The 57671-nt window shown below is 58.9% G+C and carries 56 protein-coding genes and 2 tRNA genes (2 of these 58 cut by a window edge); 20 read left to right on the forward strand and 38 right to left on the reverse strand.

Features of this window, described 5'->3' with window-relative positions:
* The 21 genes from ACNAZS_RS03195 to metE all read right to left on the reverse strand — a co-directional run.
* A protein-coding gene (locus tag ACNAZS_RS03195; RefSeq protein ID WP_415786071.1) for a type II secretion system F family protein crosses the window boundary here: on the reverse strand, positions 1–495 show its 5' portion. Its footprint begins 351 nt before the window's first position; only the first 495 of its 846 coding nucleotides appear in the window; the start codon lies at positions 493–495; its stop codon lies beyond the left edge, outside the window.
* A complete protein-coding gene (locus tag ACNAZS_RS03200) occupies positions 492–2213 on the reverse strand; it encodes an ATPase, T2SS/T4P/T4SS family (RefSeq protein WP_415786073.1) in 1722 nt (573 codons plus the stop codon). The genes ACNAZS_RS03195 and ACNAZS_RS03200 overlap by 4 nt, the downstream gene beginning before the upstream one ends.
* A 17-nt stretch (positions 2214–2230) precedes the next feature.
* Complete coding sequence (locus tag ACNAZS_RS03205) at positions 2231–3622, reverse strand: type II and III secretion system protein family protein (RefSeq protein ID WP_415787046.1); 1392 nt, start codon at positions 3620–3622, stop codon at positions 2231–2233.
* Positions 3623–3648: 26 nt separating this feature from the next.
* Entirely contained in the window at positions 3649–4503 is an 855-nt protein-coding gene (cpaB, locus tag ACNAZS_RS03210; RefSeq protein WP_415786075.1) for a Flp pilus assembly protein CpaB, read from the reverse strand.
* The gene (locus ACNAZS_RS03215) at positions 4500–5189 is read right to left on the reverse strand and encodes a hypothetical protein (RefSeq protein ID WP_415786077.1); all 690 of its coding nucleotides are present in this window, start codon (positions 5187–5189) and stop codon (positions 4500–4502) included. The genes cpaB and ACNAZS_RS03215 overlap by 4 nt, the downstream gene beginning before the upstream one ends.
* Before the next feature lie 137 nt (positions 5190–5326).
* Positions 5327–5977 carry a hypothetical protein gene (locus ACNAZS_RS03220; protein WP_415786079.1) on the reverse strand — a complete coding sequence of 217 codons (651 nt, stop codon included), beginning with the start codon at positions 5975–5977 and terminating at the stop codon, positions 5327–5329.
* Positions 5974–7410, reverse strand: a complete 1437-nt coding sequence (locus tag ACNAZS_RS03225) for a hypothetical protein (protein WP_415786081.1) — start codon at positions 7408–7410, stop codon at positions 5974–5976. Before ACNAZS_RS03225 ends, ACNAZS_RS03220 begins: the two co-directional genes overlap by 4 nt.
* On the reverse strand, positions 7407–7664 hold the full coding sequence (locus ACNAZS_RS03230) for a hypothetical protein (RefSeq protein WP_415786083.1): 258 nt from the start codon (positions 7662–7664) through the stop codon (positions 7407–7409). Before ACNAZS_RS03230 ends, ACNAZS_RS03225 begins: the two co-directional genes overlap by 4 nt.
* A 210-nt stretch (positions 7665–7874) precedes the next feature.
* Positions 7875–8006: an entericidin A/B family lipoprotein gene (locus ACNAZS_RS03235; RefSeq protein ID WP_415786085.1), complete on the reverse strand. Its 132-nt coding sequence runs from the start codon at positions 8004–8006 to the stop codon at positions 7875–7877.
* A gap of 222 nt (positions 8007–8228) precedes the next feature.
* Positions 8229–8924: a fumarylacetoacetate hydrolase family protein gene (locus ACNAZS_RS03240; RefSeq protein ID WP_415786087.1), complete on the reverse strand. Its 696-nt coding sequence runs from the start codon at positions 8922–8924 to the stop codon at positions 8229–8231.
* Between the two features lie 158 nt (positions 8925–9082).
* Positions 9083–9613: an inorganic diphosphatase gene (ppa, locus tag ACNAZS_RS03245; RefSeq protein WP_415786089.1), complete on the reverse strand. Its 531-nt coding sequence runs from the start codon at positions 9611–9613 to the stop codon at positions 9083–9085.
* 3 nt (positions 9614–9616) lie between these two features.
* Positions 9617–11227: a heme biosynthesis HemY N-terminal domain-containing protein gene (locus ACNAZS_RS03250; RefSeq protein ID WP_415786091.1), complete on the reverse strand. Its 1611-nt coding sequence runs from the start codon at positions 11225–11227 to the stop codon at positions 9617–9619.
* A gap of 3 nt (positions 11228–11230) precedes the next feature.
* Positions 11231–12424, reverse strand: a complete 1194-nt coding sequence (locus ACNAZS_RS03255; RefSeq protein WP_415786093.1) for a uroporphyrinogen-III C-methyltransferase — start codon at positions 12422–12424, stop codon at positions 11231–11233.
* A gap of 37 nt (positions 12425–12461) precedes the next feature.
* Positions 12462–13253, reverse strand: a complete 792-nt coding sequence (locus ACNAZS_RS03260) for a uroporphyrinogen-III synthase (protein ID WP_415786095.1) — start codon at positions 13251–13253, stop codon at positions 12462–12464.
* Between the two features lie 53 nt (positions 13254–13306).
* Positions 13307–14248, reverse strand: coding sequence for a hydroxymethylbilane synthase (hemC, locus tag ACNAZS_RS03265; RefSeq protein ID WP_415786097.1), 942 nt, complete (start codon positions 14246–14248; stop codon positions 13307–13309).
* A gap of 111 nt (positions 14249–14359) precedes the next feature.
* Positions 14360–15079 (reverse strand): TerC family protein, encoded by a 720-nt coding sequence (locus ACNAZS_RS03270; protein WP_415786099.1) that lies wholly within the window; start codon positions 15077–15079, stop codon positions 14360–14362.
* A gap of 114 nt (positions 15080–15193) precedes the next feature.
* On the reverse strand, positions 15194–15901 hold the full coding sequence (locus ACNAZS_RS03275) for a TerC family protein (RefSeq protein WP_415786101.1): 708 nt from the start codon (positions 15899–15901) through the stop codon (positions 15194–15196).
* Between the two features lie 242 nt (positions 15902–16143).
* Positions 16144–17025 carry a succinate--CoA ligase subunit alpha gene (sucD, locus tag ACNAZS_RS03280; RefSeq protein WP_415786103.1) on the reverse strand — a complete coding sequence of 294 codons (882 nt, stop codon included), beginning with the start codon at positions 17023–17025 and terminating at the stop codon, positions 16144–16146.
* Positions 17026–17043: 18 nt separating this feature from the next.
* Positions 17044–18204, reverse strand: coding sequence for an ADP-forming succinate--CoA ligase subunit beta (gene sucC, locus ACNAZS_RS03285; RefSeq protein WP_415786105.1), 1161 nt, complete (start codon positions 18202–18204; stop codon positions 17044–17046).
* Between the two features lie 10 nt (positions 18205–18214).
* Positions 18215–18817, reverse strand: coding sequence for a DUF2889 domain-containing protein (locus ACNAZS_RS03290; RefSeq protein WP_415786107.1), 603 nt, complete (start codon positions 18815–18817; stop codon positions 18215–18217).
* A gap of 149 nt (positions 18818–18966) precedes the next feature.
* Complete coding sequence (metE, locus tag ACNAZS_RS03295; protein ID WP_415786109.1) at positions 18967–21261, reverse strand: 5-methyltetrahydropteroyltriglutamate--homocysteine S-methyltransferase; 2295 nt, start codon at positions 21259–21261, stop codon at positions 18967–18969.
* Between the two features lie 129 nt (positions 21262–21390).
* On the opposite strand from metE, the gene ACNAZS_RS03300 reads away from it, so the two are divergent.
* Positions 21391–22311, forward strand: a complete 921-nt coding sequence (locus ACNAZS_RS03300; RefSeq protein WP_415786111.1) for a LysR family transcriptional regulator — start codon at positions 21391–21393, stop codon at positions 22309–22311.
* Positions 22312–22323: 12 nt separating this feature from the next.
* On the opposite strand, the gene recX is transcribed toward ACNAZS_RS03300, so the two are convergent.
* Both recX and recA read right to left on the reverse strand, forming a co-directional pair.
* Positions 22324–22860 (reverse strand): recombination regulator RecX, encoded by a 537-nt coding sequence (recX, locus tag ACNAZS_RS03305; RefSeq protein ID WP_415786113.1) that lies wholly within the window; start codon positions 22858–22860, stop codon positions 22324–22326.
* Positions 22857–23930: a recombinase RecA gene (gene recA / locus ACNAZS_RS03310; protein ID WP_415786115.1), complete on the reverse strand. Its 1074-nt coding sequence runs from the start codon at positions 23928–23930 to the stop codon at positions 22857–22859. Before recA ends, recX begins: the two co-directional genes overlap by 4 nt.
* A 345-nt stretch (positions 23931–24275) precedes the next feature.
* On the opposite strand from recA, the gene ACNAZS_RS03315 reads away from it, so the two are divergent.
* The 5 genes from ACNAZS_RS03315 to ACNAZS_RS03335 all read left to right on the forward strand — a co-directional run bounded on the left by ACNAZS_RS03315 (position 24276) and on the right by ACNAZS_RS03335 (position 30885).
* Entirely contained in the window at positions 24276–24965 is a 690-nt protein-coding gene (locus ACNAZS_RS03315; protein WP_415786117.1) for a response regulator, read from the forward strand.
* A complete protein-coding gene (locus ACNAZS_RS03320; protein WP_415786119.1) occupies positions 24943–26457 on the forward strand; it encodes a sensor histidine kinase in 1515 nt (504 codons plus the stop codon). Before ACNAZS_RS03315 ends, ACNAZS_RS03320 begins: the two co-directional genes overlap by 23 nt.
* Positions 26458–26669: 212 nt before the next feature.
* The gene (locus tag ACNAZS_RS03325; protein WP_415786121.1) at positions 26670–28346 is read left to right on the forward strand and encodes an MFS transporter; all 1677 of its coding nucleotides are present in this window, start codon (positions 26670–26672) and stop codon (positions 28344–28346) included.
* 428 nt (positions 28347–28774) lie between these two features.
* Positions 28775–29437, forward strand: coding sequence for a response regulator transcription factor (locus ACNAZS_RS03330; RefSeq protein ID WP_415786123.1), 663 nt, complete (start codon positions 28775–28777; stop codon positions 29435–29437).
* Complete coding sequence (locus ACNAZS_RS03335) at positions 29434–30885, forward strand: sensor histidine kinase (protein ID WP_415786125.1); 1452 nt, start codon at positions 29434–29436, stop codon at positions 30883–30885. The genes ACNAZS_RS03330 and ACNAZS_RS03335 overlap by 4 nt, the downstream gene beginning before the upstream one ends.
* 4 nt (positions 30886–30889) lie before the next feature.
* Here ACNAZS_RS03335 and ACNAZS_RS03340 read toward each other — a convergent pair whose 3' ends face one another.
* Entirely contained in the window at positions 30890–31108 is a 219-nt protein-coding gene (locus ACNAZS_RS03340) for a hypothetical protein (protein WP_415786127.1), read from the reverse strand.
* Between the two features lie 275 nt (positions 31109–31383).
* On the opposite strand from ACNAZS_RS03340, the gene ACNAZS_RS03345 reads away from it, so the two are divergent.
* Complete coding sequence (locus ACNAZS_RS03345) at positions 31384–32283, forward strand: recombination-associated protein RdgC (protein ID WP_415786129.1); 900 nt, start codon at positions 31384–31386, stop codon at positions 32281–32283.
* Positions 32284–32430: 147 nt separating this feature from the next.
* Here ACNAZS_RS03345 and ACNAZS_RS03350 read toward each other — a convergent pair whose 3' ends face one another.
* From ACNAZS_RS03350 to ACNAZS_RS03360, 3 genes are all read right to left on the reverse strand, one after another.
* A complete protein-coding gene (locus tag ACNAZS_RS03350) occupies positions 32431–33723 on the reverse strand; it encodes an aspartate carbamoyltransferase (RefSeq protein WP_415786131.1) in 1293 nt (430 codons plus the stop codon).
* 96 nt (positions 33724–33819) lie between these two features.
* The gene (locus tag ACNAZS_RS03355) at positions 33820–34251 is read right to left on the reverse strand and encodes a BPTD_2524 family lipoprotein (RefSeq protein ID WP_415787048.1); all 432 of its coding nucleotides are present in this window, start codon (positions 34249–34251) and stop codon (positions 33820–33822) included.
* A gap of 107 nt (positions 34252–34358) precedes the next feature.
* Positions 34359–34487, reverse strand: a complete 129-nt coding sequence (locus tag ACNAZS_RS03360; protein ID WP_415786133.1) for an entericidin A/B family lipoprotein — start codon at positions 34485–34487, stop codon at positions 34359–34361.
* Positions 34488–34667: 180 nt separating this feature from the next.
* On the opposite strand from ACNAZS_RS03360, the gene ACNAZS_RS03365 reads away from it, so the two are divergent.
* Positions 34668–35027, forward strand: a complete 360-nt coding sequence (locus ACNAZS_RS03365) for a hypothetical protein (protein ID WP_415786135.1) — start codon at positions 34668–34670, stop codon at positions 35025–35027.
* Positions 35028–35057: 30 nt separating this feature from the next.
* Here the strand turns inward: ACNAZS_RS03365 and ACNAZS_RS03370 are convergent, their stop codons facing one another.
* The 4 genes from ACNAZS_RS03370 to ACNAZS_RS03385 form a co-directional block, all read right to left on the reverse strand.
* The gene (locus tag ACNAZS_RS03370) at positions 35058–35399 is read right to left on the reverse strand and encodes a hypothetical protein (RefSeq protein WP_415786137.1); all 342 of its coding nucleotides are present in this window, start codon (positions 35397–35399) and stop codon (positions 35058–35060) included.
* 94 nt (positions 35400–35493) lie between these two features.
* Positions 35494–37494, reverse strand: a complete 2001-nt coding sequence (locus ACNAZS_RS03375) for a DUF4139 domain-containing protein (RefSeq protein ID WP_415786139.1) — start codon at positions 37492–37494, stop codon at positions 35494–35496.
* 113 nt (positions 37495–37607) lie between these two features.
* On the reverse strand, positions 37608–38393 hold the full coding sequence (locus ACNAZS_RS03380; protein WP_415786141.1) for an anti-sigma factor family protein: 786 nt from the start codon (positions 38391–38393) through the stop codon (positions 37608–37610).
* Positions 38390–38920 carry an RNA polymerase sigma factor gene (locus ACNAZS_RS03385; RefSeq protein WP_415787050.1) on the reverse strand — a complete coding sequence of 177 codons (531 nt, stop codon included), beginning with the start codon at positions 38918–38920 and terminating at the stop codon, positions 38390–38392. Before ACNAZS_RS03385 ends, ACNAZS_RS03380 begins: the two co-directional genes overlap by 4 nt.
* Positions 38921–39349: 429 nt before the next feature.
* Here ACNAZS_RS03385 and ACNAZS_RS03390 point away from each other — a divergent pair, with 429 nt between their 5' ends.
* A complete protein-coding gene (locus ACNAZS_RS03390; protein WP_415786143.1) occupies positions 39350–40096 on the forward strand; it encodes a substrate-binding domain-containing protein in 747 nt (248 codons plus the stop codon).
* 92 nt (positions 40097–40188) lie between these two features.
* Here ACNAZS_RS03390 and ACNAZS_RS03395 read toward each other — a convergent pair.
* A tRNA-Met gene (locus tag ACNAZS_RS03395) sits at positions 40189–40265 on the reverse strand.
* Between the two features lie 611 nt (positions 40266–40876).
* Here ACNAZS_RS03395 and ACNAZS_RS03400 point away from each other — a divergent pair.
* On the forward strand, positions 40877–42337 hold the full coding sequence (locus ACNAZS_RS03400; protein ID WP_415786145.1) for an aminotransferase-like domain-containing protein: 1461 nt from the start codon (positions 40877–40879) through the stop codon (positions 42335–42337).
* Positions 42338–42478: 141 nt separating this feature from the next.
* On the opposite strand, the gene ACNAZS_RS03405 is transcribed toward ACNAZS_RS03400, so the two are convergent.
* On the reverse strand, positions 42479–42724 hold the full coding sequence (locus ACNAZS_RS03405; protein WP_415786147.1) for a hypothetical protein: 246 nt from the start codon (positions 42722–42724) through the stop codon (positions 42479–42481).
* Between the two features lie 122 nt (positions 42725–42846).
* On the opposite strand from ACNAZS_RS03405, the gene ACNAZS_RS03410 reads away from it, so the two are divergent.
* Entirely contained in the window at positions 42847–43167 is a 321-nt protein-coding gene (locus tag ACNAZS_RS03410; RefSeq protein WP_415786149.1) for a hypothetical protein, read from the forward strand.
* A gap of 45 nt (positions 43168–43212) precedes the next feature.
* Here ACNAZS_RS03410 and ACNAZS_RS03415 read toward each other — a convergent pair whose 3' ends face one another.
* Positions 43213–44352 (reverse strand): glycosyltransferase family 2 protein, encoded by a 1140-nt coding sequence (locus tag ACNAZS_RS03415; protein WP_415786151.1) that lies wholly within the window; start codon positions 44350–44352, stop codon positions 43213–43215.
* Between the two features lie 439 nt (positions 44353–44791).
* On the reverse strand, positions 44792–45385 hold the full coding sequence (locus ACNAZS_RS03420) for a BPSL1445 family SYLF domain-containing lipoprotein (protein WP_415786153.1): 594 nt from the start codon (positions 45383–45385) through the stop codon (positions 44792–44794).
* Positions 45386–45868: 483 nt separating this feature from the next.
* On the opposite strand from ACNAZS_RS03420, the gene ACNAZS_RS03425 reads away from it, so the two are divergent.
* From ACNAZS_RS03425 to ACNAZS_RS03465, 9 genes are all read left to right on the forward strand, one after another.
* Positions 45869–47188, forward strand: a complete 1320-nt coding sequence (locus ACNAZS_RS03425; protein WP_415786155.1) for an integrase — start codon at positions 45869–45871, stop codon at positions 47186–47188.
* Positions 47188–48000: a hypothetical protein gene (locus ACNAZS_RS03430; protein WP_415786157.1), complete on the forward strand. Its 813-nt coding sequence runs from the start codon at positions 47188–47190 to the stop codon at positions 47998–48000. The genes ACNAZS_RS03425 and ACNAZS_RS03430 overlap by 1 nt, the downstream gene beginning before the upstream one ends.
* Positions 48001–48078: 78 nt before the next feature.
* Entirely contained in the window at positions 48079–48294 is a 216-nt protein-coding gene (locus ACNAZS_RS03435) for a helix-turn-helix transcriptional regulator (protein ID WP_415786159.1), read from the forward strand.
* A 119-nt stretch (positions 48295–48413) separates the two neighbouring features.
* Positions 48414–48695: a hypothetical protein gene (locus ACNAZS_RS03440; protein ID WP_415786161.1), complete on the forward strand. Its 282-nt coding sequence runs from the start codon at positions 48414–48416 to the stop codon at positions 48693–48695.
* 2 nt (positions 48696–48697) lie between these two features.
* On the forward strand, positions 48698–50908 hold the full coding sequence (locus tag ACNAZS_RS03445; RefSeq protein ID WP_415786163.1) for a phage NrS-1 polymerase family protein: 2211 nt from the start codon (positions 48698–48700) through the stop codon (positions 50906–50908).
* Positions 50909–51392: 484 nt separating this feature from the next.
* Positions 51393–51776 carry a hypothetical protein gene (locus ACNAZS_RS03450; protein ID WP_415786165.1) on the forward strand — a complete coding sequence of 128 codons (384 nt, stop codon included), beginning with the start codon at positions 51393–51395 and terminating at the stop codon, positions 51774–51776.
* Positions 51777–52274: 498 nt separating this feature from the next.
* On the forward strand, positions 52275–53285 hold the full coding sequence (locus ACNAZS_RS03455) for a phage major capsid protein (RefSeq protein ID WP_415786167.1): 1011 nt from the start codon (positions 52275–52277) through the stop codon (positions 53283–53285).
* Between the two features lie 210 nt (positions 53286–53495).
* Complete coding sequence (locus ACNAZS_RS03460) at positions 53496–53693, forward strand: hypothetical protein (protein ID WP_415786169.1); 198 nt, start codon at positions 53496–53498, stop codon at positions 53691–53693.
* Between the two features lie 576 nt (positions 53694–54269).
* Positions 54270–54851 carry a hypothetical protein gene (locus ACNAZS_RS03465; protein ID WP_415786171.1) on the forward strand — a complete coding sequence of 194 codons (582 nt, stop codon included), beginning with the start codon at positions 54270–54272 and terminating at the stop codon, positions 54849–54851.
* A gap of 25 nt (positions 54852–54876) precedes the next feature.
* On the opposite strand, the gene ACNAZS_RS03470 is transcribed toward ACNAZS_RS03465, so the two are convergent.
* From ACNAZS_RS03470 to rpoD, 3 genes are all read right to left on the reverse strand, one after another.
* A complete protein-coding gene (locus ACNAZS_RS03470) occupies positions 54877–55191 on the reverse strand; it encodes a hypothetical protein (RefSeq protein ID WP_415786173.1) in 315 nt (104 codons plus the stop codon).
* Positions 55192–55333: 142 nt separating this feature from the next.
* A tRNA-Ile gene (locus ACNAZS_RS03475) sits at positions 55334–55412 on the reverse strand.
* Between the two features lie 16 nt (positions 55413–55428).
* Positions 55429–57671: the 3' portion of an RNA polymerase sigma factor RpoD gene (rpoD, locus tag ACNAZS_RS03480; protein WP_415786175.1), read on the reverse strand. Its footprint extends 55 nt past the window's final position; only the last 2243 of its 2298 coding nucleotides appear in the window; its start codon lies beyond the right edge, outside the window; its stop codon occupies positions 55429–55431.

Below are 57671 nucleotides of genomic sequence, written 5' to 3' on the forward strand. Positions count from 1 at the left end.
ATTGTGCAGCGCGATATCAAAACTAACCCCCAGACGTTGCTCTCGCAACACGAGACCAAATTCTTGAGTCAATGGGGCTTCGCCATGATCCACGATATGACGCAAGGCCGTCGATATCCCTACCCCCGCTCTCAACGCAGAAGCCAACGCCAACAACGCCGCAGGCAATTGCCGCTCGAATCTCGCTAACCGTCGACCGTGCAAACGCCTGATCATGGCGTTAGGGAGTCGGCAGGCAAGTCCCCCGGCAATCCCCGCCACCACGACGCTGTCACTCACGCCAAACGCCACTGCACCTGCCAATAACGCCAGCATGGCAGCCCAGATCAACAACTGAGCGGGATTGATGAACAGGAATATCTCGCTGAGATGGATCCCGGCCTCGTGCGTATACACCTCGCGATAACGCGACAACGCCGGCCCAAACCACGTCTGCAGTTGCCAGGCCAGCAGCACCGCGCAAACGCCGGACATGGCAATCGCAAGCCAGATCATTCGCCGGCGCTCGGTTCATCTACCACTAAGTCTGATCGGGAAAAAGCACCAATATCAAACTCAATCCCTGCCTCGCGCCACTCATCGATAAAGCGTGGCAACAATCCGCATCCTTGAAAACCTATCCCTCGCTGATAGCGGAACAGCTCCTGGGACTGAATACGACCGCTTTCCAAACCGGTAATTTCCACAATAGAGGTCGCCACGCGTCGTCCATCGGACAAACGCGCTTGCTGAACCACCATATCGATGCTGGCGCCAATATGCTCACGGACCACTGTTAGCGGTAGATCCATCCCCGCCATCAATATCATGGTCTCTAGCCTGCTGAAGGCGTCTCGGGCACTATTGGCATGCAGCGACGTCAACGATCCCTCATGGCCTGTATTCATCGCGGTCAGCATGTCGAGCGCCTCGGCACCCCGACACTCGCCCACGACAATGCGATCCGGTCGCATGCGCAAGGCATTGCGTACCAGATCCCGTATGTCAATACGGCCACGGTTTTCCAGATTGGCGGGGCGCGCCTCCAACGCAACCAGGTGCGCATGACTCAGTCTGAGTTCTGCCGCATCCTCGATCGTCACCACGCGTTCACCGTCAGGAATAGCGTTGGACAGAATATTCAGCAGCGTGGTCTTGCCCGAGCCGGTGCCACCCGATACCACGATGTTCTTGCGGGTACGTACGCATAGTAAGAGAAACGCCGCCATGGCCGCACCCATGGATCCGCCTTGTACAAGATCTCCCATCTCTGGTCGGCGAGCGGGGAATTTTCGTATGGTCAGGCTCGCGCCTTTTAAGGCCACGGGCGGAATCACGGCGTTAACACGAGAACCATCGGGTAGCCGTGCATCCACCATCGGCGCACTCTCGTCAATACGGCGACCGATGGGGGCAACAATCCGCTCGATCACCCAACGCACCGACTGCTCGCTACTGAACACGGCGCTGTGTCGTGACAATCGGCCATAACGCTCGATGTAGATCTCATCGTACCGATTAACCATAATTTCGCTGATGCTCGTGTCCGAGAGCAAGCGATCCAGTGGTCCCAATCCGACCGCCTCGTCCAGCACATCGCGACAGAGCGCTACCCGGTCGATATGCCCAGGAATATCGGTGTCGTCGGCGGCAATCTGATCCAGCAATCGTTGCCCTTCGCTACGCAACACGGCATCGCTCATTCCTGCGACGTCGCGACGTCGCAGATCCAATGCCTGCAGCAAGCCCGCGTGCAGCCGGCGCCGGTATGGCAGAGAATCTCTGGTGGCAGACGGGTCGTCATCCATCGAGGGCGCCACGACTTCTGTGGCAAAAAGGGATTTGTCAGGCACGGTCGGCGCCACATACTCCGTCGGCTTCGCACAGACGATGACAGCCGTTTTCTCTGCCGTGGTGGTGACCGCTGAAATGGCCAGGCCCGGTGGTTGCGTTGCCGGTTGGTTCAGCGGACGCACACGCAAACGGCACGGACCAATCAGAATGTCGTCCTCGGGCAGCACAGGTCGATGAACCGAGACGCGTCGGCCGTTGACCACGGTGCCTATCAAGGAGCCCATGTCCTCGAGTTCCAGCGCCTGCCCTTGACTAACCAACCGTGCATGTTGTTTGGCCACACGCCAGTTCGCAATGCGTAGGCCGCATTGCGCTGACCGTCCAATGACCAATGGCATTTGAACGCACACGCGACGCTGCTCCCCACTTTCGAATGCCATCGTTATCTCGAACATGCTCATTTCACTGTCTGATGGAAATGGGAATCAGCGCCGTTCTGGACGTGGGAAATCGGCATCAGCGCAGGAGCCGAACCCGGCACAGGTTGCCATTGAGAGCCCGGCCCCCGATACACACTCCAATCAGGATCTCCAGGGCCGGGCGCTGCCGTTCCCATAGCAGGCATATCGGGAAACGCGTCGCGCAGCACATGGCGTCCGCGCTCAACGCGTTGGGCCATCTCGGGGTGATCTTGCGACACAATGCGCGGCGTCACGAAGATGGCCAGCTCTGTTTCTGTGTGTTGCTTGCGCTGCGAGGAAAACAGTGTGCCGAGCAAGGGAATATCTTGCAGCACTGGCACACCAGTACGTTCGTGCGAACGCTCACGAGACAGGAACCCGCCCAGAACCAGTGTCTGGCCCGATCTCACGTTGAACTCTGTTGAGGCCCGACGTGTACGCAATGCCGGGCCGCCCGAAACACTCAAAGAGGTATCAACGGAACTCGCCTCGACCTCGATACGCGAGCGAATCGCGCCATTACGATCAATACGTGGCGTGATATTCAGCGATACGCCGTAGGGTTTGAATGCGGTGTTGGTGTTGCCTTTTGCGTCGGTTGTGCTGTAGGGCACCTCTCCGCCCGCCAGGAAAGAGGCGGTCGCTCCACTACGCGCCAGGAGCTGGGGCTGGGCAAGCATCACGGCTTCCCCGCGCTGTGCCAACGCGGTAATGCGTGACGACAGCAAGGCATTCAAACCAAAATAGCCGCCCGCGCCCATGCCTTGCATCGTTAGCGGCAATGCGTCTTCGAATCCGTTCAGGTGCACGCCGGAACCCGGCTGCCACGCCAGCCCGGCCTGCATGCCGCCCTGGGACACGGCGTCCCATCGCACGCCGAATTCGCGCAAGCGGGATCGAGGTAATTCCACCACCTGTACGTCCAGTAGCACCATACGATCCCATCCCACCTGGCCAGTGAAGTCCAGAATGCGCGGATAACGTTGCACCAAAGCAGCTATCCGTGTCCGATCATCATCGGCGAGGTCCTCGCCCTCGATAACGATGTTGTCACCGACCAGCGTGCTGCGTACGTTCGGGATGTGCTCGAGCAAGGTCCGCACCTCATGCTGCATGTTCGACCAGCCAGCGGGGTGTACTTGTACCTCGTACGCCATGCCCACGCCGGCAGGTGTCCAGACGTGTACCGACGAGGTGCCTTCTTGCCGGCCAAAAAGCACCACGTCTTTGCCCTCGACAGAGACAGCGCTGATGACCTGCCCATTCCCCACGGCCACACGAGTAACGGACTTGTGCTGTACAACCTTGGTTTGACCGACTTCCAGTACCAGGACAGTAGGTTCGGCCGCCATCACCGGCCATGTGAACAACAACAAGATTGACTTCATGATGGGGCGTGCAAACTGGGATACTTTCATGGCGCATCCTGCAACGTGGAAGCGCGTGGTATGGAAGGCGGCAAGTCACCCGACAACCCATCAGGGATCAACGCTGTATCGACACGATCGCCGTACAGGATAGGAATGGGCGCGTGAGTCACGACCTCTCGTTGATCAATACCCATCAACGCTGCCAGATCGCCTGGCTCGGATTCCTTCGAGATCACCACGTCGCCACGATGACGCACCATCGCCGTCAACGTACCGCTCTGGCGTGCCGCTACCAACTTGATCGCATTCTGCTCCGAGGTGTCGAACGTAATCGACATCGGTGCTTCAGCACTCCCCCCCAATGCCAATACCCTGACCCCTTGCAACAAGGGTGCCGTCAGATGCTGTCCCTGATGCGTAAAGGACACATACAAATCAATCAGATCGTCTACTTGCAATAGACCGGAGACTGCATTGATCTCCGCCGCGGGCAAGGTCACAGCCCGCCGGCCCGACGACACTAATGCTGAGATTGGTGATCCGGTCTCCGCGGTAACATGAGCGTCCAGCAGAATGTCCCCCCGCCTGAGGTCCGACGTCAGTATTCCGCCTATTGCGTGTTCTACGGTCCCGGGGTCGAACGAGCCCCCCGGTACCCACGGCAAGGGAATATCCCGTACTGCCAGATGATCAGTATCCAGCCGAGTACCGGCCTCGATATCGACCGCCGCGACGACGCGAGTGAGCACGTCGACTTCGGATTGACGCTCAATCTCTCGCTCGCGAGTTTGAATATGGTCGTGTACGGCCCAGGCCGCGAGCAGTCCGGCGCATAACGCGAATGTATAAACGGCGAGCGTACGCGCGCGCTGCTGCAATGCCATGATCGTAAATTTCATCGTGCGGACCCATCATGTTGATGCACCAGGATTCCACTGCCGCCGTCGACGGCGGTGATGGTGATCTGAAGCGTGCTGCGTTGCCGCACCCATCGGCCAGCATCCGGCGTCAAGGTTTCTAATTGCCACTGCTCTTGCTGTAAGCCCCGGACGATAGCTCGCCATGCGGCAGGTACTGGCAAGGGAAATGTCCATACCTGCTGTGATGTATGCCCACCGCCCCTATCCTCTTGGGCGTCCAGCCGTAGTCGAAGTCGCGCGTCGCCCGGTAACCAACTCTGTGCCGGCGACGCGGTGCTGCGATGCGACTGCGTGCCATTCGCTGGATTCAAGGTCGCGAAGGAAGTGGCCGCCATGTCCAGCACGGAAATACTGCCTCGCGTTTGGCGAAGCCCCGCGGGCTCGAGTGTCACGACCCAGAATTGATCGGCAACCTCTCCGGATAACACTGCACAACCCGGATAGACACTCAGGTCGGACAGCCCGGGATACTGCTCGCTCAACATGCGTGCGGCCTGTGTAACCGACTCCGGTATTTCGATGACGCGGATATCGACAGGCACACCATGGAGCTGCATCCGAGTACCCAGCGCGGCCTGAGCGCTGCCCGGTGGCAAGACCAACCGATCAAGCAAAGACAACGTGTCGGCATACGTACTATCGGAGAGAGCCAGAGAGATCATCACAGCAAACACGCCTTGCAAACAAAATGACGTGTATGGCGACCGAGGCACGTGCCCAGAATATGCAGAGGTACACGATAGCCATCTACCCAATACGACGTTCAAATAGCGGGTTATGTCACCGCCCCATCGGCTGACGATCATGGTGTTTTCTCGGCGATCGGTGCCAGGTCATGCCAAGCCTCAAGCCAATCCCCTGTCCAGTTGCCTCGGCCCCAGGGGGCGTCCACAGGCAGCATGGGTTGCCTCAGGGCCTGCGCGGCACGTAATGAGCGTCGGGCCGCGCCCGACCAACCCAGCACAGAATCTTGAGTCCGTCGCGCCACCGTCGCATCATCGGACGCGTGCCCTGCTCCCACCGCCACGACAGTTTGGCGACGTACGGACAGCATCGACGCCGGTCTAACGTGCTCGGAAAAGGCAAGGTGCCCAGAGGGATACACGGTAGCTTGTGCTTGGCGCAATCGGGGGTCGGCCCGTAACCAGTCTTGAGCCAAAGTCGCTGCCTGCGCATTTCCGACGCGGTTGATGTCACCGGACTGAGGTAGCGTCGTCACCAACGATACAGATCCGCCTGAGCGCCCTGCCATGTCTGCACGATGGATGTGGTCTTGTCCTCTTGCGCTGGCAAACGCAGCATAGCGGCTCAGATGGGCCGCTTGTTGACCTCGCAGCAAAGAATCACCGATCGTCACCAACCCGTGCATGAATACCCCAAGCAGGCCGAGCGCGAGCATGGATTCGACGACGGCTTGCCCGCGAGACGATGAACAAGAAAGTTGGGGTTTCATCGCGGCCCACCCTCTGGATGGCGGGGCTGGGCGGAGCTAAGCCGCGCCTGCCAGTAAGGTCGAAAAAGACTCGCAAGCTCGTGCCGGCCGTCGACGCGCGAATGCGGTCGTGCAAAGTATGTTTCCGCCGCACTGCCTACCGTTATGGCCTGCCCTGCCCTCAATCCGAGGTAGGTGTATCTGCCGACAGGCGCGGCCACATTGCTTGCGGCGTCAGTCGTGGACATCGACGTAGCGGACTGACGCACCTGGATGGCAAAACGCAGAGCGTGATTCACCGCGCTCTTGTCTATCTCGTGATACGCAGGCAGCCCACGACTCGGCCATCGTTGCACGTCTACCGAGCCATAAGCATTTGCCAGGGAGTTGCTTCGGCCCGAGAATAAATCCCACGAGGTGTTTTCGTGTACCCAACGCCAAAAGTCCTGCTGTGAAAATTCATGAGGCGGTGTTGGGGTCGCCTTAGCATCCCCCGGCGTACGATGTCCGTTCTGGCCCCACCCCATCGCGTACTCACGGTAGTGGCACCCAATCCAGCGGTTAGAGCGCAAGGCGTGATAAGACAACGTGTCTTCTGCTGCCCAGCGACCCTGGGTATCGAGCCAGGTCTCGCCACGACGACGAAGCTCGTGCCGACGCGTCGGACACTCCGCCTGCACTGTCCAGGCATTGCGGCGCGTCAGGTCACGTGGCCGCAAAAAGTCGTAGCGGCCCGCAGCCCCCTGCGCCATGCCCCGCAAGTGTCCGTCTTCGCGATCTTGGTGTTGCCTCAGATAACCCGAATAGCCATCGGAGAACATGGATAATCGAAAGGGCCCATGCGAAGATGTCTCGCCCTGATCAACCGTGTCATGCGCATCGAACCCGGCACGGTCAAACTCGGGATAGTTCGCACGCAGCACCTGCCACATTGCCTGCCGGCGAAATGCCACCAGGCTGGAAACTACCGAAGCCGAGGCTTGCTGCAGGATCTGGTGCACCACGTGATCGTGCTGCTGAAAGGCATCAGCCAGCTCAGGCAGCGCGCCGCTCGTAGCGCTGGCCCGAGCGTATGCCGCGCCCAGATCCGAGCCAAAGAGCTTGCCAATCAGCGCGACCTGCGGATTGTGCCGTGTGTGCTGCTGCGATTGCGTTTGTCCGAACTGTGCCCACGATCCCAACGTCACGAGATGCGCCATCGCTACCTGATGCGCCACCTGAGCACGATTGATATAAGACAACAGATTAAGGCTGCGCGCCTGCGCGAGCGCCCCGCTATACGCGACCGCATCGGCGACATGCGTCAGACGTACGCGAGCACTGGCCGTCTGCCCAACGTTGTACAGCGCAATCCAGGCGATTCCCGCTACCGCCATCAGCATCAAGGCCAAAGGCAAGGCCTGACCGCGCTGCGCAGTAATAATGCCTGTCTGCAACACGACGTGGCCCATCATTTTGCGTGGCCCGTAAACGACTTGAGCGTACGTACTTTGGTCTGGGTGGCGGCCTTGCCCGCCGTGGACTGTGCGGCACGCGACGCGGCGGTGCCGTCTTCTCCCGCGAGCTCGTTCGCCATCGCAGCCGTCTGGGAACGGATGACCTGGCCGAACAACTGATAGACCGCAATCGCGGCCACGGCGATCAGCGCCACCACAATGACGTACTCGGTCATGCCCTGGCCACGCTGGCGAGAAATACGCGGGATCATGCATCAGCCTCTTTTCAATCGATAGAGGCTGTATTCTGAAACGACGCGGACGGGCGGGCTATTCGCAGATGCCGAGGTAGGCGAATTGGTCTCACAGACCTAGACAGGGGCTAAGCCAAGCATTAAGCAGACACTAAACAGGAGAACACTTGCCGTGATCAAAACAACAACGGCCCCCGAAGGGGCCGCCGTCATCAAAACGCGTGGGTCTTATTTGTCTGCGGCGTTAGTGATGGCTTGACCTGCCTTGGACATGTCTTGACCCACGCCAGCCATCGTATTGCAGCCTTGCAGCACGACCCCAAAAACGATAACCGCCGTCAGTATGACTCTTGCGCGCATGATGAAACTCCTGAATCAAAAAACACCGCACTGCCTCTTCAGTTTACAGTTCGGCGGTAAAAATAGCCCCCACGCTGCGCCTTTGGCTTGCTGTCCACCTCGCGGCAGGCAGGCCGCTCGGATTCGCCAGGCACACAACAGTCCGCAGGGACTGTTCTGTGTCCGGGCTCATCCCCCAAGGGGGCGTTTTTTGCCTTGGGGCGGCCCGGCGGCAAAAATATATCAAGCGATACGCACGCGCAACTCGCCCAGGCCCTCGACGCTACCGACGAGCTCATCGCCTTGTACGACAGCGCCCACGCCTTCGGGGGTGCCTGTGAAAATCAGATCGCCGGCCTTCAGTTCGAACAGGCCCGACAGGTACGAGATGCTCTCGGGGATATTCCAGATCATCTGCGAGATATCGCTGGACTGCTTGCGCTGCCCGTTGACATCCAACCAGATGGCGCCCTTTTCGAGCGTGCCGACGGCACTGCGCGGATGAATAGGACCGATCGGCGCGGATAGATCGTAAGCCTTGCCGACTTCCCAGGGACGGCCCTGTTTCTTGGCCTCGCCTTGCAGGTCGCGGCGTGTCATGTCCAGACCTAGCGCATAGCCCCACACATAGTCATTGGCCTGGTCGACGGGAATATCTTTCCCACCTTTGCCCAGCACCACAACCAGCTCCATCTCGTAATGCAGGTTGCTGGTCTTGGGCGGATAAGGCGTGGCGCCCGTCTGGCCATCCGCAATCGTCACGATAGCGTCATTAGGCTTGCTGAAAAAGAACGGATCTTCGCGACCGGTAAAGCCCATTTCCTTGGCATGCTCGGCGTAGTTGCGGCCAACGCAATAAATACGACGCACGGGGACTAATGCATCGCTGCCCACAACAGGCACGGCAACGGGCGGCAACGGAGGGAATACGTAATCCATGTTCTCTTGACCTTGTTGAATGCGTGTCGGCATGGCCGACAAAGGGGAAATCCAGTTCGCGAGTTTATCCGTTATTTCGGTGTGCCGGACCATGCAAAGACAACGGGCCGCGAAGCATTAGTGCACCGCAGCCCGACGAAATGCCAGCCCGGTTGGCCTTAGTCCTTGTTGTAGCGCTCGGCGCTACGGACGATTTCTTCGCGGGCAGCGTCGACGCCCTTCCAGCCCTTGACCTTGACCCATTTGCCTTTTTCCAGATCTTTGTAGTGCTCAAAGAAATGCTGGATACGGCTGATGTCTTCGGCGGGCAGATCTTCGTAAGACTTGATATTGCGATACGGTGGGTACAGTTTGTCGACCGGGACCGCCAGGAGCTTGGCGTCACCGCCGGCTTCGTCATCCATTTCCAGCACGCCCAGGGCGCGGCAGCGCACCACGGCGCCCACCTGGATGGGGAACGGCGTCAACACCAGTACGTCGGCGGGATCACCATCGTCGGAGAGGGTTTGCGGGATGTAGCCATAGTTGCACGGATAGTGCATGGCGGTCAGCATGAAACGATCCACGAACACGGCGCCGCTGTCCTTGTCGACCTCGTACTTGACCGGATCGGCATTCATGGGGATTTCGATGATGACATTGAAGTCTTCCGGTAGATTTTTACCGGGAGAGACGCGATCGAGACTCATGATTCAACCTTGTTTGTCTGAAAGAAGATGTGATTTGTCGTCATCCCGCTTGTCCGCATCACGCTCGACAGGTGACTCGGCCGGCCACGTGCTGTAGGTAGGCACATCAAACGCGGCGATCGGGATGGGTGCGCTATCGAAGTAGTCTTCGATATCGACGTTGGAGCCAACGGGTGCGACGGCGGGAGGATCCGGCTGCAACGCCACTGATGCCTCATGTTCCAGGGCGCGGGCATCGGGATCCAAAACGTAGTCCGCAGGCGCAGACACGGGCATATCGCTCTGGACGGTGGCGTGACTGCCTGCCAGCGAAACCTCGGGCGGATAAGTGGAATATTCGCCTTCGGCGTCCAGGTGCAGCGGATCGGCACTGGTCTCGGCCGCGGGCAAAGCCTGATCCGTCGCCAGAATGGGCAATGCCATCGTCGCTGCGGTCGCCAGGCGCCAGTGCCGCGTCGCGTCGACCGGACGGTCCAGGCGGTCATACAAGCTGCCCAACAAGGCGTGCGTCTCGGGCGAGTCAGTGCGCAAGCGCAGGCTGCGCTGCAGATAACGTTCGGCCTGCCCCCACAACTGTCCGTTCAGGCACAACATGCCCAACGCGCTCAGGAGGCCGGCATCGGCCGGACGTTTTTGCAGCCAACCCTCTGCCTTGGCCAAACGACGAGGCACCTGATCGGAATCACACCGGGCATAGGCTTGCACCAACGCAGGGGTGAAATGCACGGGAACAGCGGCTTCGAGGATTTTTGCGGCCTCGGCAGGCTCACCAGCTGCCTCGAACACCATCGCGCCCGCCAATGCAATTTGCGGCAGGGTACGCTCGTCGCTCTTGAGGTCTTTCCAGACACTGCGCCAGGCCTCGGTGCCCGATGCGGCGGCGGCGCGCAAACGCGCCGCACCCGATTTGTCGATCAGTTGCTCCGCCTCGGACTTCGATAGTGCATTGCGGCGCATCAAGCCACGCGCCAGCGTAAAGACCCGCTCGTGGTGATCCAGCGCGGCCTCTGCACGCAACAGCAGGCGCATCGTATGCAAATGACGGGCCCCGCCATCTTGCAAGGGCGTAAGCACGGCCAATGCATCCTGCGCGCGCCCTTGGTCCAACAATTGATCCGCGGCCACCGTAGCGATGGCTTCTTGCAGGCCGGTATTGCCCGACGCGTGCTCTCTTGCAGCATCCAGAAGCTGGTCTCGTCGCGCAAATTCGCCCAACTCGTGCGCGGCGCGAGCCGCCGACAAGCCCGCCAACACCCGGCGATTGGCCACGCGAGTCTGGCCCAGGAGCTTGGTCAAATTCCTTTCGGCATGGGCAAAGCGCCCCTCGAGGAGCTCTGTCCAGCCGCGCTCGAGCAGCACGTGGTCACGCGCCTCGGCGCGCTGGCCACGCCAGACGCGCATGCGATCGGGAATGGCCAGCAGCCACGCCAACAGACGCAACCCCACGTACAGGGCAATGAAAAAGCCCAGCACCAGCAGCACGAACAGCGTCAGCGACAGCTCAACGCGCCAGGGCGAAATCAACAGGATGACGTTGCCCGCATGGGAGCGCAGCACCACGGCCAACGCAACAGCGACGACGAGCAGCAGTAAAGTCCAGAACCAAGTACGCATACGTCAGTCCTGTTTGGGCGATTCAAAACCGGCGGAACGCAACGCTGCCAAGCCAGTCAGGCTATCCGCAACATCGGGTAACTGGACGGCGATATTGGTATTGGCCAACTCGTCGGTCAAACGCAGCGCCGCCTGGGTATCAACCGAACGACCGTCGTAATAGATGCCCAGCACGTCAGCGACGTTATCGAGCTCGTTTTTCCAGACCTCGGGCTGGCGCATCAACATCGCCAATTGCGCGGTCATCAGACGCTGACGCAAGGAGGCGCGCACCTGCTCGGCCTGCTCGGACGACAGCATCAATGCCGCAGGCTGGTCCACGCGTTGCACGCTGATGAGATCGCCTAACTCTTGCGCCAAGACACTGCCGGCGCGACTTGGCCAAGAAGCCATCTCGGCGCGCCAGCGCTCCCACCACGCGGCATCCGCGGGTAACTGGCTGCGCGGATCATCAGCTCGAGGCGTGGCGGGCGCCACAGCGGGCTCGGCCGAGCTATCGATCGGCTCACCCGGCGCGGCGGCATCGGGCACGAGCAACGGTGCCTTGGAAATCAGGCCCGCCAAACGATCGATACGCGCGGATTGTGCCGGGATATCTACCGTGGCAACAGCCCGCAGACGGTCGATATCACCATTGATGCTTTGTTGCAGGCTGGCAAAACGCGGCCGCGCGGCCTGCGTCAAGCGAGCTTGTGCGGTTTCCAGCGCCACGATGGCATTGTTGACATTACCGGCCAGGCGCAGTTGTTGATTGGCCAACACCAGCAGATGCTCGACATCGTTAGCCAGAATTTCATCGGTCGCGCCGCCGCTGAACGTTTGCCAAGCCTGCTGCAGGTCGTCGTAGCGCGTCTTGGACTCTTGGGCCTGGGTCGCGAGGGAGCGAAGCTGGGCCTCCTGGCTTTGGGCCAGGGTCAGGGCTTCGCGGGATGCTTTGCGGCCTTCGGCGACCGCATTTTCCAGAGTGCTGAGACGAGTCGCCACCTCACGGCCAGCCGTTTGGGACTGCTTGCGCTGTAACCATAGCGCCCACCCCATACCCAGGGCCAACAGCAGCACGATGATCAGCGCCGCGCTTAGCAGGCCTGTCGCGCGGGAAGGCTTTTTAGCCGGAACCTTGGTCGGCTTGGCGGGCGAAGCAGCGCCCGGAGTTGCCGTCTCGACGGCAGGTGCAGTATCAGGAGTCTGGTCTGTCATGACGCGATTGTATTCGGTGAAATGCCAAAACTTCGATTCAAGCCGCAACAAAGGCGGAGAGGATCGCATCATCGGCCGGTAAACAGATTTTTACCATTGGCGCTGCGCCCGTGCCACCGGCCTCTTGTTGCAGCCGTCGGGCCAGCGTGGGATGCGTGACAATAAAGCGGGAGGTCCACCACCAATCATCCAGGTCCGCCTGATGCAACCGGTCCCGAACCGCCGACAGGCCTTCTCCACTGGTCAGCAGCCACGTCACGGGCTGGTGTCGCTGCGCCCAGTCGTGCAACTGCCGCAAGGAGGATTCGGGCCAGACGGCGGGTTGGCGGCGATAGGCGGCGTGCCGCAGTACCTGTACACCGGCGGACTCGAGCTGATCACCCAACCAATCTCGCCCCTGCGTACCGCGTACCAGCAGTACACGTTGCGGCAAGTCGCCGCGTGCTGACAATACTTGCCACAATGCCTCGGAATCGTGCGTCGGCGCCTCTGGGCCCGGACACAGCACTGTTGTATTGGCGCAAAAACCGGGCGCCTCGCGCAAGACGCGCGCACTGGCCAGGCCCACAGTGGCCGCCGGCACCGCGACCGGCCAGTCGATTTGTCCTGCCAGCTCGCGGAGCTGGCTCAAATACAGCTGTATGGCATTGCCGCTGACAAAGATGACGAGATCGTAGTCTTGAGGCAATGGCAGATCGGCGGCCGCAATTGGCAGTGGCTGCAGCGTAAGCGCAGGCAAGACCAAAGGCTGCCAGCCTGCTGAACGCAGGCCGGTCGCCAGCGTATCGTTGCGGCCGTCGGGACGGGTCAGGATGGCGACTTGTGGCATAGACGAGCTTGGACGTATCCCCAAAAGAAAGCGACCGGCGAACGCCGGCCGCCTCAGACGGCGGAAGGATCTTGCAGTACGGCCAAAATGGCAGCCGCGCCGTTCGACAGCAACTCTTGTGCGGCGGCCTCGCCAATCCGCTGGGCATCCTCAATCGGACCCGTGTGCTGGCAGCGAATCATCCGGGAACCATCGGGAGACGCCACCAGCGCCTGCAGGATGACGGTATCGCCCTCAAGCTGAGCATACGCCGCCAAGGGGACCTGGCAGGAACCGCCCAAAGTGCGGGACACGGCACGCTCGGCCAGGACACAAGCCGTCGTCCGCGCGCAAGCAAGCGGCGCAAGCCACGCTCGGAGGTCATCCCGGTCGTCACGGATTTCGATACCCAATGCGCCCTGCCCGGCAGCAGGCAGGCTATCGGCAGTCTCGAGCAGGCTACGAATACGCTGATCCAGGCCCAGGCGTTGCAGACCGGCTGCCGCCAGCACAATGGCCGCATAATCCCCTCGGTCGAGCTTGCCCAGACGCGTGTCCAGATTGCCGCGCAGCGGTTTGACCTGCAGTTGGGGATACCGGTGCCGAATCTGCGATTCACGTCGCAAACTGGAGGTGCCCACGATGGCGCCGACGGGCAAGTCGGCCAATGACGTGTACTGATTGGAAACAAAAGCGTCCCGCGGATCGGCCCGGTCGAGCACGGTGCACAGTTCGAACGGGGCTTGCAGTTCGACGGGGACGTCTTTCAGGGAGTGCACGGCCAGATCGGCACGGCCATCGAGCAACGCGGTTTCGAGCTCTTTGACAAAAAGCCCTTTGCCCCCGACCTTGGAGAGGGTGCGATCAAGAATCTGATCGCCCCGTGTCGTCAGCGTCAGCAATTCGACCGTGCAGTCGGGATATAAGGTGCGCAAGCGATCACGTACATGCTCGGCTTGCCATAAGGCAAGCCGGCTGGCGCGCGTTGCGATAACGAGACGTTGCGGTGCAGACACGGGCAGAATCAACCGCCCAGGCTGGAGAAAATCACCGCAACGATGACCCCGATGATGGCCAGCACTGCAAGACCTTGCAGCAAGCTCAGACCGGACCCGGGGTTGCTGCCTTTACGCAGACTCATGTGTAGATTCCTTAGAGGCAATTTTACGGCTGGCAAGCCACCGCCCCAAGGCTACAACAAGCACTGCGCCGATGACTTCTGCAGCAATTTTAACCGCAGTGGGCTGCGGACCGAATTGACTTTCGACAATCACATCGGTAACAACCATGCCACCCGCGATCCAGCCCAGCAGTCCCGCGCCCAGCGTGACCACGAACGGATAGCGGTCGATGAGCTTAAGAACCAGGGTGCTGCCCCAGATGATGATGGGCACACTGACGATCAGGCCGAATACAACCAGGCCAATCTGATGATCCGAGTGCGCATTTTGGGCCGCCCCGGCGATGGCGATGACATTATCCAGGCTCATCACGAAGTCAGCCACGATGATGGTCTTGACCGCCGCCGCAATGGATGTACTGCCTTTGATATTGTCGTGCCCCTCGTCCTCGGGAATCAGGAGCTTGACGCCGATCCAGACCAGCAGCAGGCCGCCGACGACCTTGAGGAACGGGATGGCCAGCAGCGTGAGGGCAAAAGCAATGAGCACCACGCGCAAGATAATCGCGCCGGCCGTCCCCCAAAGAATCCCTTGCATGCGCTGCTTGGGAGCAAGATTTCGGCAAGCCAGCGCGATGACGACTGCATTATCGCCACCCAACAGGATGTCGATCATGATTATTTGGAATACTGCAGCCCAACTTATTGTTTGTAGGAACTCAAACACGCTAAAACCCCCCACCGAAGTATTTATCTAACGCACTGCTACCAGCGCAACACAGGCGAGACATCGCCGCGCCCGTCGCACGCGGCAATGTCTCGCCAAAGCGGTAAGTATAATTCAGGCCTGAGTCAGGGTTTGGCGCCGGGCCAGAAAAAATTTCCCTAACGCCAAAACCAGCAGTGCACCGATCGCGCCGGCCACTAATGCCAGTTGATGCTCAGTCCACCCCAACGCCATATCGACGCTGATGACAGAATCATGCAGCGCGGGGTCACCCACCAACAGTTCGCCAGCAATAAAGCCCAACAATGCTGCGCCAATCCAGACGATCAAAGGGAAGCGCTCGATGACCTTCAACAGCAGCGTGCTGCCGAAGATAACCAGCGGGATACTGATCGCCAAGCCCACCACCAGCAAGGTGGTGTCGCCCATTGCTGCCGCGGCGACAGCCACGACGTTGTCCAGGCTCATGACTAGATCCGCGATCATGATGGTGCGGATAGCCGACAGCAACGAGCCGTGCTGTTTGCCGTCGCCATCATCCTCACCCTCGGGTAACAGCAGCGTCACACCGATATAGACCAGCAACAGCGCGCCAACCAGCTTGAGCCACGGCAGCAGCAACAGCTTGGCAGCAACCAGTGTCAACAGGATACGCATGACGATCGCGGCCACAGAGCCTATCGTGATGGCTTTTTTCTGCTGCGAAGGCGGTAGCGAGCGCGCGGCAAGCGCAATAACCACGGCGTTATCGCCGGACAACAGGATGTTGACCCAAATGATTTGCAACAAGGCAATCCAGAATGCTGCGGATGTAAGTTCCATTCCTCTCTTCCTAGCGATCCCCTAGGTGTGAGTCAATACAGGATGCGTACCGGCCGACTTGGTATGCGCGAATAGTGTGGCCAGTGCCGGGTGCCTATGTCACCAGACGATTTTTTATGGGTGTACGCGTAAAACAAGCTCGTTATTATATTTTGCCGAGCCGGTGAAACAACTCGCGTTGCTCCTCGTGAAAAAGCCCGCCAAAACGGGCGGGCTTTCCAGACACGAGGAACGCCTCGCGTTTACAGCACGGACTTGAGCAACTTGCCCATTTCCGACGGATTGCGCGTGGTACGAATACCGCAGGCTTCCATCACTTCGAGCTTGGCATCGGCCGTATCAGCACCGCCGGAAATCAGCGCGCCGGCGTGGCCCATACGCTTGCCCGGAGGCGCCGTGACGCCGGCGATGAAGCCGACCACGGGTTTCTTCATGTTGTCTTTCGCCCATTGTGCGGCGTTGACTTCGTCGGGGCCACCGATTTCGCCGATCATGATGACGGCATCGGTATCGGGATCGTCATTGAACAGCTTGAGCACGTCAACGTGCTTCAGGCCATTAATGGGGTCGCCGCCAATACCGACGGCGCTGGATTGGCCCAGACCCAATTCGGTGACTTGCCCCACGGCCTCGTACGTCAAGGTGCCAGAGCGGCTGACGACGCCGATACGGCCCTTGCGGTGAATATGGCCGGGCATGATGCCGATCTTGATTTCATCGGGGGTGATCAGGCCGGGGCAGTTCGGGCCCAGCAGCAAGGTTTTGCTGTTCTTGGCCTTCATGCGGTTTTTGAGCTCCAGCATGTCGCGCACCGGGATACCCTCGGTGATGCAGATGACCAGATCCAGTTCGGCTTCGACGGCTTCCCAGATGGCGGCGGCAGCACCGGCGGGCGGCACGTAGATGACGGATACGGTCGCGCCGGTTTCTTGCTTGGCGTCTTGAACGGTGCCGAAAATAGGCACGCCTTCGAAGTCCTCACCGGCACGCTTGGGATTGACGCCAGCCACGAAGGCGGCTTTGCCATTGGCATACTCACGGCACATGCGGGTGTGGAACTGGCCCGTCTTGCCCGTGATGCCTTGGGTGATGACTTTGGTGTCCTTGTTGATCAGAATCGACATTTGTGAATCCTTGGCAATTTATTTGACGGCGGCTACGACGCGGGTGGCCGCTTCGGCCATGGTGTCGGCGCTGATAATGGGCAGCCCCGAGTCGGCCAGCATTTTCTTGCCCAGTTCTTCGTTGGTGCCCTTCATGCGAACGACCAACGGCACGCTCAGGTTGACGGCCTTGCACGCGGCGATCACGCCTTCGGCGATGACGTCGCAGCGCATGATGCCGCCAAAGATGTTGACCAGAATGGCCTGCACGCCCTTGTTCTTGAGCATGATCTTGAAGGCTTCGGTCACTTTTTCGGCGGTCGCGCCACCGCCCACGTCCAGGAAGTTGGCCGGCTCGCCGCCGAACAGCTTGATGGTATCCATGGTTGCCATGGCCAGACCAGCGCCGTTCACCAGGCAGCCGATGTTGCCGTCGAGCTGAATGTAGGCCAGATCGAATTTGCTGGCTTCGACTTCGGCGGGATCTTCTTCGTCCAGATCTCGGTAAGCCACGATTTCCGGATGACGGAACAGGGCGTTCGGGTCGAAGTTGAACTTGGCGTCCAGGGCGATGATGTTGCCCTTGCTGTCGCAGTTCAGAGGATTGATTTCGACCAACGAAGCGTCGGTTTCCATGTAGCACTTGTAGAGCTTTTGGAACACGTCGGCAGCCTGATCAGCGGCGCCGCCGCTCAGGCCAATGGACTCGGCCACTTTCTTGGCTTGTTCGACCGACAGACCGGTCTGCGGATCGACGTATTCGGTGATGATTTTTTCGGGAGTCGAGTGAGCGACTTCCTCGATATCCATGCCGCCTTCGCTGGAAGCGATGATGGCGACGGTCTGCGTGGCGCGGTCGGTGACCAGCGACACGTAGTATTCCTTCTGGATATCAGCGCCGTCTTCGATGTACAGGCGGCCTACCTTTTGGCCTGCGGGGCCGGTCTGGTGCGTGACCAATTGCATGCCCAGGATTTCCGACGCCAGCGTACGAACGTCGTCGAGCGAACGGGCGAGCTTCACGCCACCGCCCTTACCACGGCCGCCCGCGTGAATTTGCGCCTTGACGACCCAAACCGGCCCACCCAGCTTTTCAGCGGCAGCCACGGCCTCGTCGACGGAAAATGCGGGGATCCCGCGGGGCACAGGCACGCCAAATTGCTTTAGCAGTTCCTTGCCTTGATACTCGTGGATTTTCATGTGTTACCTGTCAGGACGAATGAGAAAAAGAGGGGGAATCGGAACTCGCGCCCGCTGTCGCTTCAGCGCTATCCCCGGTGTACCACTTGGGATAGTGCTCAAGCACCACCGCGCCGTCAGTGCGCAAGGCATGACAGCCGTCCAGCTGAAATGGGCGTACATCCGGATTGCTGCTTTGGCGCCGCCGATTGGCCATAGATTGTACTGCCGCAGTGGGCAGCACTTGTGACAGCTCGGTCATATGTGTACAGCCTGCCGTACGACCAAAACGCTCTTTGACCTGGCGCCGAAACCCTTTTAGCAGGTTCATGCCCACCAACCCCTCGTAGGCAGCGGCGATGCTCGTACATTGCTGTTCGTAGGGCGCCGCGTCATAAACCGCCTGAGCCGCCACAATCGTACATGCGTCATCAATAGTGATGCGCAGCAGCATGTGGTGTATATGGCGGCCGGCCTCGAAGACCTCGCCGTTATGCTTGGGGAAGTCGTAGCCCTTGAAGTCGATGAGCTCGGCTTCAAGGTCCCATAGCCCATCATCGCGCTCATAGGACTGCACGCGTATAGAACGCGTGTGCAGGGGGCGACGAGAAACAGATGGAGGTGGCAATGGCATTACGGGGGACCTGCTCAGGGAATTTGACGCAAAGCAGCAAATCCAGAGAAGTATAACGCAGGGCATTCAGAAACGCCCTGTCCCCCACCAACTGGCGCCCCTCCTGGGAACGCCTACACGTGACCGGCCCGGGGGCGGACCGGGACGGGTCAAGCCGCGCGCAAGGTACGCGCCGCGTCGACCATGCTAACCAGAGCCGCTTCGGTCTCGGGCCAGGCGCGCGTCTTCAACCCGCAATCGGGGTTCACCCAGAGACGCTCGCTCGGCAGGCGGGTCGCCGCCTTGCGCATCAGGCCCACCATCCAGTCCACATCCGGCACATTGGGCGAGTGAATGTCATAGACACCGGGCCCGATGTCATTCGGATAATGAAAATCCTCAAATGCCTTGAGTAGCTCCATATTGGAGCGCGAGGTTTCAATCGTAATCACGTCGGCATCCATCGCGGCAATGGATTCAATGATGTCGTTGAATTCGGAATAGCACATGTGCGTATGAATCTGGGTGTCGGCGGCCACGCCCGCAGTCGACAAGCGGAAGCAATCCACCGCCCAATCCAGATAGGTCTGCCAGTCGCCGCGACGCAGCGGCAGGCCCTCGCGTATCGCGGGCTCGTCAATCTGGATGACCCGTACACCCGCGACCTCTAGATCGACCACCTCATCGCGCAGCGCCAGCGCCAATTGGCGGCACGTCTGTTCGCGGGGTTGATCGTCGCGTACAAACGACCACTGCAAGATGGTCACCGGACCGGTCAACATCCCCTTGACGGGCTTGTCCGTCAAGGACTGGGCGTACGAGGACCAGGCAACGGTCATCGGTGCGGGACGGGCCACGTCGCCAAAAATGATCGGCGGCTTGACGCAGCGCGAACCATAGCTCTGTACCCAGCCGTTGCGGGTGAAAGCAAAGCCCGCCAACAACTCGCCGAAATACTCGACCATGTCATTGCGTTCGGGCTCCCCGTGTACAAGCACGTCCAGGCCGATTTTTTCCTGGAAACGAATAACGGCCTCGATTTCGAGGCGAATCGCTTTTTCGTAGGCTGCGTCGCTCAGTCCGCCGGCTTTCCAATCACGGCGCAGTGCGCGGATCTCGGCCGTTTGTGGAAACGACCCAATGGTCGTGGTGGGAAACGCCGGCAACTTCAGCAATTGCTGCTGTTGCGCAATACGATCCGCAAAAGGCACCCGATCGCGCGCGACCTCGGCGGCAGCTGCCATACGACGAATGACGGCCGGGTTATGAATCCGTGGAGATTGACGACGCGCTCGCAAAGCCGCGCGTTGCGCCGTCAACGCCTCGTTGACCTCTGGCGCCTCAGCGTTATCGAGCGCGCGGCCCAATACGCTGAGTTCATCCAGCTTTTGGGCCGCAAAGGACAGCCAGCCTTTGAGTTCGGCATCCAGCTCCGTTTCGTTGTCCAGATCAACGGGCACGTGCAACAGCGAGCACGAGGGCGCCAACCAGAGGCGACCCCCCAATTGCCGGCGAACCGGTGTCAATGCCTCTAGCGCAGCATCCAGATCCGTACGCCAGATGTTACGCCCATCGATCACACCGGCCGACAACACCTGATCCGGACGCAATGCGGCGGCGATATGCTGGAGCTGACCTGGCCCGCGGACCAAATCCACATGCAAGCCAGCGACCGGCAACGCCAGCACAGTGTCCTGATTGTCTTGCAGTCCTCCGAAATACGTCGCCAGCAGCAATTTAACCGGTGCCTGCGTCAGACGCTCGTACGCCGACCGGGCGGCATCGTGCCAGGCCTGGGGCAAGTCCAATACCAGAATGGGTTCGTCAATCTGCACCCATTGCACGCCTAACCGTGCCAAACGGGCCAGCACCTCGGCATAGACCGGCAACAGCGCGTCCAGCAGCGACAATTTCGCCTCGTCCCCTGCCCCGTCGGCAAACGCGTCTCCCTTGCCCAACCACAACCACGTCAGCGGACCGGGAATAACGGGTTTGACATGGTGACCCAGGGCTAGCGCCTCGTTGACCTGCTCAAACAAATACTCGCGCGCAATGCGAAACGTCTGACCCGGCACGAGTTCGGGCACGATGTAGTGGTAGTTGGTATCGAACCATTTGGTCATTTCGCAGGCGGCGGTCGGCGTGCCCGAGGGCGCGCGCCCACGCCCCATCCGAAACAAGGTATCCAGCGAGACCGGCTGATCATCAGGTTGACCAAATCGAGCAGGTACGGCACCCAACAATGTGGTCCATTCCAGAATGTGGTCGTACCAGGCAAAGTCGCCCACGGGTACGAACTGCACGCCAGCGGCGGCTTGGCGCCGCCAATGCGCGCTGCGCAATTCGCGGCCGGTTTGTTCCAGCTCCGCGGCATTCTGTTTACCTGCCCAGTAGGCCTCGACCGAGCGCTTGAGCTCACGCTGAGCGCCAATACGAGGGAAGCCTAAATTATGAATTATTGTCATAGAAATATCCAAATAAACAAATTCTGTTCAACTCAGATGCTATTCTGCCCTTAACTTAAGTTGCGTCAAAATCAATCTCAACATACATTTATTGAATATTTTTCATATAAATAATCGGTCACCCCAGCCATGCTTGAAATCCGCCATCTCGAGACACTCTCTGCTATCCGCGATGGCGGTAGCCTGCAAGAGGCCGCCGATCGGTTGCATTTGACGCAGTCCGCGCTATCTCATCAACTGCGCGATCTGGAAGCCCGGCTGGGCACCCCCTTGTTGAATCGGCGCACACGCCCTGCCCGCCTGACCACGGCCGGTCTGCGTGTCCTGGCATTAGCCGATGAGGTGTTACCCCGGATGCGAGCCACCGAGCGAGAGCTACAGCGATTGGCGGCGGGACGCACGGGCCGACTGCATATCGCCATCGACTGTCATTCATGTTTTCAATGGCTCATGCCCAGCCTGGATGTGTTTCGTACGCAGTGGCCCGATGTCGCCCTGGATCTTTCAGCGGCGTTTTCATTTGCCCCGCTACCCGCCTTGGTGCGCGGTGATCTGGATCTGGTGATTACCTCTGATCCTCAACCCCTGGAAGCCGTGGAATACCTGCCGCTGTTCAAGTATGAGTTGGTGCTGGCCGTATCGGAATCTCATCCTCTGGCGTCCAGCAAGCACATCGCCCCCGAACAACTAGCGGATCAGGTGCTGATCAGCTATCCCGTGGATCGACAACGTCTGGATGTCTTTACCGCGTTTTTGGATCCCGCCGGCGTCGAGCCCGCCGGGGTACGCAAGGCTGAATTAACCCCCATGATTGTGCAGCTTGTCGCCAGCAATCGTGGCGTCACCGCGCTGCCCAACTGGGCGCTGACAGAGTACTTGCATCAAGGCTGGCTACGGTTATGCCATTTGGGGCAGCAAGGGGTATGGCGCACGCTCTATGCCGCCGTGCGTACCGAAGATACCGATGCGTCGTATATCAGTGATTTCTTGGCGATTGCACGTGAAACGTGCTTTAAAACGCTAGACGGGATTCGATCGGCGAAAGTCTGAGCGCCATTGGCCTTAGTCGTCGCGCTCGTCACCCAATAGACGTCGAATCACCTCATGGGCAAAGCCCCGGCCCGCCAGAAAACGAGCCTGCTTGGCGTATTCGGCACGGTCTGCGGGCTTGACGCCGTAGCGCTTGCGCCAGACCTCCTGGGCGCGCTGATATTCGGAAGCGCGCAGATCATCGCGCAACTGCGCGACTTGATCTTCGGCGACACCGTGCTGGCGTAACTCTTGGACAATGCGCGCCGCGCCCTGCCGTGAGGCGCGACGATGTACCAGGCTGTGCGCAAAGCGCTCCGTAGACAGCCACCCTTCTTTTTCCAGGGCATCAAGCACGGGGTCAATCTCGGAGGCATCCTCAGCATAAGGCTGAAGCTTGCGCGCGAGCTCGTTGCGCGCGTACTCCCGTCGTGACAGATAGCCCACTGCGCGGGCCTTTAGGCTAGGGCCGCGCGGCTTGGGCTTGCCCAGCGTTTCAAAGCCGCCATCATCAGGCTCGGACTTGTCCGAGCCCCGCTGCGACCATGAAGAACCGGACCGACCAATCATGCTTCGCTATCGGCCTCGGCTTCGGCCTCGCTAGGTGGGAAGGTCGCAGCACGACTGACGATACTGTGGTTCTCGCGCACCTTGTTCTCGATCTCGATGGCGATCTGGGGGTTCTGCTTCAGGTACTCGCGCACGTTGTCCTTGCCCTGGCCAATGCGCGTACCGCTGTAGCTGTACCAGGCACCCGATTTATCAACCACACCGGCTTGCACGCCCAGGTCGATGATCTCGCCCTCGCGTGAAATGCCTGCGCCATACATGATGTCGAACTCGGCTTGCTTGAACGGCGGGGACACCTTGTTTTTGACGACCTTGACCCGGGTTTCGTTACCGACGACCTCTTCGGCTTTTTTAATGGAACCGATGCGACGGATATCCAAACGCACGGATGCATAGAACTTCAGTGCATTGCCGCCCGTGGTGGTTTCCGGGTTGCCGAACATCACACCGATCTTCATCCGGATCTGGTTGATGAAGATGACCATGCAGTTGGTACGCTTGATCGAGGCGGTGAGCTTGCGCAGCGCCTGGCTCATCAGGCGAGCCTGCAAACCGGGCAAGGAATCGCCCATTTCGCCTTCGATTTCGGCCTTGGGCACCAAGGCCGCCACGGAGTCGATCACGATCAGGTCGACCGAGCCCGAACGCACCAGGGCGTCAGTGATTTCCAGGGCCTGCTCGCCGGTATCGGGCTGCGAGATGAGCAGATCGGTCAGATTGACACCCAGCTTGGATGCATACTGCACGTCGAGCGCATGCTCGGCATCGACGAATGCGCACGTGCCGCCGACTTTCTGCATTTCGGCGATGACTTGCAGGGTAAGCGTGGTCTTGCCCGACGACTCAGGGCCGTAGATTTCAATCACCCGTCCCCGTGGCAGGCCGCCAATGCCCAGTGCGATATCGAGTCCCAGCGAGCCAGTCGACACGACCTGAATGTCATGTTCAACCGCGTTATCGCCATAACGCATGATCGAGCCCTTGCCAAACTGCTTTTCGATTTGCGAAAGCGCGGCGGCCAGCGCCTTGGCCTTTTCCGAGGCGGCTGCTTTGCTGGTTTTATCGTCCATGTGGTGTCCCGTGGATAAATGAGGTTGACGCTGTAAGGGTATGACGCGAAGGCGTGCTGCGCAGCAACAGTGACAATGCCACAATGCGGCGCGCTCCGTGCCAGAGCGGCGATTATTGCATCGGATTGTACTGTATATAAACCCAGTATGCCAAATTTCTGTAGGGTATCAGGGCCCCGACGGGGGATTCCCCGCTCTGTAGGGCGGACCATTTTCTCTAAGCATAGACCGGATTTCCCAGGAATTCCCTGGCTGGGCAATTGTCCCGGGCTGTGCCAGAATGCTCCCACACGGCGACCGCAATAGTGTCGTGCCATTCCAACGGCCTGCCCCCGCTTCCTACGCATGCGCATCCTTATCGCCGAAGACGACAGCATTCTGGCCGACGGCCTCTCTCGTTCACTCCGCCAAAACGGCTACGCCGTTGACGCGGTGAGTGACGGAACAGCCGCTGACTCCGCCCTGGCTGCCCAGCCTTTTGATCTGCTCATTCTGGACTTGGGCCTGCCCCAATTGACCGGGCTCGAGGTATTACGCCGCTTGCGGGCCCGCAACTCGGTCCTGCCGGTTTTGATCCTGACGGCGGCCGATAGCGTCGAACAACGCGTCAAGGGTCTGGATCTGGGTGCCGACGATTACATGGCCAAACCCTTTGCCCTATCAGAACTCGAAGCCCGGGTCCGCGCCCTGACCCGACGCGGTGCGGGCGGCGGCGCCACGCTCTTGCGTCACGGCCGCCTGATGTTCGACCAGACGGGTCGCGTGGCGCTGGTGGATGATCAGACGCTGGATTTGTCTGCCCGCGAAGTCAGTCTGCTGGAAATCCTCTTGACCCGCAGCGGCCGCATGGTCAGCAAGACCCAGTTGGTCGATCATTTATGCGAGTGGGGCGAAGAGGTCAGCACCAACGCCATCGAGGTTTATGTGCATCGCCTGCGCAAAAAACTCGAACCCAGCGGGGTCAAAATCATCACCGTGCGCGGCCTGGGCTATTGCCTCGAACGAGACCAAGGTGCCAGCCACCTCACCCACTGAGTCGGTCGCTCACGAAGCCCTCAACCAGGAAGCCCTGGACGCAATGCGCGGCGGGGCCAAAGGTCCAAGCTTCGCGCCGCCGCAACGATCTTTGCTGGGCGAGATCCTGGACTGGATGCTCGCCCCCCTGTTTTTGTTGTGGCCAATGAGCGTGGCCATCACCTATGTCGTTGCACAAAACATTGCCAACGTTCCGTACGACGGCACCCTGGCGCAAACCCTGCACACGCTGTCACGGCATATCCACGCGCAGGACGGGCGGGCTGTCCTCCGTCTGAATGACTCCATCCGCGATGTGCTGCATCCGGGTGAAACGGACAGCATATTCTGGCTGATTCAGGGCAGCCACGGCGAAGTCCTGGGTGGGGACAGCAGCCTGCCCTTGCCCCCCGACCTGGGCCCGCCACAGCCCGGTACCGTGCTCTATACCGAGAATACCTTGCGAGGATTTGACGTGCGTCTGGCCTACACCTGGGTCGACTTGCATATCCCGCAAACCCAGCCAGTCTTTCTGGTGGTTGCGGAAACCATGGAAAAGCGCACGGAACTCGCCAACGACATCATCAAAGGCGTGATCATTCCGCAGTTTATTGTGCTGCCCGTGGCAGTCTTGCTGGTCTGGTTTGGCCTGTCGCGCGGCGTGGCACCGCTCAACGCCTTGCAGCAACGCCTACGGGCACGCCGCCCTGACGATCTCTCTCCCATCGACGAAGGCGCCGCACCCTCGGAAATCGCCCCGCTGGTCGGCGCCATGAACGAGCTCCTGGATCGCCTGTCAGCCAACGTCCAGGCACAAAAGCGCTTTGTCGCTGACGCGGCCCACCAACTGAAAACGCCATTGGCAGGCCTGCGAACCCAGGCGGAATTGGCCTTGCGCGACGCCAGCCCGGACGAAATGCAGGCGAGTCTGCGCCAATTGATCATGGGTTCCGAGCGTGCAACGCGTCTGGTCAACCAGTTGCTGCTGCTGGCGCGCGCTGAAAACCCGCACTCCGCGGGCTTGACGTCCACGGATCTCGACACCATTGCGCACGAGCAAACTCTGCAATGGGTGCCCCAGGCGCTTAATCTGAATACCGATTTGGGCTTCGAAGGGGCTCACGGCCCGCTCTTGATTGCCGGCAACGACATTCTGCTGGCCGAGTTGCTGAATAACTTGATCGATAACGCGCTGCGCTACACGCCGTCCGGCGGGCACATCACCGTGCGCGTGCGCCGCAGCACAAAGCACGCCATCCTTGAAGTCGAAGACTCCGGCCCCGGCATTGCCACCGAAGAGCGCGAGCGCGTATTCGACCGCTTTTACCGCGTACTGGGCACGCAGGCCGAAGGCAGCGGCCTCGGCCTGGCCATTGTGCGTGAAATTTCCCAAAAACATCATGCCCAGGTGCACATTCTGGAGGGCACCTCCCACTCCGATCTGTCCGGGACCTGCATTCGCGTGCAATTTCCGTTGTATGAAAGCAATGAATCCCCTCTTCTTACCCTCTAGGGATATCCCTGCCTCTTGCACGCTCAACGCGTTCCGTTGCCCCGCTCGGGGCCTAATGGCACACTTTTTGTTTCAAATTTAAGATTCAAGTAAGCCTTCCGTCAGAACCTCGTCAGTCTCGTTTTCTACCTTGCTAACTGCCTTACACCGGAAACATACCGGACAAGAGCCGGCACGGTGGATCACTACCGGGCCAAAAACGAGGAGACATCATGAGCACTGCAACGGTGGCCAGTCCCGGCCCATCTTCGGGTCCGCGCCCGATGACCAAGGAAGAACGGCGCGTCATTTTCGCGTCGTCGCTAGGCACAGTATTCGAGTGGTATGACTTTTATCTGTACGGATCACTCGCAGCCATCATCGCGGGGCATTTTTTCTCGGGTGTAAACCCCACAGCCGCCTTCATCTTTGCACTGTTGGCCTTTGCTGCCGGCTTTGCCGTGCGCCCCTTCGGCGCGTTGGTATTTGGTCGCTTGGGTGATCTGGTCGGACGTAAATACACGTTCCTGATCACCATCGTGATCATGGGCCTGTCGACGTTCCTCGTGGGCGTACTGCCCAGCTATGCCAGTATCGGCATCACCGCCCCCGCGATCCTGATCGTGCTGCGACTGCTGCAAGGTCTGGCACTAGGTGGGGAATACGGTGGCGCGGCCACCTATGTGGCGGAACACGCGCCGCAGGGCCGTCGAGGCGCCTACACCGCCTGGATCCAGACGACCGCCACGATGGGCTTGTTCCTGTCGCTGCTGATCATCATGGGCGTGCGTGGCGTTATGGGCGAAGAGGCCTTCGCTGAATGGGGCTGGCGCATTCCGTTCCTGCTATCCGTCGTGCTGTTGGGCATTTCCGTGTGGATCCGGCTGCAGCTCAATGAATCGCCTACGTTCAAACGCATGAAGGAAGAAGGCCGGGGCTCCAAGGCGCCGCTGACAGAGTCGTTCGCCCAATGGAAAAACCTGAAGGTCGTGATCATTGCCCTGCTGGGCCTGACCGCCGGCCAAGCCGTGGTCTGGTACACGGGCCAGTTCTACGCCCTGTTCTTCCTGACCAAGACCTTGCAAGTCGATCCCAACACCGCCAACATCATGATCGCGCTGGCGCTGTTGATCGGTACGCCCTTCTTCCTGATTTTTGGTTCGCTCTCGGACCGTATCGGTCGCAAGCCGATCATTATGGCCGGCTGCCTGATCGCCGCTCTTACGTACTTCCCACTGTTCCAGGGCCTGACCCACTTTGCCAACCCTGCGCTCGAAAAAGCCCAGGCGACGGCACCGGTCACCGTGATTGCGGATCCCGCTACGTGCTCATTCCAGTTCAACCCAGTAGGCACCTCGGCATTCACCAGTTCCTGCGACGTGATCAAGTCATTCCTGGCCGGCAGCTCGGTGAACTACAGCAACCAGTCCGCTCCCGCTGGCACGGTCGCCAAGGTCACGATCGGCAACGATGAATTTGTCTCGTTCGAAGGCAAAGACATGTCGCCCGCCGAGTTCAAAACCAAAACGGCCGAGTTGAAAGCAGCCCTGACGACAGCCATCCGAGACCACGGCTACCCGGCCAAGGCCGATCCGGAGCAAATGAACAAAGTCATGGTCGTCGTACTGCTGACCATTCTGGTGATCTACGTGACCATGGTCTACGGCCCGATCGCCGCCATGCTGGTTGAGATGTTCCCCACACGCATCCGCTACACCTCGATGAGCTTGCCATATCACATCGGTAACGGCTGGTTCGGCGGCTTCCTGCCCCCCGTCGCCTTTGCCATCGTCGCCGCAACCGGCAACATCTACGACGGCCTGTGGTATCCGATCATCATCGCTGTCATGACCCTGATCATCGGCATGTTGTTCGTCCGGGAAACCAAAGACGTGGACATCAACAACTAATCACACTGTTTTCCCCCGCCAGGCGGGACTGCTGCGCCTGTCTGGCTCTTCCAAGCTCCTTCGGGAGCTTTTTTTTGGCCATCGGCCAGAGCCAAAACCAAGGCTTCGGAAAAAGAGGCGTGATTCAGGACGATGTCAGACCGACAAGACTAGACTGCAAGCTCAGAACACGACCTTGCTCCACATTGCGGGACGTTTGATCCCCAGTCCCGCAATAGCAGGGTTAGTTCTCTGACACCGATGCCACGCCCCCCGCGAGCCTTTAACGGCGTGGCATTGTGTGACCCTGCCAGGNCCGGCTTCTAAAGCCGGGCCTTTTTTTGTCTCAAGACGGCGCTATCCGCCCTTAACAAAAAACTAAACTGCTTACCCCATTATCTCGGAATACAGCCGATGTGTAGGTATGGATGGCGATGAATCGGGGTGAAATGAATCTACTTCTCGTGGAAGACGATCAATTGCTGGGCGAGACCATTTGCGATGGTGCACGCCAGAGCGGATGGCGCGTTCATCACGTCGGTGATGCGAGTTCCGCCCGGGCCGCGCTGGTGGATCACGCCTATGCGGCGGTCTTACTCGACATCGGGCTTCCCGGAGATTCCGGCCTGGCCGTTCTGCGTGCCATGCGGGTGCGCTACGACTCCACGCCTGTCCTGATCCTGACCGCGCGGGGCCGGTTGAGCGAACGGATCGCCGGCCTGGATGCGGGCGCCGACGATTATCTGGTCAAACCGTTCCAGTTCGACGAACTCTGGGCACGCTTGCGCTCCGTCATCCGACGCAGCCAGGGACGCGTCGTTCCCGTTTTCACTCATGGGGATATACAGATCGACCGCAGCCGCCGCGTGGTGAAGAAGGCGGGCGCCGATGTCATCCTCAGCGCCCAGGAATACCGCACATTGCTGGCGCTTATTGAGCGCCCTGGACATGTGGTGACGCGCGACCATTTGCATGACATCGTCTATGGCACGACGAGCGATGTCGAGAGCAATACCATCGCCGTCTTCATCCACCAGTTACGCCGCAAGCTCGGTGACGACCTGATCCGGACCGTTCACGGGCTAGGCTACATAGTGGGACAGCCGACATGAAGTCGCGCTCCATCAACGCGCAGTTAATCTTGGCAATCATCGGGGTCACCGCGTTGTTCTGGATCATTGTGGTCGCGGTGGTGCTCACAAAAACATCGATCAACCGCACCAGCACTTGGGACGAAAGGCTTGAGGCCGTCACCACACAACTGCTCGTCAGCATCCCCGCCGACAGTTACCGCGACGAGCGCGGGGGACCAGGTTTAACGTTGCCGCAATCCTTCGACGCAGTGCGCGGGTCACTGGTCTTTCAGATATGGATAGATCGAAGCAGACTGCTCGCCCACACACCGGGGGGACCGCAGACCCCGCTGCAGCCCGACTTCGCCGATGGACCTGCGTCGACCCATGTTGAAGGGAATAAGTGGCGTGTTTACTCCGCGTCTGACAGTACCGGCCGGGTGACGGTCCAGATAGGTAACCTGCAAAGTGTCGTGGATGCTGACTTACGTCACGAAGCAACGAATGAGGTAGTCCAGACGACCATACTGCTCATGATTGTGGGCCTCGTCATGTGGCTCGTCACCCACAGCGCGCTCAGACCGGTCCGCACCCTGGGCTCGGCCCTGCATCGCCGGCCCCGCTTCGATTTCACTCCCCTGCCGCTCAAGGGCCTGCCGCGGGAGTTGCATCCATTGGTCGACGCATTCAACCGCCTGCTGCAGCAACTCGACCAAGCCATTGAGGGCGAACGCCGCTTTATTGGCGATGCAGCTCATGAACTACGCACCCCGCTATCGATCTTGCAGGGGCAGGCTGAGATTGCCCTTCGCGAGGCAAACCCGCAGAAGAAAGATGCGGCCCTGAAGAAACTGCTCGTGGTGGCCCGACACAGCACCCGCCTGTCTGAGCAGTTGCTCGACCAGGCCCGCATCAATGCCGGCGGCAAGGCGCCCAAGCACGCACCTGCAGACTTGAGCAAGCTCGCACAGCATGTCGCGGATGAATTCGAGGTCTACGCCAGCCAGAATCAGCGCTCGTTGCTCTTGGAAGTATCGTCCTGCATGATTCAGTGCGACATAGACGAAATTGGCATCCTGCTGCAAAACCTATTGCACAACGCCATGCGCTACACCACCGAAGGTGGCAACGTACTGGTGCGCTGCGGCTACATGCTACCCGCGCGCGCCGCAGACGGCCCCACGGTCTTCTTGGACGTCGCGGACGACGGTCCAGGCGTTCCGGCCTCAGAACACGATGCCATCTTCGAGCGCTTTCACCGGGTAGCGAACACGCCTGTGAGTGGCAGCGGAATCGGCCTGTCATTGGTCGCAGGCATTGCCGAGTCGCATAACGCCACCATCCGGACCGGCACGGGACTGGAAGGCCGTGGTTTCATGGTGCGCGTGGTCTTCCCAGGAATAGCCCCTGCCCGGTCTCTAGGCCGAAATCAAGATAAGCGCCAAGCGACCGGGAGCGGCGCGGTCCCGAGCACACCGGGCGCTTAGGACATTAGCGACCGCGACCCAGCCCAATCACCAACAGGCCGACCACGATGGCGCCCACGCCGGCCCAAGTCGGGACCGATACCGCTTTTTCGGTCTCGGCAGTCGCCTTGACTGAACCGATCTGCAATACGGTTTCCTCGGTGGTGTAGGTAAAGCCCTTGTACACCAAAGCCGCCGCACCTATCGCGATCAGCACGCCCCCAATAATTGTCGCCAGTTTCATGGTTTGCATCCTTTTTTAGTCAGAGTCACTACGCGGCGCACGATACCGGAACGCCCCTGCGTAGTCAGTGACAGAATGTGTAACATGCCACCGTTGTGAAAGAAAGCAATAGCCTGGAACCACGGCCCCTTGTGTTGCGTAATTGACGCCAAGGGGGGGCATCCTCAGAAATGTCCGCGAAGCCCCCTGGACAACGAAGAGATACACAACAAAAGCACGTTCACACCTGCGATGCGATTCGGGGTCGTATAGAATCTACCCTTTTGCCCGACGCCATGTGGTTCAAGAATCTCAAGATCTACCGACTATCCGCACCGTGGACGCTAACCGGCGAACAGCTTGAAGAAAGCTTGGCGCGACACGCCTACCAGTCCGGCAACAACCTCGAAATGCAAAGCGTGGGGTGGATTTCCCCGCGCGAAAACGCCGCCTTGTCGCATACGGTCAATCAGCAAATTCTGCTGAGCCTGCGCGCCGAGAAAAAATTGCTCCCCGCCACCGTCGTCAATCAGGTGGCACGCGTACGCGCCCAGGAAATCGAAGAGCAACAAGGCTACAAGCCGGGCCGCAAACAGATGAAGGAAATCAAGGAGCGTGTCACCGACGAGCTCTTGCCCAAAGCCTTCAGCGTCTATCGCGACACGCGCGTGTGGATTGATCCGGTCAACCATTGGCTGGTCATTGATGCCGCAGCCTCGGCCAAAGCCGACGAAGTCATCGGCCTGCTGGTCAAGACCATCGACCCCTTGCCACTCGAAAACCTGTATGTGGCCCAATCGCCCGCTGCCGCCATGACGGGCTGGCTAGCTGCCGACGAGGCCCCTGACAACTTCAGCATCGACCAGGACACCGAGCTGCGCGCATCCGGCGAAAGTCGTGCCGCGATCCGTTACGTCAAGCACACCATCGACGTCGATGACGTGCGTCGCCACATCCAATCGGGCAAGCAATGCACCCGTCTGGCGATGACCTGGGCAGACCGTGTGTCTTTTGTCCTGACCGAGGCACTCGACGTCAAGCGCATCGCCCCGCTGGACGTACTTAAAGAAGGCAACGATGCCGTCATGCAAAATGACGACGAAAAATTCGATTCGGACATGGCGCTCATGACCGGCGAACTCGCCAAACTCCTGGCCGAGCTGACCGAGGCCCTGGGTGGAGAAAAGCGGATTTAACCAGGCAACATCACTCAAAAAACGAGTTCGGTAAACAAACACGGCAGATAGGCAACGGGGTGCCATCTCACCAAAGAGATGGCACCCCGCTCGTTTTTGGCAAGCCTGAAAACCACAAGGCACGCCATCACGTACCCTGCCTGCCAATCAATCCAGTCCGTGAAAAATCGAATCATCCGGACCGACGTGCGATGGATGTTTCCAGGTCACATCGCGCATTGAATGCTGTACCAAGCCCTCGACGCCGAGCAGCACGGCAAAAATAGCCATCCGGATCGGAATGCCGTTATCCGTCTGACGGAAAATGGCCAAGCGCGGGTCATCATTCAGATCCGTACTCAGGTCGTTCGCACCTGGGCGGCTATCTCGCGGTAGCGGATGCATGACGATAGTGTCCGGGCCGCAATGGGTGTCGATCGTCGCGCGACTGATCTGGAACTCCGGCGTATAGCCTTCGCTTTCCTCGTTGGCAAAACGCTCTTTTTGCACGCGTGTCGCATAAATGACATCCGCGCCCGCCAGCCCGTCGGCCACACTGCTCTTTTGCTCGATCACATTATCGTTGCGACTGGCCTGATCGATGATATACGTCGGCATTTCCAGCCCTGACGGCGAAATCAGCGTGAACTTGATGCCCTTGTACAGCGCCAGCAGCTTGATCAGTGAATGCACGGTACGGCCGTACTTCAGATCACCAACCATGGCGATATGCGCGCCGTCGAGCAACTTGCCCAGACGGGAAAACTCCGTCAGGATTGTATAGAGATCCAGTAATGCTTGACTGGGATGCTCGCCGGGACCATCACCGCCATTGACCACCGGAATATTCGTCGCCTCGGCGAACTCTGCGACCGACCCCTTGTCAGGGTGGCGGATGACCATCGCATCGACGTAGCCGCTCATGACGCGACTCGTGTCGTAGATGGACTCGCCCTTGGCCATAGAAGAGAAAGTAAAGCCCGTGGTGTCGCACACCGAACCGCCCAGGCGACAAAATGCCGAACCGAAACTCACCCGCGTACGCGTGCTGGCCTCGAAAAACAAATTCCCCAGCACGGCGCCCTCGAGCACGCGCGAGACTTTTTGTCGGCGTGCAATGGGCTGCATCAGATCGGCTACACGAAACAGGTCTTCCACCGACTCGCGTGTGAACTGATCGACCGAAATCAGCTGGTGTTTGCCATTGAACGCAATACGCTCACGCAACGGACCCATCTGTGCGCTTTGCGTATATTTTTCGAGTAACGCGGTGTTTTGAACGATTTCGCTCACGAACCGCTCGACCACCTCGGGCATCGCACGAAACTCCTGCGATTCCTCTGGCAACAGCCAAGTATCCAGGGCGCGCCGCTTGACGCCGATGCGCGTCGCGAAGACATCACGAGTCAAATTGAGGCGACGCATCGCGTCGCGCAGGAAGGCTTGCTGGGAAATGGACATGGCGGCCCTTGGATGGATAATGTACGCAATGCGTATATTAAATCCAGCTCATCACGGGCCGCAAGGTTTTTCCTATCGCATCCGCCAGACGCCGATTCAGTTTTCCAGGGGCCGGCAAACCGGTGTCGCGCTCTGAATAGAGGCCTGGGCTGCCTGGACTTCGGCCTCATCCCAAGGCGCATCGCCCAGCACCAAAACGGTCACCTGCGACGTGGCCGGGCCATCCGACTGAGCGCGAATGATTTCGAGGATCTTGGCAGGCTCGGTTTGCTTGTATACGCGCACCTCGTTCGGTGCGCCCTTTTCGCCCAGGCTCTGGTGAGACTGATACGTCACACCATAAGCATGGCGACGCTGTTCATGACAGACCCGCACAAATTCGCCCGCGCGGCGATGCGCCGCCTGAACGTCCGCCTGCACTGGAAAAGTCGCTGTAGCGCCCGGGGGATCGCCCGACATCAATCCTTTGCTGGCGCAGCCGCTGATTACAACGGCGATGGCAAACCCGGTCAGGCCCAAAATGCGCATAATCATTCCCACTAGATTTCACTAATAGTGGAATTATGCATCACACCTACTGCGATGCGAATTGCCCACTGCTCACGCACAGTGTGTGAGCAGTGGGCAATTAGGGATTAATCAGCAGCTTTTTGAATGCTTTCACCACCCTTTTCGATGTCTTTCCCGGCCCCTGCAACGGTATTGCACCCAGCCGACACCGCCGAAACCGCGAGCAAAACGATAAGCAAGATCTTGTTCTTCATGGGTAGGTTCTCCTAGTAACAACAAACTACGGGTGCCAGCTTGCCCAACACCCGAACCGGGCGATAAATCCCGACGTAGGCAATCATGCACTGATTACTGGTAAACCAGCAACTACACCCGTCGCGCGCAAACCACGCCCTGTCATACACGCCGGCGTCGCGTTGGTATAGCATGAGGGTATGCAAAACTCTTCTTCTTCGACGGGCGACGCGGACCAGGGCTGGGGCTGGCAACAGCCCGCCCACGGTCAAAGCGCCTTGGCACTATTCATCGACGACCTGCACCGCGTACTGCAGGCGCATGCCGCCCGGCAGTTGGCGGGGGCCGCGCCGTTGGCTAGCGCCCAAGAGCAGGTCGACAGCCTGATCGCACATTACGTCGAGCTGCGTCGAGCCCCCGAGATTTTCGACGGGCAGTCGGTCACCCTCAAAGAGGGAACGGACCGTGATGGCGTCTCGCATACCGTGCCGATTTTTTCACCGCACCTGAAAAAATCGCTGGTCGCCATGCTGGGCGGCCAAAACAAAACCACCCAGTAGGCTGACGCCAATCATTCTGACCCGGCCCCGTCACTGCCGGGTGGCGGCCTGCATCGGACCCGCCCAGGGCTCGGTCTCGAGTGACAGGCGCGTTTCCTGAAACCCTCCTAGCCCATCGCGTAACAGGCCCGCGCTCAAGGCTTGCCCCAGCGCGCGCCGGCAGAGGGTTTCAAAATCGTCGGATAGCGACTGAAAGGCGCCGTCCGGGATGCGTAACCGCAGGTTCGCATCCGCCGCCTCTGCGGCCGCGGCGGCCGTACCGATATGGACATGCGCCGGATAACCGTGTGGGCACCATACCCCCACATAGTACTGGCCCTGCGGGCCCATATCGGCAATGTAGCCGGGATGATCGTACTTGGCAGTACCCATGTGACATGTCTCCTGAAAAGAGAAAGCTGACAACCCGCTCGGGCATGGTATCCCATGCCCGGCGTTGCTGCCACAGTAGGACTTACCCCAAGCGTCAGAATGTCCTGAGAATCTGCTTCACCCGACCCTCCAGGCTCTGCGCATCGTCCTGCAACTGCCCGCGCTTGGCGTCCAGACTGCGGATTTTGTTTTCGCTACCTTCGAGTTGCTTCAGGTAACGCGTACTCAAATCACTATTTGCCGCCACCGCGGAGAGATTCTTCCGAATACGATCCTGCTCGTTGACCAGGCGCTCGTGGGTCTGCTCCAGATGCTGCAACTCGGTCTGTACCGCGATCTGTTTCTTGCGCGTATCCGCCAGCTCGACGAGCTTGGCCGCCAGCGCCGGATCCGGACTGGAGGCTGACCAACTCAACAACATATCGGGCTCGGTATCGGTCAACGCGTAGACCTGTCGCTGCAGTTGCTCGTCAACCGCTTCGAGTGTTTTTTCCTGGCCGGCGGGGACACTCGCCTTGAGCCGGTAATGGCTCGCCGTTTTACCATCGCTCTGTTCCGAGGAGAACGTCCAGCCTGACCGCACAGGATGTTCGATCACCACCGTGCGCGCGCCATCCAGCGCGCCCGTCACGGTATACCGCGTCACGATGCGTGTTTTTTGCGTCAGGCTCAACATGCCGTCTACCACCTTGGCTTGCATGAGCGCTTCGGTTGGCTTGCGATCCTCGGTGATGGTCACTTTGCGATCCGTCGCGAAGCTAGCCAAACGTGTGTCCTCATTGGGCAAACCCGCCAACTGCGCATCACCCACATAGCCGGACGTGGCATCGTAAATCGTCAAAATACCGGCAGGCAAACTGACGCTGGTCGTATTACTCAGCATCAGCGCGGCGACGGGATGAGGAGACCGGGCGGAGGCCCGGTACAACGACACCATGGTTGCCGGTACTTCGGCATCCGCGATCGGGACGGACAACGTGTCACCGTTGGCCAGGTCGTACACCCCCGGCAGCGCAAAGGTCGCGGAAATATCATTTTCGTTCGCCACCGCACTATCCTGCATGGGCGCCGCCCCACCATAGCCACTCCCGGGCTCCGGCGCGGCAGGCGGCGGTGGGGCCGCGGCAAACTCCATCGTCGAATCTGCCATCGATTGCGACCGGGCACGCGCGGCCATCGCAGAACGCTGCGCCTTTGCGCGGTTCGCCAGATTCCCAGTATCCACCTCGGGCACATTCGTCGAGGCGGTATTCACGGGCACCTCGTGCCGATCCCGCCAGTACAGTTGGTGCAAGCGCTGCCGTAGTGTGACGGGGTCGGCCGAGGTCAACACGATCTTGACACCCTTCCAGTCTTCGCCGCTGGCATTTTCCAGCACCGCCCAGGCCTGCAGACGCGCCTTTCCATTGTCCTGCACCACGACCTTGTAGGCGGTTTTCCAAATCGGTGCCGCCACCACGTAAGACACATCGACAGCGCCGCTCGTCGTGCCCTTGACGTTGATATTGATCACGCGCGAGCGATCATTGCTCGCGCGGCCGATCGCCTCGGTCGCCTCGACCAGCTTGCCTCTGAGCTCGGCATCATCCACCACGACCGATGCGTCTTGCGCGAGCGCCAGCGTTGCGACGACCCCGTCAGACGTCAGCACAGAAAGCAGAAAGTATTGCGCACCGTCCGCACCCTTGCGCGGCTCCACTCCCAACACCTTGCCTTGCACCGTCTTGCCATTACTCGTGACAGTCACGGACGTACCCTGCAAGGCCTTTAACAGCAACGGCACAGACGCCAGCGACTCCACTGTGAACGGCAGCCCCTTGAAGCTCTCTTCGCGCGGGCTTGGCCCCACCAGCGAAAAGCCCGCGACCGTCGCCGTCGCGCTGTTCAGCACCACGCTCTTCAAGATATCGTCGACCTGCTCGAGCGGCACCTCAAGCCGGACGACCTCATCTTTGCCCACGGGAGCCGCCCTGAGAATCTCGGCCAACCCACCCGACGAAAGCCTAATCTCACGGATGGGGCCATTTTCTGATGCCAGTGCCGCAGCGGGAAACACGGCCGCCACGAATAGACTTGCAACGATACGATTGAACATAAGAAAGTCCTGTGAAGAAAGCCGTCAGCTTTTAAGCTGAACTATAGCCCTTCATCATGCACAGGCGCGTCAGCTCATTGCGAATCAAACCGCCGAGGCCTGGCGCCTGCGTCTTATCCCACTGCCTTGCTCGTGAGTTGGCGTCGTACCTCGTCGGCGATGGCATGCAGGGCCGCAGGCTCCATCGGCGCGACGAGACTGTAGCCCAGGCCGCCATCGATCCAGGCATATCCATTTACCTTGCCTTCTGAATAGGGAGACATCGGCATGTCAGACTGCGTTTTCATTGGACGGGCATGCATGACAACGCGCGTGCCATTATCGTCGTCATACATGAACATCACCGCAGGTCCTTGACGCGTCGGCACAACCCGCCCGCCCATAAAGCGGTATCCAGACGCGGCCAGGTCCGGGATCGCGACGGGATGTGAAAGCTGTGCCGCCGTCCATGCGACAAGCGCATCATGATCCGTCGCGCGGATTTCGACCGGACGAATCCGGTCCGGTCCAAAGACCCTATAGCTGGCGAAAGCCTCCTGCGCAACCGCCTGCACGCCAGTGGCCGCGAGCGGCGCCATGCCATGCGCGAACCATCCGCCGGCGACACCGACCGTCAGCAGTACCGTCGCCGCGATCGCCATCGACCAACGCGACGCGGGGCGCGGTGCCCGCCGCTCCGCGATCATGCGGGACAGATCAAGCTCCGGGGGGATCGGCTCTTCGGCAATCGATCCAAACGCGGCGCGCAGTTGATCGCGTTGTTGGCGGTACCCGGCGACGCGACGAGCCACATCCGGATGAGAATCCAGATAGGCGATGACTTCGGCATGGCGCACCGCATCCAGTCTCTGATCGACAAACCCATTGAGGTCATCTTCAGTTATGGGTCGAAAAGTCATTTCACGCTCCGCAGATGAGAGTGGCTGGATTGTTGTTGGATTTCGCCGGACATCAGCTTCGACAAACGTTCACGGGCACGCGAAAGACGTGACATGACGGTACCGATCGGGATGCCAAGCGCCTGCGCGGTATCTGCGTAGGAGAGATCTTCGACAGTGACCAGCAGGAGTACTGTCTTCTGCTCCTCTGGAAGATGGTCGAGCGCGTTAAGCAAATCTCGATAATGCAATCGGTCCTCCTGACGCGCCGCGACAGCAAACGCGTGCTCATTTACGTCGTCCAATCCGACATGCAACGGCCTCCGTGTCGAGTGCCGTAGCCGGGTCATGGCGAGATTATGGAGGATCGCGAACATCCAGGCTCGAGCATCGCCATCCTTGCGTCGCTGATGCCAGCGCTCGATAGCCCTTTCCAGGCAATCCTGAACCAGATCATCGGCCGCGCCGGGATCTTTCATCAGCGCCCGGGCATAACGCCGCAATGCGGGAATATTCGGCTCTATCAAGTGAATCATGTCCTGGGTCATCATATTTCTCAGATTAGAGCCGGCGTCGCCGCCCTGGACAGCGACAACGACATCTATACCACGCTGCCGATTGATGGCTAGTATGTACTAGACGCAATCAGATGGGATTTATTCCATTGAACCTCGAAGGTTCTTACGGCCGGTCCGCGGGTCAAAGAAAACAATTTCCCGTCCGATGGAATAACCCCTCCTCCGATAGGTCTGCCTTGACATGGATTGCCTGCCGGTGACTTCAGGCAACCCGTTGTCATCGCGGCAACTCTTTCCGCAACCAAGCCCTTGGCGGCCCACTCCAGACAGCCGGCCACACAGGATTTTTTCGACCCTCCGGATCTCAGGTTTTGACGAGATTCAAACATAAGAAACAGGAGCATTTTTATGCGTTTTTCTAAACTTGCCACCGTCGGCGCCTTGATGGCAATATCCGCAGTGGCCCTCGGCACCGAGCTACATGATCCCTCGATTTCGCGCCATGCGAAAGACGGCGTCATCAAGCTTTACGGCGCCGGCGGACCTCACACGGCATTCAAGAAGGTAGCTGAGGTTTGGCAGAAACAAACCGGCAACAAGGTCGAGATCATCGCCGGTCCCGAAAAGACCTGGTCGCACAAGGCTCAGGCGGATGCCGATATCATCTGGGGCACATCCGAACAGTCAATGACGGCATTTCTTGAAACCTACCAGAGCTTTTCGTCCGATCAGGTCGATCCAATCTATGTCCGCCCAGCCATCATCGCCGTCAAGAAAGGCAACCCCAAAAAGATCGCCAGCTTCGAGGATCTGTTGAAGGACGGGGTAAAGATCGTCGTCACCGAAGGCGCGGGCGTCAGCAACACATCGGGAACAGGCGTCTGGGAAGATGTTGCCGGACGCACCGGAAAGCTAGAGGAAGTCCGGGCATTTCGGAAGAATATCGTCGCCTTCGCACATGGCTCCGGCGCTAGTTTCAAGGCGTTCAAGGCAAAAGACGCCGATGCGTGGATCACCTGGCCGAACTGGCCTGTCACCCATCCGGACGCGCTTGACGCGGTGGATCTGTCTGCCGACCGCAAAATCTGGCGTGATGTGAACGTGGCCCTGGCTCCCGACGCCGACACGAATGCAAAGGCGTTTCTGGATTATCTGGTCACCGAAGAAGCCCAGAAAGTCATGAACACGGAAGGTTGGGTTCGCTAACGACGCGCGCAGCTTTCAAGCGTAACGCGGCAAAATCGAGAAGTACAAAAACAAACACCCCCGGGGGGATTACCCTCGGAGGTGTCGGAATTTGGTTGCGGGGGCAGGATTTGAACCTACGACCTTCGGGTTATGAGCCCGACGAGCTGCCAGACTGCTCCACCCCGCGTCTGATGAAATGAATCATAGCATACTTTGCGACGGACCGCATCCCCTGCTGGACCCAAACACGCCAGAGGGGCTGTGGTTGCAGCCATAACAGACGGGCCGACACACTGGCCGCGAGCGTAATGGATGACGTCTGGTCGAATCCATACGACTCCCCCTGACGCAAGGGCACGGCAACCCGGCAGGGCAACATCCCCTCGGCCTGAGGCACCGTCTCATTGAAACTCACACTACCCTCCACGCAGACCAATGTCGCGCCATCGGCACCGTGCAGCGTACGTGTAGCCCCAGCGGGCAAAACAAGCTCCTGTGCTTGGCAAAAACAAGAAAAGATGGCCATGGCGAAATATTCCTGGACAAAGCCCTGAGTCCTGGCGCCGAGACCGCCAGTCAGGATGAAAATCAATCCCCGTCCGACGAAAAAAGCCTTATGCCGACCGGAAATCCATGGCCTTCAGCTTACGCACCCTCGCCTCACCAAAACAGACACACCAAATTCCTTTCTGTACCGTAACAGACAGTCTGTTTTTCATCTGTTATGGTCTTTTATCCGTGGAACTGTGTCTTACCGTTTGACCTGATCGAACCCATGATGTCGAGATGGATGCGCCGATGACCCCTCCTCATGATTCATCTACACACGAGCAGCCCTTATACCGGCGCCTGGCCGACCACTATCGGCAAGCCATCGATGCGGGCGTACTGGCGCCCGCAGACCGTATGCCGTCGGTACGCAAGCTGGTACGTACGCACCGTGTCAGCCTGTCGACCGCCCTGCAAGCCTGCCGCCAACTCGAAGACGACGGACTGATTGAGGCACGACCCCGCTCTGGCTACTTTGTGCGGCCCAAGCGCCGGATCACCATGCTGCCCGCCTCCGAACCCGATCCAGGGCGCCTGCCGGCGCCGGCCAGCTACGTCGGCATACACGATCGGGTATCGGATTTTGTGGCCAAGTGCGAACAGCACACGACCAGCGTCAACCTGGCATTGGCCGCAGCATCACCCGCCCACTATCCCGGTGATGCCCTGAAGCAGGCCATGATTCGTGCGCTACGCAAACACCCCTCAATGCTGGTTGATCGTGCCCTCCCCCGTGGCCACCCCGATCTGCGGCACGTACTGGCACGTCGGGCGCTCGAACTGGGTATGAACCCTGATCCGGACGACATTCTGGTCACCCACGGATGTATCGAAGCCGTCAATCTGGCATTGCGGGCCGTGGCCCGACCGGGCGACACCATCGCCGTCGAATCGCCGGTGTACTTTGGGTTATTACAAATCCTGGAAAGCCTGGGTATGCAGGCACTGGAAATTCCCACCAGCCCGCAACGCGGGCTCTCGGTGGACGCGCTGGAATTGGCCCTGCAGACTCACCCGCACCTGCGCGCCGTGGTCGTCGTGCCCAACTTTCAGAATCCGCTGGGCTGTGTCATGCCGGACACCGAAAAGGCCCGGTTGATAAAGCTATGTGAACGCCACCAGATCGCAATCATCGAAGACGACACCTATGGTGCGCTCTGCGATGACAATCAGTTGCCGCCGGCGCTCAAATCCTGGGATCGCACGGGCAACGTGATCTATTGCGCCTCGATGCATAAAACGCTGGCCCCGGGAATGCGGCTAGGCTGGATGACAGGCGGACGCTGGGACGCGCGCATCGGCATGCTGAAATTTGCGCAAAGCCGTCCAAACGAAGCTCTCGCCCAGGTGGCCGTCGCAGAATACATGGGATCCACCGCCTACGACCGCCATCTGGTGCGCCTGCGCCGCAAACTGAAAATCCAGCGGGAGCACATCGCGGAGGACATTGCCCGGTACTTTCCCCCCGGCACCCGTCTGAATGTTCCTGAGGGCGGCATGTTGCTATGGGTCGAAATGCCGGGCCAACAATCCAGCACCCAGGTATTCGAACAAGCGCTGGCGCGCGGGATACGCATTGCCCCCGGCACCATGTTTTCCAACGCTGACCGCTACAACCATTTCCTGCGTTTGAGTTGCGGCTCGTCTTACACACCACAGATGGCCGAGGCAATGCGTACCTTGGGAGACATCGTTACTGCGGCGGGCTAATCCGCCCGGCGCCCAGCCCGAAAATTGCACTTTTATGTCAGAATTTGATCGCAGGGGGTAAACCCTTGCCAATAAAAGATTTTTTCCTACTGTGCGCAATCTATCCCAAGGGTTGTCCACAGAAGCTGTGGGTAAGATGGCTTATTTCAGTGCGGCCAGGACGGTATCGCGCACACTTTCAAAGCCCGCCACATATTGAGGATTTTCCGAACGCGCCAGCAAGCTCGAATAGTTCTGCTCCAGTTGCGCCTCAATCGCCTCGCGTAGACCGGGCGACGATTTGGCCAAATGCAGCATCGACGACATGACCGAATTCAACGCATCAATGCGCCCACCCTGGTGTGAAATCGTATGCACGATAACGGCGATCTGTTCTTGGATATCCATGGAAACCTCGTGGTGAATGACTCTTGGCGCGCATGCTAGCATGCGCGTCGCTGATCGCTACAGCACTTGCACCGCGCACCGCTGTGCTTTGTAATAGCACTCATCTTATCCGTGGATTCCCCATGCCGCTTCGCCCACTCATCTATGTCCTGACGCTCTCCTTGCTTGCTGCCTGCACCAGCATGAGCGAAACCACGCCTACCGGCCCCGATACCTATCGGGTCACCTACAACGCGGGCGCCAAATGGCAAACATGGGTCGAAGTCAAAAACATCGCTCGCAAGCAGGCCGAAGCACACTGCACCAACTTGGGCAAACGCCTATCCCAACCCAAAGTGACATCCAATCACGCGACGGGCCTGATGCCCAAAGAAGCAACCGTTGACTTCACGTGCGAGGAACTACCCGCCCCCACGCCTCAAGAGCAAAAGCCGAATTCGTAAATTGCCTAGGGGCCGCCATGACGGCCAATCACTACGAGCCCCCTTCTACCGGGGTTCGTCAGCGCCAGACTGAATTGCCTTGGCCACATCCCAGGTACCTACGCCCGGCCGCTCAAGACGTCGGCCAACATGAAAGGGATCGCGCTCTTGAACTTGGATACTGTCCGGGCCAAAGACACGATACGTGACATGCCCCCACCTCACGGTGCGTACCCAGGACGCCCCGATGATCGCGCTCAGATGAAAGAGATCGACGATGGGCTGGCAACAGCCCAAGCCGAGTTGAACGAGACGCACGGACCAGGCATCCGGCATTCCAAGGCGACGCGAGAACTCGCCGATCACATACTGCTTGAGCAGCCCCAGAAGCATCAATGCCTGCAACACCCAAACTCCCGAGTCCTCGATCACTGCGACCAACAGAGCAGCGCTCCATCCGGCCAGCCTTAAACCGACCGCGCCGAGGCCTATCGACCACAACGTCGTGCGATAGATACGACACATTTGGTACTGCCGACGAGCAAAGTGCCAAGCAGACGCAAACGACTGTTCATTAGGAGAAGGCACTAACAATGATCTGTGTGTTCCCACCCGTAATCCCAACCAGGATGCACGGCGAGCCAACGCTAAATCATCGGAGAGCACGCGATCAAAGAGTGACCGCAAGTCTACCCACTGGGCCACATCGATAGTCATCGCAATGCTTCCGCCCCACGTCACACACGCAAAATCAAGCTCTACACGCGGCAGCAGTGTGGTCGCACGGTCCGTTGCTGCGACCAGATGCGCTCCCAGACGATGTCGCGCGATTTGCTGCCAACGATGGCCGCTGATAATGTCGTACTCACCTGCAACAACGGGTGAAATCAGACTGCTCAGCCAGTCTGGATCGGGCACGATATCGCCGTCCATCAAGACAATGACCTCGGTCCGAACGTCGAGATGATCCAACGCGGCTTGCTGGTTACGGCATTTTTGCGCCTGATGCGCCGCTGGCCCTGCCACGACTAGCTTGATCGGGAAACGTGCTTTGCGGATGCTCGATCGTACCCGGGCATAGGCGGGATCGTGCTCGGATTCGACGGACACGACTAAGCATGCCGGGCGCAATGTCTGCTTGTTGAGCGCGTCTAACAATGCACTAAAAGCCCGCGCCTCTCCCGTCAACGGGAGAATGATCGACACCCATGCACTCTCGGTAGTAGGGGATCGGCGTAGCCCGATCAAACGTGACATGACGGCCAGCAATGAGATGAGGCCAATACCAATCGCAACGGAATAAAGCGTGTGAATCGCGAGCACAAACACCGACCGTCAAAGTGGGCCAAATTTGCCTGCAGCCTCTCAGGGCTGCGCCGATACACACGGGAGCGACTGCACGACGGCCAAAAAGTCTCACGCCTCGATGTGTTTGGTTAATACTATCACAGTGAAATTCTAAAGTTAACGAGTTAATACAAAATAGTGATGACATAAAAGCCACCAACCTGCGAATGATCTGACCTCCGAAGGTTGGATCTACGTCCAACTTTCGAGGGTCAATTCACGAAGGCTGATGGCTTTTCATGCCTAGAAAACAGGCGCGGCCAATGACGACGTCACTGCCCCATGCGCCAGCCTTACATCAAAGATCAAGTTTGGAGATTTTTGCGCCCTCGAGCGAGACACCGGCCATCAAGCCGCCATTGTTGATGACAAAGCCCACAATAGGTTGCTGGGCCGTATTGCTATCGATGCTGCCATTGGCCCCAACCTTGGCCACTGCCACCGTCGCATCGGCGCCCACTGTCCAGCCGTCACTCTTACGGAATTTTTCCAACGCTTGGTCGGTCATGAATAGCAAGATGACAGCCTTGGATTGCGCACCTGCCTGAAATCCGACCGAGCCCGCCGTGGTGCTGTAGTAGCCAGAATCCACGCCGCCTACACGCAACACACCTTTACCGTGCTCGGCCCCAACGATTAAGCTTGCGCTGAGCACGGACGGAAAGACCAGCACTCCCTTGGCCCGTTCGACCAAGGCCTTGGAATCGGGAGACGTCTCGTACAGCTTGGTCAACGTGGCATCCGTGCCACTATTGATCTCTTGCCTCTGCTCAGATGCACTGGCCGAGGCCTTATCCGATGTCGTGGTGCATCCGGAAAATACTACTCCAGCCACCGCGACCGTCATTGCCGCCATCGCGACACGACGCATCGTCGGGAATGTATTAAGCATGGGACGCTCCTGTTCTTATTGAAGGAGCTTTTCACTGTACTCGCCTGCCAGCCCGCGTGCAAACCGCGCCGGCAAATAAGCCCCCACGCTGCGCCTTCGGCTTGCTGTCCACCTCGCGGCTGGCAGGCCGCTCGGATTCGCCAGGCACAGAACAGTCCGCAGGGACTGTTCTGTGTCCGGGCTCATCCCCCAAGGGGGCGCTTTTTGCCTTGGGGCGGCCCGGCGGCAAAAAAACCCTACCAATGAAAAAGCGCGGGATGCGGAAACTGTCCGCAAACCCGCGCCGATACTTGGTGGCCCCCCTGTGAGTCGAACACAGCACCAACGGATTATGAGTCCGATATTATGAGGTCCAACAAGATCCAGCGATATCCAGAAATCTCAGAATATCGTTGAAAAATAAGGGTTTCTAGTCCATATTCATCCGAAGCCGTCTGATTTCATCGTGACGAATTCTGGCAACAAACTGGCAACGGATAAATTATGGCCACCACCGGACAAACCCTCCGCAACCTAAAACCCGGCGTATTCACCACGCTGCAAAAGGTCAATCCGACGGGCGCTCTGCAAGTCCGCAAGCAAGCCAACGGCGCTATCACTTTTTACTGGCGCTACACGATGGACGGGAAAAGCGAACGTGTGGTTATCGGACTATACGACCCGTCCGCACCGCCCAAAAAAACCGAGCCTACTAACGCGGGCGGATACTCCATCCTCGCCGCCGAACGTGCGGCTGAAAAGAAAGCCGCCGAACACCACAACTACCGAAATAGCGGAGGCTGGCCGGCGTTGCAAGAGCAAAAACACAGAGAACGCAAAGCGGCAGAGATAGCTAAAACGGCCGTCGAACAATTCACCCTCGCCCGTCTCTGTGACGAATACTGTAACTACCTAAAGGCACTGAAACGTGACGCCCACCGCGACGCGGCCAGCATATTCCGATTACACATAAAAGAGGCGTGGCCCGCGAAAGCAGCAATGCCCGCCAATAGCGTCGAGATAGACGACGTGGCCGACATGATGCGCCGCTTACATGAACAAAATAAAGGCCGAACCGCTAATAAGCTGCGTAGCTACCTGCGATCCGCCTATCAAGCCGCCCTATCCGCAAGAACAAAGCCTGATATCCCGGTTTTATTTAAAAGTTTCGGAGTCACCGCGAACCCCGTAGCGGGAGTGATGCCGGATGAAACGCAGAACCGAGCCGATAAGCGCCCGCTATCCGAATCGGAATTGCGCAGGTACTGGCGGATTATTCGAGGCATCCACGATTTACGAGGGGCGGCCCTTCGCTTGCACCTATTAACTGGCGGCCAACGTATCGCACAGTTGGTTAGGCTACGCAATGAGCACGCGGGCAAGCGTGAAATCACTATCTACGATGGCAAGGGACGACCCGGGCAAGAGCCCCGCGCCCACATTCTGCCGCTGACTGACGCTGCGATCGAAGCTATCGCCGGTTGCCGCTCCGACGGGATATATGCAATTTCGACGGATGATGGCGTAACCCACGTGGCGCCCACGACGCTCAGTGGCTGGGCCGCTGAAATTGTGGGCGACAAGATAGCGGACTTCCAACTCAAGCGCGTCCGCTCCGGCATAGAGACCATTCTAGCCAGTGCGGGAGTATCAACCGATACGCGGGGCCGCTTGTTATCACACGGCATCGCGGGCGTACAGAATCGGAACTACAACGCATACGACTACATCAACGAAAAGCGAGCCGCGTTAGAAACGCTTTTTATGCTGCTGGAGCGAAAAACCACCGATAACGTAACGACCCTAAAGCGGAGGACTGGGTAATGGCCCGTGCGGACAAAGCCAAGGTGCGCTATGCATTCGAGAGTGGAGGCGACGAAGAACGGCCCCTAGCAAACGCCACGGAGCAAATCATTCGGGAGTACGAAAGAATGGCCGCGTCCGACGAACCGCAATTGCGCGCGCGCGGCCAGAAGCGGCTCGAGGAAATAGAGAAACTTGGCGTCGAAGGCCGACAACTATCGGGGCGGCGCGCCGCTCAACGCGCGGGAAAGAAGAAAGACGACGCGCTCGTATTGAGATGGCTCGAGCGGATCGCACCGTTGCACCCGGACGCCAAACCGGCCGCTCTGTGGAATTTGCTCTTTAAGTATCTCGAGGCTGAGGGATTAAAGCCAAGCAAAGACCTCAAGATCCGCAGCAACAAGGCAAAAGAGCCAATCATTCGCTTTGGGGACGATGACGTGATTTCCATGTCGGGATTTCGCGTAATGCTATATCGCCTACGAAATCCGGAGCCTGCCAACAAGCCGAATGATCGCGCTCGGAACGTACTGCTCCAACAATTCCGGGAATTTGAGGATGCGGATCAACCACGGAAAGCCAAGCAAGATAGAACCGCGTTCGTTGGCCCGGACGAAAACCGGGTACTCGTGAACGCCGTAGTGGAGAAGGTTCTACACCGGCACCGCGACGCTTACGCCCGCGAACTGTGGCCGGAATTTATCGCAGCGCTGGACGCTCTCGGGTTGAAACCCCGGGACAAACAGGACGCTGTGAAAACCGATGACGGCGCATCAATAACGTACGCCTCGTTTGCAAGCCGAGTAGCCAAGTTGCGTAAAAACACCAACTAAAAACGCAACATATCGCGGCTACGACGTATTCGTCCGGAACATTCCTCAGGTGCTCACTGACACCCGGAGACTTCCGACATGACTACGTTATCTCAACCCCAGCAAAAGCGTTTTATTCGATTGCCTGTCGTTAAAGACAAGACAGGCCAGGGTCGCTCGTCCATCTACGACGGCGTCGCTGCCGGCACGTTTCCCGCACCCGTAAAGATCGGTAGCCGGGCCGTCGCGTGGCTAGAACATGAGGTAGACGCGTGGATCGATGCGCGGGTGCAAGCCGCCCGTGATGCTCGCTAACGCTCTCTAAATCTCAAGCAACCCCAGCAAGATTATTAGCTGCCCTAGCCATCGGCCACAAAAAAAGCTCCCGTCGCGGGGCACATGGCGTAGCGAGGGAGCAATTGGATCTATCTATTATGATTCTCGCTGATTTCATTAAACGCGTCCAGACCACGCGCAATATCAATTTCGCCATCGCCGCGATGCGTGATGCTATCTCGGACCCTCCCGTACCTGGGACCACGGCCGCTAAGACATTTGTATATGCCCTGGATTGCCACTACGGTGCCGGTACTCTGCATGCCCCCGACCTGTCCACCCTTTGGGATTCGCTCGACGCTGATATGAAAAATCGGCTCGCGTCTGTCCTACTTCGTGAGTCGTACGACGCGCAATTCGGTATCCACCAGCGGGGCTAGCCATGCAGCAACTACCCCCCGCCCTGGCCGGGATGGCCCAGTACGCTACGTTTGTTCTATGGCGCCACGCTACTAATAAACGTGGCAAACCGATTAAAGCCGTCACGGATTCGACCGGCAAGATCCACAGCGCCCATGACCCCGCTGTACATATGACGTTCGAGGATGCCTCGACGCATGCGGCGCGTCTCGGATGTGGTGTCGGGTTTGTTTTTGGAGAAAACGACCCGTTTTGGTTTCTCGATATTGATAAATGCCTGCAACCCGATAACACGTGGTCGCCGCTCGCCACGACGTTATGCCAAGCGCTGGCCGGATGTGCGATCGAGGTATCGACGTCCGGTACGGGTCTACACATCATCGGGCGCGGCAAGTTACCCGACGACCACGCTTGCAAGAATACGGAACTCGGGATCGAACTCTACGACACGGGTCGATTCGTGGCGCTGACGGGCACGAATGCCTCGGGCGACTGCAACGCCGAGATATCCCCCGCGCTCGCGTCATGGCTCGTCGATTACTATTTCAAGCCCCGCGCGCGCCATAATTCCCCCGACTGGACGACCGAACCTTGCGACGAATGGCGCGGCCCCGTGGATGACGACGATCTGATTCGACGTGCCTGCCATTCGAAGTCGGCCGGCGCAGTATTCGGCAACCGCGCGACGTTCAATGATCTATGGTCCGATAACGTCGACGTACTAGCCACGTCGTACCCCCCGCAGAACGCATGGGATCCGTACGATCGGTCGTCGGCTGACCTCGCGCTTGCGTCACATCTGGCGTTCTGGACTGGGCGTAACGCCGAACGTATCGAACGTCTCATGCGTCAGTCGAAACTTGTACGTGAGAAGTGGGACAATCGAAGCGATTACCTACCAGCGACGATTATCGAAGCGTGCGCGCTGAATAAAGATGTGTGCCTCGATAAACCGGTTGCCGGACTGACTGCGAATGGGGCGTCTGTCGTTCTCGATACCGATAGCGGTCGGGAGATTTCGACGCGCGATCCGTTGCCGCATACGACGCTATCGGGGAAGCCTAAAGCCGTAAAAGAAAACTACGCCGAGGTATTCCAGCGCGCTGGTGTGATTTGCCGCTACGACGTGATCGGCAAGCGTGTAGAGATTCTAATTCCCGGCCATGCCTATCACTCCGACAAAAGCGACGTGGCAAGACTAGCTTGGCTCTCATCTTTATGCGCGCATTTCGGCCTGCCCCGCGACGTAATGCCCGACTACATCACGTACTTCGCCAATCAAAACCCCTATAACCCGGTACTGACGTGGATTGAGTCAAAGCCTTGGGATGGTGAATCTCGCCTGCCTCGGTTCTTCGAAACGATAACTCCCGCTAACGATTCGGCGTTGCCGGATGGGCGGCGACTTCGCGACGTGCTTATGTTGCGTTGGATGCTGACCGCCGTAGCCGCTGCGGCTAGTCCTGATGGATTCGCAACGCAAGGGATATTAGTTTTATCCGGCGCGCAAGGGCTCGGTAAATCTCGCTGGGTGGATAGTCTTGCACCGAACGAACTCGGCGTTATCCGAATCGGCGCGATTTTGAAGCCAGACGATAGGGACTCAATTACTGCGTCTGTAAGAACGTGGGTTACGGAGTTAGGCGAACTCGATGCAACGCTCAGAAAATCGGACGTGGCCCAGCTTAAGGCATTCATCACTAACCCCGCCGACGTGGTGCGCTTGCCCTATGAGCGCGCCGAATCGAAATTCGCACGCCGAACGGCATTCGTCGCAACGTGCAACAAGCATGAATTCTTGGTCGACGATACGGGGAATAGGAAATTTTGGGTTATCGCCACGTCTAACGTAAATGCTGATCACGGATTCGACATGCAGCAGGTATGGGCGGAAGTGCTCCATCTGTGGCGCGAGGGTCAACCAGCGTACTTACTGCCAGATGAAAGAGCGGCCCTTGATACGTCGAACGAGGACCATTCAGTTATTGACCCGATCGAGGATCAATTAACGACGCGCTTACGTTGGGATGCACCTAAAACGCAATGGACGTGGCGCAGCGTTACCCAAATATTGGCTGATGTGGGAGTAGACAGACCGAACAGGAGCGACACCACGAAGGCGGGGATTGTTCTTGAGAGGCTGGGTAGTCCGTTGAAACGATCAGCCACGGTGCGTTTGCGTTTAGCCCCGCCTGTTGCCTCGCCCTTCGCCGTCGCGGGTATTCAACCATGACACCGTATGACGCCGTCATCCACGTTATCAAGCAGGCGTCATGCCTGGAAACCCGCATGGATACTGGTTCTCTACTACCTATGTATACCTATGACACCTATTTATATAGAGATATATATAGATATAGGGGGGTAGAGGAGAGGAGCAACGGTAGACAGCAGCAGTGTGAACAACCACGGCCTCCAGGAGTGTTAGTAGTCTTTCGCTTAGGTGGCGTCATAGGTGCACACAACGCTGAGAGCAAGCATTCATGCGGGTTTCCAAGGGGCAACCCCGAAATTTGGCGTCATGATGGGCGTCATTTATTCGAGATGGACGCAACGGAGAATCGATGCGTACGTAGCGCGGGTAGCGTCGATGCCACTCCGACCGCATCACACGCCCACGGTGCGTATCAATCGCTCGGTCCGTGCGCTGGCTTATCTCAGGCTAACGAGACGCTTAGAGCGCCTCTATTGGCTATTCAAAATTTCGGGGAAAAATCATGCTGAGTCTTGCCGATGTTTTTGTTCGTTTCCCGGAAATTTCAGCGAGCGGTTTTAGAACTTCTGAAACGAGCGACGATGATCACGATCGTGAACGATTTAAATTATTCGTTGAACGAAACCGTGAAATCACGGCCGCCTTAAAATTTCTGGATGGCGTCGAAATTATCGAAACGTCCCGGATCGGAATACAGCTTCTCACGCATATAGCACAACGGCATCAAAACTCACGCATCTGCAACGGAGCAATGATCGTTGCTCTATTGATGGCCGGCGTTTCGATTGAAAGAGCCGTTTCGGATTCGCCGCACGTCTTGTGCTGCATCTGCCCACACTGGATCGAGACTCGCGCTCAAGAAACAAAACGGTGGCGCTATGTCTGATAAACGCCCACCGATCCGTAATGCTTTTGGCACGCTCGTGGGCAGAGTGAACGATCTGCCCTGGCCCGAACGCGTCACCGAGATTCAACGCAACGCGGGCAGTCTTATGGCCGGTCGTGCCTCGCCGGCAATTCAGCAATGGGCGGGCTCTGCTCTGTTTGCTCACTTCGAACGTGGCGTACCGCTCGATGCGGCATTAGGGCTCGTCCCTCCGCCTGGATGCAGATCGATGCATGACCACGTACGACGCGCGCGCTCGGACCGACTCCTCGTAGCGTTTGCTACTGCCGTTGGGAACGACCGTAGAGCGTTGCGCATTCTCCGAGGTAACGCCGTATGTCCCGACGCGGCCCGTCAAGCATACGACGCGCTGTTGGCGTGTGGTCATCCGCTCCCAACGGGACCTAACGCAATCACTCGATCTCGTCACCATATCGCGCTTAGCTCGCGGTGAAAGTCACCATGGAGGCTCTCTTACCTTTATTCGGAACTGACACCATGACTACCACCACCACCACACGCGCCGCAGGCCGGACCGCCGCACGATTCTTGAAAGCCCTAGCGGCTACGAGTGGCAATCCCATCGGGGCCAGCGCATTCATAGATGAGAAGCGCTGGCTGGACGGCCCCCAAATCAAGGCCGCCGTCGACATGCTTACGCAGGGCAACACACCCAGCCTGCAAGGCAGTGTCGGCGGCGACTTTATGCTCGCAGTGAGGCCAGCTACGATCATCGGCCGCCTGCCCCTTCTGCGCCGCGTGCCCGTCAATATTCGACTGGTTTACCAGACCGATGGCGTCCGGGCCTACTGGGTTCCGGAGCGCCGCAACAAGCCCATGAGCGCCGGGCGCTTCACGGACGCCGGCAGCATAGCGGCTCGCAAAGTTATCGCGCTCACCGTGATTACGGAAGAGCTAGCCCGCGCCGGGAATGGCGACGATCTCATCACGCGCGACTTGCAAGCCGCTGCCGTCGAACGGCTGGACTCCTCGTTTATCGATCAGGCCAACGCAGGCGTGGTCGACGAAGAACCCGCCTCGATTACCTATGGTGCGACCGCCATTCCCGGCACTACCGACCCTGCCGTCGACATTCGCGCCGCGCTCGCCGCGTTCAATGGACGCCTCGAATCGGCAGCATGGATCATGCACCCCACGGTTGCGGCATCGCTTAACCTGCGTGGCGGTGCATTTGAAACCGTGAACGCTCTTGGCGGTACGCTCGTTGGCATCCCTGTGGTCACATCGTCGGCCGTACCGCTTGATAGCAACGGTTCGTCGATCACGCTTCTTGACCAGGATTCCATAGAGTACGCCGGTCTCGATGGCGCCCAACTCCGCGTATCCACTGAGGCCGCTATCGAAATGGAATCGGACCCAACTACGGGCGCCAGCACGCTTGTATCGTTGTACCAAACGAATAGCGTCGGTCTGATCGCGGAGATGTACGCGAACTGGCGCGCACGTCCTGGTGCCGTGGTCGTCATTCAAGGGGCGAGTTATGGCTAAGCCAATCGACGTCCTACCACCGGGCGCGGCTGAGCGACTCCACGACAACGCATCGCGAATCATGGGCGAGTCTACGGACGCCCGCCTTCATGTGGCCGCCGCTTCGGCGTTTTCGATAGCCGTCCTGAAAGAGCTACTGCCCGTTCTGAAAGCTCAGAGCGAGCGAATCGCTCTGCTTGAGGATCACATCACAAGACCGGAGAAATAATCATGAGTCCAAATTTCCAACGCATCGTTAACGCGTTTCGAAGCGGGTTAACCGGGTCCCACGAACCGTCGGAGCCCGTTGCTGTGAGCGATGATCTCCTGAATGATTTAGGGATACTCATCGTCAAACACGCTTCTCTGACGGCGGATGATCTGAGAGCGGCTATGGACCGCGCTATCGATGTCTACGGGATCTACTGATCAACGCTCGTGTCGGGACTGTGGACGAACGCTCGCAGCCCCGACACCACGAGGAGGCCGACCACGGTTGTACTGTTCAACGTGTCGGCCGCGCCTTGCGCACCGTGACCCATGCGTTCAGTGTGGCGGCGTGGTCAAACATCCCCGGCGTCTGTTCTGCTCCGCCCCTTGCCTGCGCCTTGCGCACCATCGCCGCAAGCATCCGTTGGATCATGAGACATACCTCGCCCAAGTCACGCGTACGAGCAATGATTTCATTTGCGAACAGTGCGGTACGGCTGCACATCGCCGGCTGTCTGGCACCGCACGTAAGCGCGGCTATGTGAATCGTTGGTGCTCGCTGGCGTGTCGCAACGCTGCGATACGGGCCGCTCGCGACCCATGACGGTATGGGCGTCGGGTAGCGCCGGGGGGGGCCTAGAATGTCGAATCCATCAAAAAGCGGAATCCGCACCACTCCTCACGCGCGAACTTTTCTCCACATTTCATAATGTGAAATTCTGAATTACCGGGAATTTCTGCATCTGGCCTGGCCGTCTACGCTAGACTGCGCTTGACTCAGAAACGGGGCTCAGAATGCCAGAGAGAATAGAACTAGCAAGCGGCTTTACCGTGGCCAACTATCAGAATGCGCGCGACGCTGACGATAAGGACGCCCTGGCCGAGTTCGTAAAATGCCGATTCAACGAGCGCTATTTAATCCCCGCTGGCGTCAATGCACTATCAGACGGAGCCGTTCACGGGTTCACCATGATGGCGATTTCCTGCCTTCTCATCGAGACGCTACAGGCTTTCTACGAGGGTATGGCGGACACTAAGGGTTCATCCCGTGACATGTTTCTCCGGTTCTTTGCAAACAAGGACCTCGCCGAAGATCTCTCGGCGTTTAACGGGAACGACTGGTTCTACGCTGATATCCGCTGCGCCATCCTGCATCAAGGCGAAGCGCGAAACGGTTGGCGGATTCGACGGCTCGGCCCGCTGCTTGATCACGACAATCGAACCATTAACGCGCACGAATTCCTGAATGAATTACGGAAATCCGTAAACAACTATGCGGGCCTGATCCGGCGAAATGGTCAGCAGCTAGCGAATTTCCACGCGAAAATGGATGCGATCGTTAAGAACTGTGGGCCAAACGACGGCGAGCGCGACTAACGAAAGCGTGGCCGACAGATTGCGGTCAAGCGCCCTCTGGCAACTGGTCGCCAGGTTGCCAATCCCCCAGCCGCCAGCGCTCCTCGAATCCCTCGCCCGTAACGATCCCGGCGACCACGTCTCCGAGTGCTTGGATCTGCTGGAAGTCGGGCGTTGCTTTCTGTGCCCACCGCCTGACCGCGAATTCCCACGATGGGGTATCCAGATACTCGGAGATCTCCGGGGCCACGTCCGACAGGTAAAGCAGCGCGACTGCTTGATCATGCAGGACCGCTGCGATCGCCCACTCATCATCGAGGCGGATTTCGGAGAAATACTCGGGGATCGGGTACGTGGCCATGCGGTCTAACCTCCTCTGCACTCGCTGGAGCGTTGCGAACTGGCAACGATCAGAATTCTGGCAACAGACTGGCAACCATGCGGCGGAAAAGAAAACGCCGCCATTGCTGGCGGCGCTAAATTCCTGATTTCTCAGGGATTTTTGGTGGCCCCCCTGTGAGTCGAACACAGCACCAACGGATTATGAGTCCGCTGCTCTAACCAGGCATGAGCTAGAGGGCCGTTTAAAACTGACTGCTTATTGCCCTTCCAGGAAGCTCTTGAGCTTGTCTGCCCGGCTAGGGTGGCGCAGCTTGCGCAGCGCTTTAGCCTCTATTTGGCGTATGCGCTCACGCGTGACGTCGAATTGCTTGCCCACTTCTTCCAGGGTTTGGTCGGTGCTCATTTCGATACCGAAACGCATCCGCAAAACCTTGGCTTCGCGTGGGGTCAAGGAGTCTAACACTTCTTTGACCACATCGCGCATGGATCCATGCAATGCGGCGTCCGACGGTGCCAACGTCGCCGTGTCTTCGATGAAGTCACCCAAATGGGAGTCATCATCGTCACCGATCGGCGTTTCCATCGAGATCGGTTCTTTGGCGATCTTGAGGATCTTGCGGATCTTGTCTTCCGGCATGTCCATCTTTTGCGCCAGCGTCGCGGGATCCGGCTCGCCACCGGTTTCCTGCAAGATCTGACGGCTGATCCGGTTCATCTTGTTGATCGTTTCGATCATGTGAACCGGGATACGGATGGTACGTGCCTGGTCGGCGATAGAGCGCGTGATGGCCTGACGAATCCACCACGTGGCATACGTCGAGAACTTGTAGCCACGACGGTATTCGAACTTGTCCACGGCCTTCATCAAGCCGATGTTGCCTTCCTGGATCAGATCCAGGAATTGCAAGCCACGGTTGGTGTATTTCTTGGCGATCGAGATCACCAGGCGCAGGTTGGCCTCAGTCATTTCGCGCTTGGCCTTGCGAGCCTTGGCTTCGCCGGTGGCCATGCGCTTGTTGACGTCTTTCAGGTCCTTGAGCGGCAGGACGACGCGCGTTTGCAGGTCGATGAGCTTTTGCTGCAGTTCTTGGACTGCCGGCACCTGACGTTCGAGCGTCAGGGAATACGGATGACCTGCCGCGACTTCGGCCAACACCCAATCGAGGTCGGTTTCGTGACCTGGGAAGGTCTTGATGAAGTGACTGCGCGGCATACCTGCCCGATCCACGCAGGTGTGCAGTACGGCGCGCTCGACTTGGCGAACCTCTTCGACTTGCGCACGCAGCGTATCGGCCAGTTTTTCCACCATTTTGGCGGTAAAACGGATACCCATCATTTCGACCAGGATGGCCTCTTGGGCCGCAACGTACACGTCGGACTTGTAGCCATTCTGTTCGTACGACACACGCATCTTGTCGAACTGCTTGCTGACCTCGTCGAACTTGGCCAACGCCTTGACGCGCAGATCTTCGAGCTGCTTGCTCGACATGCCGCCGGCGGGGCCGTCGTCGCTTTCGTCTTCGTCAGCCGTCACGCCGGCGCCCGCGTACTCGGCACCGTCTTCGGGATCAACCAGACCGTCGACAACTTCGTCGATCTGGGCCTGGCCTTCGCGCACTCGCGTGATATGGCTGAGAATTTCCGTGATGGTAGTCGGGCACGCCGAGATCGCCATCACCATGTGCTTCAGGCCGTCTTCGATGCGCTTGGCGATTTCGATTTCGCCTTCGCGCGTCAACAACTCGACCGTACCCATTTCGCGCATGTACATACGCACCGGGTCAGTCGTACGACCAAAGTCGGAATCCACCGTGGTCAACGCGGCTTCGGCTTCGTCTTCGACGTCATCGTCGTTGGACGCCACCGGCGCGTTTTCGCTCATGAGCAGCGTTTCGGCATCGGGCGCCTGGTCATAGACCGCGATACCCATGTCGCTAAACGTGCTGATGATGCCGTCGATGGCTTCGGCATCAACCAAATCATCGGGCAGATGATCGTTGATTTCGCCGTAGGTCAGGTAGCCGCGATCCTTACCCAGCTTGATCAACTGTTTGAGTCGATTGCGGCGGGCTTCGTATTCCTCGGGCGAAACGGGGCCGCGAGCGATCAGATCCTTGGCATCGCCCTTGCCGCGCTTGCCACCGCGCTTGGGCGGCTTCAGATCAGGCAGGACCTCGGCGTCGCCGTCCATCGAATCGTCGAAACCATCGGAATCGTTATTCGCGTTTTTGGCGGGACGCCCAGGACGGCGACCGCTGGATGGCCGAGCCCCCCCGCCGACCAGGTCAGCGAGTTTGTCTTCGGCTTTTTTGGCACGCGTTGTCTTGACAGCCTTTGCCGCAGAGGCTGCCGGTTTCGCTGCTTTTTTGGCAGCGGTCTTTGTCGCCGCAGCAGTTTTTGTTGCCGTAGCGGTTTTTGTTGCTGTTTTAGAGACCTTCACTGCCGCTTTGGCAGGCGCTTTTTCCGCCGCCTTGCTGACAGCACGCGTGGCCGTCTTGA

It is taken from the genome of Bordetella tumulicola (assembly GCF_965138755.1).
Taxonomy (GTDB): domain Bacteria; phylum Pseudomonadota; class Gammaproteobacteria; order Burkholderiales; family Burkholderiaceae_B; genus Bordetella_A; species Bordetella_A tumulicola.

Excerpts from the sequence above, each read along its gene's own strand:
- ACNAZS_RS03275 (WP_415786101.1), bottom strand. The coding sequence starts at position 15,901 with ATGGAACTTACATCCGCAGCATTCTGGATTGCCTTGTTGCAAATCATT.
- ACNAZS_RS03365 (WP_415786135.1), top strand. The coding sequence starts at position 34,668 with ATGCAAAACTCTTCTTCTTCGACGGGCGACGCGGACCAGGGCTGGGGC.
- ACNAZS_RS03425 (WP_415786155.1), top strand. The coding sequence starts at position 45,869 with ATGGCCACCACCGGACAAACCCTCCGCAACCTAAAACCCGGCGTATTC.
- ACNAZS_RS03255 (WP_415786093.1), bottom strand. The coding sequence starts at position 12,424 with ATGACAGACCAGACTCCTGATACTGCACCTGCCGTCGAGACGGCAACT.
- ACNAZS_RS03220 (WP_415786079.1), bottom strand. The coding sequence starts at position 5,977 with ATGAAACCCCAACTTTCTTGTTCATCGTCTCGCGGGCAAGCCGTCGTC.
- ACNAZS_RS03440 (WP_415786161.1), top strand. The coding sequence starts at position 48,414 with ATGATTCTCGCTGATTTCATTAAACGCGTCCAGACCACGCGCAATATC.
- ACNAZS_RS03410 (WP_415786149.1), top strand. The coding sequence starts at position 42,847 with ATGCCGCTTCGCCCACTCATCTATGTCCTGACGCTCTCCTTGCTTGCT.
- ACNAZS_RS03300 (WP_415786111.1), top strand. The coding sequence starts at position 21,391 with ATGCTTGAAATCCGCCATCTCGAGACACTCTCTGCTATCCGCGATGGC.
- recA (WP_415786115.1), bottom strand. The coding sequence starts at position 23,930 with ATGGACGATAAAACCAGCAAAGCAGCCGCCTCGGAAAAGGCCAAGGCG.
- ACNAZS_RS03250 (WP_415786091.1), bottom strand. The coding sequence starts at position 11,227 with ATGCGTACTTGGTTCTGGACTTTACTGCTGCTCGTCGTCGCTGTTGCG.
- ACNAZS_RS03260 (WP_415786095.1), bottom strand. The coding sequence starts at position 13,253 with ATGCCACAAGTCGCCATCCTGACCCGTCCCGACGGCCGCAACGATACG.
- ACNAZS_RS03235 (WP_415786085.1), bottom strand. The coding sequence starts at position 8,006 with ATGCGCGCAAGAGTCATACTGACGGCGGTTATCGTTTTTGGGGTCGTG.
- ACNAZS_RS03445 (WP_415786163.1), top strand. The coding sequence starts at position 48,698 with ATGCAGCAACTACCCCCCGCCCTGGCCGGGATGGCCCAGTACGCTACG.
- ACNAZS_RS03435 (WP_415786159.1), top strand. The coding sequence starts at position 48,079 with ATGACTACGTTATCTCAACCCCAGCAAAAGCGTTTTATTCGATTGCCT.
- recX (WP_415786113.1), bottom strand. The coding sequence starts at position 22,860 with ATGATTGGTCGGTCCGGTTCTTCATGGTCGCAGCGGGGCTCGGACAAG.
- ACNAZS_RS03460 (WP_415786169.1), top strand. The coding sequence starts at position 53,496 with ATGAGTCCAAATTTCCAACGCATCGTTAACGCGTTTCGAAGCGGGTTA.
- sucD (WP_415786103.1), bottom strand. The coding sequence starts at position 17,025 with ATGTCGATTCTGATCAACAAGGACACCAAAGTCATCACCCAAGGCATC.
- sucC (WP_415786105.1), bottom strand. The coding sequence starts at position 18,204 with ATGAAAATCCACGAGTATCAAGGCAAGGAACTGCTAAAGCAATTTGGC.
- ACNAZS_RS03200 (WP_415786073.1), bottom strand. The coding sequence starts at position 2,213 with ATGGCATTCGAAAGTGGGGAGCAGCGTCGCGTGTGCGTTCAAATGCCA.
- ACNAZS_RS03430 (WP_415786157.1), top strand. The coding sequence starts at position 47,188 with ATGGCCCGTGCGGACAAAGCCAAGGTGCGCTATGCATTCGAGAGTGGA.
- ACNAZS_RS03380 (WP_415786141.1), bottom strand. The coding sequence starts at position 38,393 with ATGACTTTTCGACCCATAACTGAAGATGACCTCAATGGGTTTGTCGAT.
- ACNAZS_RS03355 (WP_415787048.1), bottom strand. The coding sequence starts at position 34,251 with ATGCGCATTTTGGGCCTGACCGGGTTTGCCATCGCCGTTGTAATCAGC.
- ACNAZS_RS03315 (WP_415786117.1), top strand. The coding sequence starts at position 24,276 with ATGCGCATCCTTATCGCCGAAGACGACAGCATTCTGGCCGACGGCCTC.
- ACNAZS_RS03465 (WP_415786171.1), top strand. The coding sequence starts at position 54,270 with ATGCCAGAGAGAATAGAACTAGCAAGCGGCTTTACCGTGGCCAACTAT.
- metE (WP_415786109.1), bottom strand. The coding sequence starts at position 21,261 with ATGACAATAATTCATAATTTAGGCTTCCCTCGTATTGGCGCTCAGCGT.
- ACNAZS_RS03405 (WP_415786147.1), bottom strand. The coding sequence starts at position 42,724 with ATGGATATCCAAGAACAGATCGCCGTTATCGTGCATACGATTTCACAC.
- ACNAZS_RS03450 (WP_415786165.1), top strand. The coding sequence starts at position 51,393 with ATGCTGAGTCTTGCCGATGTTTTTGTTCGTTTCCCGGAAATTTCAGCG.
- ACNAZS_RS03420 (WP_415786153.1), bottom strand. The coding sequence starts at position 45,385 with ATGCTTAATACATTCCCGACGATGCGTCGTGTCGCGATGGCGGCAATG.
- ACNAZS_RS03400 (WP_415786145.1), top strand. The coding sequence starts at position 40,877 with ATGACCCCTCCTCATGATTCATCTACACACGAGCAGCCCTTATACCGG.
- ACNAZS_RS03375 (WP_415786139.1), bottom strand. The coding sequence starts at position 37,494 with ATGTTCAATCGTATCGTTGCAAGTCTATTCGTGGCGGCCGTGTTTCCC.
- ACNAZS_RS03455 (WP_415786167.1), top strand. The coding sequence starts at position 52,275 with ATGACTACCACCACCACCACACGCGCCGCAGGCCGGACCGCCGCACGA.
- ACNAZS_RS03360 (WP_415786133.1), bottom strand. The coding sequence starts at position 34,487 with ATGAAGAACAAGATCTTGCTTATCGTTTTGCTCGCGGTTTCGGCGGTG.
- ACNAZS_RS03330 (WP_415786123.1), top strand. The coding sequence starts at position 28,775 with ATGAATCTACTTCTCGTGGAAGACGATCAATTGCTGGGCGAGACCATT.
- ACNAZS_RS03470 (WP_415786173.1), bottom strand. The coding sequence starts at position 55,191 with ATGGCCACGTACCCGATCCCCGAGTATTTCTCCGAAATCCGCCTCGAT.
- ACNAZS_RS03370 (WP_415786137.1), bottom strand. The coding sequence starts at position 35,399 with ATGGGTACTGCCAAGTACGATCATCCCGGCTACATTGCCGATATGGGC.
- ACNAZS_RS03230 (WP_415786083.1), bottom strand. The coding sequence starts at position 7,664 with ATGATCCCGCGTATTTCTCGCCAGCGTGGCCAGGGCATGACCGAGTAC.
- ppa (WP_415786089.1), bottom strand. The coding sequence starts at position 9,613 with ATGAGTCTCGATCGCGTCTCTCCCGGTAAAAATCTACCGGAAGACTTC.
- ACNAZS_RS03240 (WP_415786087.1), bottom strand. The coding sequence starts at position 8,924 with ATGGATTACGTATTCCCTCCGTTGCCGCCCGTTGCCGTGCCTGTTGTG.
- ACNAZS_RS03345 (WP_415786129.1), top strand. The coding sequence starts at position 31,384 with ATGTGGTTCAAGAATCTCAAGATCTACCGACTATCCGCACCGTGGACG.
- cpaB (WP_415786075.1), bottom strand. The coding sequence starts at position 4,503 with ATGAAATTTACGATCATGGCATTGCAGCAGCGCGCGCGTACGCTCGCC.
- ACNAZS_RS03350 (WP_415786131.1), bottom strand. The coding sequence starts at position 33,723 with ATGTCCATTTCCCAGCAAGCCTTCCTGCGCGACGCGATGCGTCGCCTC.
- ACNAZS_RS03290 (WP_415786107.1), bottom strand. The coding sequence starts at position 18,817 with ATGCCATTGCCACCTCCATCTGTTTCTCGTCGCCCCCTGCACACGCGT.
- ACNAZS_RS03340 (WP_415786127.1), bottom strand. The coding sequence starts at position 31,108 with ATGAAACTGGCGACAATTATTGGGGGCGTGCTGATCGCGATAGGTGCG.
- ACNAZS_RS03335 (WP_415786125.1), top strand. The coding sequence starts at position 29,434 with ATGAAGTCGCGCTCCATCAACGCGCAGTTAATCTTGGCAATCATCGGG.
- ACNAZS_RS03385 (WP_415787050.1), bottom strand. The coding sequence starts at position 38,920 with ATGACCCAGGACATGATTCACTTGATAGAGCCGAATATTCCCGCATTG.
- ACNAZS_RS03325 (WP_415786121.1), top strand. The coding sequence starts at position 26,670 with ATGAGCACTGCAACGGTGGCCAGTCCCGGCCCATCTTCGGGTCCGCGC.
- ACNAZS_RS03205 (WP_415787046.1), bottom strand. The coding sequence starts at position 3,622 with ATGAAGTCAATCTTGTTGTTGTTCACATGGCCGGTGATGGCGGCCGAA.
- ACNAZS_RS03225 (WP_415786081.1), bottom strand. The coding sequence starts at position 7,410 with ATGATGGGCCACGTCGTGTTGCAGACAGGCATTATTACTGCGCAGCGC.